The sequence below is a fragment of the Pseudomonas sp. UBA5568 genome (genome assembly GCF_002425525.1).
Taxonomy (GTDB): Bacteria; Pseudomonadota; Gammaproteobacteria; order Pseudomonadales; family Pseudomonadaceae; genus Aquipseudomonas; species Aquipseudomonas fulva.
Map to the genome: position 1 here is coordinate 74,849 of NZ_DIMK01000053.1, position 42,067 is coordinate 116,915.

Annotated in this window: 28 protein-coding genes and 2 pseudogenes (1 of these 30 only partly in view); 11 read left to right on the forward strand and 19 right to left on the reverse strand. The window is 64.6% G+C overall.

Going from position 1 to position 42,067, the window contains the following annotated elements:
• The 13 genes and pseudogenes from B2S33_RS17245 to ccoN (B2S33_RS17305) form a co-directional block, all read right to left on the reverse strand.
• Window positions 1-22 carry the 5' portion of a sulfite exporter TauE/SafE family protein gene (locus B2S33_RS17245; protein WP_027916017.1) on the reverse strand. The gene continues 662 nt to the left of window position 1, outside the view, so 22 of the gene's 684 nt are visible here — the first part of the coding sequence; the start codon lies at window positions 20-22; its stop codon lies beyond the left edge, outside the window.
• The gene (gene ccoS / locus B2S33_RS17250; protein WP_028687961.1) at window positions 15-227 is read right to left on the reverse strand and encodes a cbb3-type cytochrome oxidase assembly protein CcoS; all 213 of its coding nucleotides are present in this window, start codon (window positions 225-227) and stop codon (window positions 15-17) included. Before ccoS ends, B2S33_RS17245 begins: the two co-directional genes overlap by 8 nt.
• A 19-nt stretch (window positions 228-246) precedes the next feature.
• Window positions 247-2,644 (reverse strand): annotated as a pseudogene (locus B2S33_RS17255) (heavy metal translocating P-type ATPase); the annotation flags it as partial.
• A 37-nt stretch (window positions 2,645-2,681) separates the two neighbouring features.
• Entirely contained in the window at window positions 2,682-3,206 is a 525-nt protein-coding gene (locus B2S33_RS17260) for a FixH family protein (protein ID WP_028687959.1), read from the reverse strand.
• Between the two features lie 14 nt (window positions 3,207-3,220).
• On the reverse strand, window positions 3,221-4,636 hold the full coding sequence (gene ccoG, locus B2S33_RS17265) for a cytochrome c oxidase accessory protein CcoG (protein ID WP_027916021.1): 1,416 nt from the start codon (window positions 4,634-4,636) through the stop codon (window positions 3,221-3,223).
• A gap of 437 nt (window positions 4,637-5,073) precedes the next feature.
• Window positions 5,074-6,054, reverse strand: a complete 981-nt coding sequence (gene ccoP / locus B2S33_RS17270) for a cytochrome-c oxidase, cbb3-type subunit III (protein WP_027916022.1) — start codon at window positions 6,052-6,054, stop codon at window positions 5,074-5,076.
• Window positions 6,051-6,248, reverse strand: coding sequence for a CcoQ/FixQ family Cbb3-type cytochrome c oxidase assembly chaperone (locus B2S33_RS17275; protein WP_023535942.1), 198 nt, complete (start codon window positions 6,246-6,248; stop codon window positions 6,051-6,053). The genes ccoP (B2S33_RS17270) and B2S33_RS17275 overlap by 4 nt, the downstream gene beginning before the upstream one ends.
• 5 nt (window positions 6,249-6,253) lie before the next feature.
• Entirely contained in the window at window positions 6,254-6,862 is a 609-nt protein-coding gene (gene ccoO, locus B2S33_RS17280; protein WP_023535925.1) for a cytochrome-c oxidase, cbb3-type subunit II, read from the reverse strand.
• A complete protein-coding gene (ccoN, locus tag B2S33_RS17285) occupies window positions 6,862-8,304 on the reverse strand; it encodes a cytochrome-c oxidase, cbb3-type subunit I (RefSeq protein WP_111475185.1) in 1,443 nt (480 codons plus the stop codon). The genes ccoO (B2S33_RS17280) and ccoN (B2S33_RS17285) overlap by 1 nt, the downstream gene beginning before the upstream one ends.
• Before the next feature lie 366 nt (window positions 8,305-8,670).
• Complete coding sequence (ccoP, locus tag B2S33_RS17290; RefSeq protein WP_110607435.1) at window positions 8,671-9,612, reverse strand: cytochrome-c oxidase, cbb3-type subunit III; 942 nt, start codon at window positions 9,610-9,612, stop codon at window positions 8,671-8,673.
• Window positions 9,609-9,812, reverse strand: a complete 204-nt coding sequence (locus B2S33_RS17295) for a cbb3-type cytochrome oxidase subunit 3 (protein ID WP_027916025.1) — start codon at window positions 9,810-9,812, stop codon at window positions 9,609-9,611. The genes ccoP (B2S33_RS17290) and B2S33_RS17295 overlap by 4 nt, the downstream gene beginning before the upstream one ends.
• Before the next feature lie 5 nt (window positions 9,813-9,817).
• Complete coding sequence (gene ccoO / locus B2S33_RS17300; protein WP_023535920.1) at window positions 9,818-10,426, reverse strand: cytochrome-c oxidase, cbb3-type subunit II; 609 nt, start codon at window positions 10,424-10,426, stop codon at window positions 9,818-9,820.
• A 13-nt stretch (window positions 10,427-10,439) separates the two neighbouring features.
• A complete protein-coding gene (gene ccoN / locus B2S33_RS17305) occupies window positions 10,440-11,864 on the reverse strand; it encodes a cytochrome-c oxidase, cbb3-type subunit I (protein WP_027916026.1) in 1,425 nt (474 codons plus the stop codon).
• A gap of 49 nt (window positions 11,865-11,913) precedes the next feature.
• Here ccoN (B2S33_RS17305) and B2S33_RS17310 point away from each other — a divergent pair, with 49 nt between their 5' ends.
• On the forward strand, window positions 11,914-12,609 hold the full coding sequence (locus B2S33_RS17310) for an alpha/beta fold hydrolase (RefSeq protein ID WP_028687958.1): 696 nt from the start codon (window positions 11,914-11,916) through the stop codon (window positions 12,607-12,609).
• Between the two features lie 71 nt (window positions 12,610-12,680).
• On the opposite strand, the gene B2S33_RS17315 is transcribed toward B2S33_RS17310, so the two are convergent.
• Together B2S33_RS17315 and B2S33_RS17320 are read right to left on the reverse strand one after the other, a co-directional pair.
• A complete protein-coding gene (locus tag B2S33_RS17315; RefSeq protein ID WP_027916028.1) occupies window positions 12,681-12,965 on the reverse strand; it encodes a pyrimidine/purine nucleoside phosphorylase in 285 nt (94 codons plus the stop codon).
• A gap of 90 nt (window positions 12,966-13,055) precedes the next feature.
• On the reverse strand, window positions 13,056-13,601 hold the full coding sequence (locus B2S33_RS17320) for an exonuclease domain-containing protein (protein WP_023535887.1): 546 nt from the start codon (window positions 13,599-13,601) through the stop codon (window positions 13,056-13,058).
• A 171-nt stretch (window positions 13,602-13,772) separates the two neighbouring features.
• Between B2S33_RS17320 and B2S33_RS17325 the strand changes: the two genes are divergently transcribed.
• Together B2S33_RS17325 and B2S33_RS17330 are read left to right on the forward strand one after the other, a co-directional pair.
• Entirely contained in the window at window positions 13,773-14,573 is an 801-nt protein-coding gene (locus tag B2S33_RS17325; protein ID WP_027916029.1) for a substrate-binding periplasmic protein, read from the forward strand.
• A gap of 87 nt (window positions 14,574-14,660) precedes the next feature.
• Window positions 14,661-15,674: a GNAT family N-acetyltransferase gene (locus tag B2S33_RS17330; RefSeq protein WP_088523300.1), complete on the forward strand. Its 1,014-nt coding sequence runs from the start codon at window positions 14,661-14,663 to the stop codon at window positions 15,672-15,674.
• A gap of 154 nt (window positions 15,675-15,828) precedes the next feature.
• Here B2S33_RS17330 and B2S33_RS17335 read toward each other — a convergent pair whose 3' ends face one another.
• The gene (locus B2S33_RS17335) at window positions 15,829-16,350 is read right to left on the reverse strand and encodes an RNA polymerase factor sigma-70 (protein WP_027916031.1); all 522 of its coding nucleotides are present in this window, start codon (window positions 16,348-16,350) and stop codon (window positions 15,829-15,831) included.
• A 351-nt stretch (window positions 16,351-16,701) separates the two neighbouring features.
• Between B2S33_RS17335 and B2S33_RS17340 the strand changes: the two are divergent.
• Window positions 16,702-29,563: pseudogene (locus B2S33_RS17340) on the forward strand (non-ribosomal peptide synthetase).
• Between the two features lie 244 nt (window positions 29,564-29,807).
• On the opposite strand, the gene dsbG reads toward B2S33_RS17340, so the two are convergent.
• The 3 genes from dsbG to dsbD are packed head-to-tail and all read right to left on the reverse strand — an operon-like array spanning window position 29,808 to window position 33,126.
• Window positions 29,808-30,566, reverse strand: a complete 759-nt coding sequence (gene dsbG, locus B2S33_RS17345) for a thiol:disulfide interchange protein DsbG (protein WP_027916033.1) — start codon at window positions 30,564-30,566, stop codon at window positions 29,808-29,810.
• A 2-nt stretch (window positions 30,567-30,568) separates the two neighbouring features.
• Complete coding sequence (locus B2S33_RS17350; protein ID WP_288650726.1) at window positions 30,569-31,405, reverse strand: TlpA disulfide reductase family protein; 837 nt, start codon at window positions 31,403-31,405, stop codon at window positions 30,569-30,571.
• On the reverse strand, window positions 31,405-33,126 hold the full coding sequence (gene dsbD / locus B2S33_RS17355) for a protein-disulfide reductase DsbD (RefSeq protein WP_088523304.1): 1,722 nt from the start codon (window positions 33,124-33,126) through the stop codon (window positions 31,405-31,407). Before dsbD ends, B2S33_RS17350 begins: the two co-directional genes overlap by 1 nt.
• A gap of 282 nt (window positions 33,127-33,408) precedes the next feature.
• Here dsbD and B2S33_RS17360 point away from each other — a divergent pair, with 282 nt between their 5' ends.
• The 7 genes from B2S33_RS17360 (at window position 33,409) to B2S33_RS17390 (ending at window position 41,915) form a co-directional block, all read left to right on the forward strand.
• The gene (locus B2S33_RS17360; protein ID WP_027916036.1) at window positions 33,409-36,240 is read left to right on the forward strand and encodes a xanthine dehydrogenase family protein molybdopterin-binding subunit; all 2,832 of its coding nucleotides are present in this window, start codon (window positions 33,409-33,411) and stop codon (window positions 36,238-36,240) included.
• On the forward strand, window positions 36,233-36,769 hold the full coding sequence (locus B2S33_RS17365; RefSeq protein ID WP_023535868.1) for a (2Fe-2S)-binding protein: 537 nt from the start codon (window positions 36,233-36,235) through the stop codon (window positions 36,767-36,769). The genes B2S33_RS17360 and B2S33_RS17365 overlap by 8 nt, the downstream gene beginning before the upstream one ends.
• Before the next feature lie 2 nt (window positions 36,770-36,771).
• Window positions 36,772-37,983 (forward strand): cytochrome c, encoded by a 1,212-nt coding sequence (locus tag B2S33_RS17370; RefSeq protein WP_110607441.1) that lies wholly within the window; start codon window positions 36,772-36,774, stop codon window positions 37,981-37,983.
• Window positions 37,984-37,986: 3 nt separating this feature from the next.
• Window positions 37,987-38,958 (forward strand): XdhC family protein, encoded by a 972-nt coding sequence (locus B2S33_RS17375; RefSeq protein ID WP_288650728.1) that lies wholly within the window; start codon window positions 37,987-37,989, stop codon window positions 38,956-38,958.
• Window positions 38,955-39,530 (forward strand): nucleotidyltransferase family protein, encoded by a 576-nt coding sequence (locus tag B2S33_RS17380; RefSeq protein ID WP_288650729.1) that lies wholly within the window; start codon window positions 38,955-38,957, stop codon window positions 39,528-39,530. Before B2S33_RS17375 ends, B2S33_RS17380 begins: the two co-directional genes overlap by 4 nt.
• Before the next feature lie 382 nt (window positions 39,531-39,912).
• A complete protein-coding gene (locus B2S33_RS17385) occupies window positions 39,913-40,596 on the forward strand; it encodes a response regulator (protein WP_288650730.1) in 684 nt (227 codons plus the stop codon).
• A complete protein-coding gene (locus B2S33_RS17390) occupies window positions 40,593-41,915 on the forward strand; it encodes an ATP-binding protein (protein ID WP_145280087.1) in 1,323 nt (440 codons plus the stop codon). Before B2S33_RS17385 ends, B2S33_RS17390 begins: the two co-directional genes overlap by 4 nt.
• The last annotated feature ends 152 nt before the right edge of the window (window positions 41,916-42,067 follow it).

The window sequence follows — 42,067 nt, forward strand, 5'->3', positions numbered from 1 at the left end:
GTAGGGGTAGCAAGTCAGCCACGAGCCGGGGGCTCGGAAGGGTTATCAGGCGTTTGTTCGGGCGTGACGGCGGCTTGGTGACGGGGATCCTGATCGTCGAAGAGAATGCTGTGAGCGGGGCTTTCCAGGTCGTCGTACTGGCCGCTGTCCACCGCCCAGAAGAAGATGTAGACGGCCACGCCGACCAGCAGCAGCGCTGCGGGAATCATCACATAGAGGGCGGGCATGGCAGGTTCCTCGCAAGGGTAGGTGCTGACGGGGCCAGGGCAGGCGCCGCAGCAGGCATTCGGGTCAGGCGCAGGGCGTTGAGCACTACCACCAGTGAACTGACCGACATGCCGACCGCTGCCCACACCGGGGTGATCCAGCCAAGGGCCGCGAACGGCAACATGAGGCCATTGTACAGGCTGGCCCACAGCAGGTTCTCGATGATGATGCGCCGCGTGCGCCGCGCCAGCGAGGCCGTCTGCACCAGCGCCTGAAGCCGGTTGGAAAGCAGCACCGCGTCGGCGCAGGTCTTGGCCAGGTCAGTGGCACTGCCCATGGCGATGCTGATGTCTGCCGCCGCCAGCACCGGCACGTCATTGACCCCGTCCCCCAGCATCAGCACCTTGTGCCCGGCCTCTTGCAGGGCCTTGAGCCGCGCTAGCTTGTCATCGGGCCTAAGGCCGCCGGCGGCCTCGTCGATGCCCAGTTGCGCGGCCACCTCGCCGACCATCGGCGAGCTGTCTCCGGACAGCAGCAGCGTACGCCAGCCAAACGCCTTGCAGGCCGCGAGCAGGGCAGGGGCGTCTTCACGCAGGCGATCGTCCAGCCCGAACCAGGCCAGCGGCCCGCGGCGGTCGCCCAGCAGCAGCCACTGTCCCCGTGGCTCGGGTATCTANNCCTGGCCGATGCGCAGGCGTTGGCCTTCAACCTCACCCTCAAGGCCCAGCCCGGGCACGGCCAGCACACCATCGGCCGGCGTGGCCACTTGGCCGAAGGCCCGTGCGATGGGATGCTCGGAGCGGTTTTCCAGGGCCGCGGCCCAGGCCAGGCAAGTGTCGGCCGTTGCATGGCCCAGCGGCCTGATGCTGCGCAAGGTCAGGCGCCCTTCGGTCAGCGTGCCGGTCTTGTCGAAAATCACCGTGTCGATCTGATTCAGGCCCTCCAGCACATGACCGCGTGTAACCAGCAGGCCCAGCTTGTGCAACGTGCCTGTCGCCGCCGTCAACGCGGTCGGGGTGGCCAGCGACAGCGCGCAGGGGCAAGTCGCAACCAGCATGGCGAGCACAATCCAGAACGCCCGTTGCGGCTCCACCTGCCACCACCACACGCCAATCGCGGCGGCCGCGAGCAGTGAGCACAATAGGAACACCTGGGAGGCGCGGTCGGCAATCTGGGCCAGGCGTGGCTTTTCGGTCTGGGCACGTTCGAGCAAGCGGACGATGGCAGACAACCGCGAATCCTGGCCCAGGGCTTGCACCTGCACCTGCAGGGCGCTTTCCACGTTCAGCGTGCCACCTGTGACCCGATCACCCTCCTGGCGAGGTTGGGGCAGGTATTCGCCGGTCAGCAGCGACTCATCGACACTCGAGCGCCCTTGCACGATGCGACCGTCAGCCGGGATCACCGACCCCGGCAGCACCTGCACGCTGTCCCCGCAACGCAGTTCACTGAGCAGGATGCGCTCGCTGCGGCCCTGGGCATCGACACGCAGACAGGATGCCGGCAACAGGTTGACCAGTTGCGCCGTCGCGGCGGCCGTGCGTTCGCGGGCGCGCCGTTCCAGGTAGCGCCCGGTCAGGAGGAACAGGGCGAACATGCCGACAGTGTCGAAATACAGCTCGCCGCTACCGGTGACAGCCGTCCAGATCCCGGCACCGAACGCCAGGGCGATGGCCAGCGAGACGGACAGGTCCATGGTCAGGTGGCGGGTGCGCAGGTCACGCGCTGCGCCCTTGAAAAAGGGCGCGCAGCTGTAGAAGACGATGGGAATGGTGAGGAACAGGGCCACCCAGCGCAGGATTGTGTGCAACTCGGCGGACAGGTCCATGTTGAATTCCGGCCAGGTGGCCATGGTTGCCATCATCGCCTGGAACCACAGCAATCCTGCGACCCCCAGCCTGCGCAACGCACTGCGGTTTTCCCGGTTCAACTGCTCGGCCGCCTGGTCCGGCTGATAGGGGTGGGCGGCGTAGCCAATCCGGCGCAGCGCCGCCAGCACCTGCGACAGCGGCAATTGCCGATCATCCCAGCTCAGCAGCAGCCGATGATTGGACAGGTTCAAGCGCGCCTCGGCCACCCCCGGCAGGTTGCGCAGGTGCTTGTCGATCAGCCAGCCGCAGGCGGCGCAACTGACGCCCTCGACCAGCAGCGTGGTTTCGGCCAGTTCGCCCTCGTGCCGCACGAATCGCTGCTGCACATCGCTGCGGTCGTACAGCGCCAACTCGTCTTGCAACTGCCGGGGCAGGGCTTGCGGGTTGGCGCTGTTGTCGCTGCGGTGCTGGTAGTAGTGCTCGAGGCCCCCGGCCACGATCGACTCGGCCACAGCCTGGCAGCCTGGGCAGCAGAAGGCTCTGGGCTGCCCCAGGACCACGGCGGTGAACCCGCGACTGGCGGGAACGGGCAGTGCGCAGTGGTAGCAGAGGATGGGTTGGGTCATCGCATCATTGCCTTGCACAAGTCGATCGCGAGCGCGATCAAAGGTGTTGAGCGCCTTGTAGCGCCTCGTCACCCAACTCCAGGATCACACCATGCTCGACCTTCTCTTCTTCGAACAGGCGCCACACCTGATCGCCTTCGCTGCCCAGCAGCTCGACGAAGCGCCGGCCATTGACCTTGTCTTCCAGCTGGCCGACATAGCGCCCCTGCTCGACACGGCTCAGCAGCACCCGGCGGTCCATGGCCGGCTGGGTAGGGGAGATAAGGTTCAGCTCCAGCGTCTGCGGGTCACTGCTACCGGTCAGGCGCACATCTACCTCACCGGTCAGGTCGTCCAGGTGGACGCTGGCCTTGAGCGCCAGTTGCTGAGCCAGCAGCTCCCTGTCCAGGGAGCGGTTGATGCCCTTGCCGGCCTCGTAGTAGTTGTCGTTCACCAGGTTGTCCGGGTTGCGCACGGCGATGCTGACCATGGTCAGGCTCAGGCACACCGAGGTGGTCAGGATGCCGATGATGATCCAGGGCCAGAGGTGCTTGTACCAGGGGCTGGCGGCGGTGGCAGGCATGGTGTTCATCCTTCTTAGCGAATCTGCGGGCCGATGAAACGGCTCTTGGCTTCAACCTGGGCGTCGCTGTCATCGGCGCTCTTGAGGATGAAGGTGATTTCGTTGGTGGTCGAGGGAAGTTTTTCCGGGGCCACCGACAGTTGCACGGGGAGGCTGACGATGTCGCCGGCGGCCACGCGGATTTCCCGTTGGCCATCGAGCATCAGGTCGGGCAGGCCGGTGGCATCGAGCACGTAGACGTGGTCGCGCTGGTCCTTGTTCATGACCTTGAGGCTATACACGTTTTCGATGCGCCCCTGCGCATTCTCCCGGTACAGGACGCGGTCCTTGCTCACGTCCAGGCCTACCAGCGAGCGGGTGGCAAAGGCGCTGGCCAGGGCGATGATCATGACCAGCAGCACCACGGCGTAGCCGATCAGGCGAGGGCGCAGCAGGTGGGTCTTCTGCCCGGACAGGTTGTGCTCGGTGGTATAGCTGATCAGCCCTCTGGGGTAGTGCATCTTGTCCATGATGCTGTCGCAGGCGTCGATGCACGCGGCGCAGCCGATGCACTCGATCTGCAGGCCATCGCGGATGTCGATGCCCGTGGGGCACACCTGCACGCACAGGGTGCAGTCGACGCAATCGCCCAGGCCCTTGGCCTTGTAGTCCACGTCTTTTTTACGCGGCCCACGGGTCTCGCCACGGCGCGGGTCGTAGGACACGATCAGTGTGTCCTTGTCGAACATCACGCTCTGGAAGCGCGCGTAGGGGCACATGTACACGCACACCTGCTCGCGCAACCAGCCGGCGTTGCCATAGGTGGCCAGGGTGAAGAAACCGACCCAGAAGTAGGCCCAGCCGTCTGCCTGGCCCGTGAAGAACTCGACCACCAGCTCGCGGATGGGGGCGAAATAGCCGACGAAGGTCATGCCGGTGACGAAGCCGATCAGCAGCCACAGGCTGTGCTTGGCGAACTTGCGGGCGAACTTGTTGGCGCTCATGGGCGCCTTGTCCAACTTCATTCGCTGGTTGCGATCACCTTCGGTGACCTTCTCGCACCACATGTAGATCCACGTCCACACGCTTTGCGGGCAGGTATAGCCGCACCAGACCCGGCCTGCGAACACGGTGATGAAGAACAGGCCGAAGGCCGCCACGATCAGAATGCCCGACAGCAGGATGAAGTCCTGGGGCCAGATGGTCGCGCCGAAGATGTAGAACTTGCGCTCTGGCAGGTTCCACCACACGGCCTGGTGCCCGCCCCAGTTCAGCCAGACGGTACCGAAGTACAGCAAGAACAAGACCGCACCACCTACCATGCGCAAGCGCCTGAACAGGCCGGTGAAGGCACGTGTGTAGATTTTTTCGCGCGAGGCGTAGAGGTCGACGGAATCCTTTCCTGTCTTGGCAGGCGGGGTTACATCATGTACCGGTATATGCTTGCTCATCATCATGTCCCACGGCAGTGGAGAAATGCCGCGGCCAGTGCATGCCGGCCGCAGTCTCGCGCAATCTGCTAGGCCCTGTGTGAAAAGCCTTGATACTCAGTGATGCTGCGTTGAAAACAGCCTGGATCGCCAGCCCGGTCGGAATGCTCATTTACAACATGTAAACTCCGCTTCCTCGGCTGTTTTCGCCTTGCCTGACCTTCGTCTCAAGACTCTTCACACAGAGCCTAGCGCTGCGCGGCCATGATACGCCCCTGGCAGACGTTCAGACCAAGGTGCGACCTTTGGCCGCATTGGGTTGATCTTGTGAAACGTGATATGGGAAGTGTCAATTGATCCAGGTCAGCCGGTGACGCATTTGTTGCCCGCCTGTTGGAACAACCCGGTTGCTGGGCCTACGTCTGGCCTGGCTGCCAGCAGCCCACCCCCAAACTTCCTCACTCGGCTTTCTCGCCTGCCTCCGGCGAGTGCGAAAGGCTGTACACATAAGCAGCCAGCAAATGCACCCGGTCGTTGCCCTGCAACTGTGCCTGGGCCGGCATCTGCCCCTGGCGGCCGTAGCGGATGGTCTGCTGCAACTGTGCAAAGCTCGACCCATAGATGAACGCCTGGGGGTGCGTGAGATTCGGAGCGCCCATGGCCGGGGTGCCCTTACCCTCCGGCCCGTGGCAGGCCACGCAGCTGCTGGCGAAGATCACCTTGCCCTTGGCCGGATCAGCATTAATGCCCTCCGGCAGACGGCGACCGTCCAGGTTGGTGAGCACGAAGGCGGCCACATCGGCCACGCCCTGTTCGCCCAGCACCTCGGCCCACGCCGGCATGACCCCGTGGCGCCCGTTCATGATCGAGGCTTTTATGGTTTCCGGCTCGCCGCCCCAGCGCCAGTCGTTGTCGGTCAGGTTGGGGAAACCGTAGGCACCCTTGGCATCGGAACCGTGACATACCGAGCAGTTGGAGGCGAACAGGCGACCGCCCATCTTCAGCGCTTGTGGGTCCTTAGCCACCTCTTCGATGGGCATGGCCGCGAACTTGGCGAAGATCGGCCCGAACCGGGCGTCGGCCTTGGCCATTTCCTTCTCCCATTCGTGTACACCGCTCCAGCCGGCCTGGCCGTCCGAGAACTCGGCCTGCTTGTCGTTATCCAGGTAAGCGTAGCCGGGCAGGATGCCTTTCCAGTTGCCCAGGCCCGGGTACAGGGCCAGGTAGCCCAGGGCGAAGACAATGGTGCCGACGAACAGCCAGAACCACCACTTGGGCAGCGGGTTGTCGTACTCCTCGATACCGTCGAACGCGTGGCCGACGGTTTCGCTGGTGGTCTCCTCGCGTTGACCCTTGCGGGTAGACAGCAGCAGCCAGGTCAGGGCGAGGATGGTGCCCAGGGTCAGAACGGTGACGTACACACTCCAGAACGTTGTCATTGTTTTTTGCTCCCGGATGCCTTTTCTTGTGCGTGCTCGACGTGTTGGCGGGCCTGGGGGTCATCGGCAAAGGGGAGTTGGGTCGCTTCGTCGAAGTCTTTCTTGCGCCGCGGGCTGAACACCCACAGCGCCAGGCCGATGAAGGCCACCAGCACCACCACGGTGCCCAGGCCGCGAATCATTCCGATATCCATCGCCGTCACCGTTTGCTCTTGATGAGGGTGCCAAGGCCTTGCAGGTACGCCACCAGGGCGTCCATTTCGGTCTTGCCCTTGACCGCATCCCGAGCGCCGGCGATGTCGGCATCGGTGTAGGGCACCCCGAGGGTGCGCAGCACCTGGAGCTTACGGGCGGTGTCCTTGCCATCGAGGGTGTTTTCCACCAGCCATGGGTAGGCGGGCATCTTCGATTCCGGCACCACGTTGCGCGGGTTGTACAGGTGGGCGCGGTGCCAGTCATCGGAATAGCGCCCACCGACCCGGGCCAGGTCCGGGCCGGTGCGCTTCGAACCCCACAGGAACGGGTGGTCCCAGACGCTTTCGCCGGCGACCGAGTAATGGCCGTAGCGCTCGGTCTCTGCCCGGAATGGGCGGATCATCTGCGAATGACAACCCACGCACCCTTCGCGGATGTAGATGTCCCGGCCTTCAAGCTCCAGTGCGGTGCGCGGCTTCATGCCTTCGACCGGCTGATTGGTCACGTCCTGGAAGAACAACGGGACGATCTGGGTGAGCCCGCCAATGCTGACGGCGATCACCATGAAGAAGGCCAGCAGGCCGATGTTCTTCTCTACGGCTTCGTGCTTCATCAGTGCGCTCCCACGACAGCGATCTTGGCGGCTTCTTCAGCCTCTACCGGGTTGGCCGCGCGCACGGTGCGCAACACGTTATAGGCCATCAGCAACATGCCGCTGGCGAAGAACGCGCCGCCCAGCGCGCGAACGATGTAGCCCGGATGGCTGGCCTGCAGGGCTTCGACGAACGAGTAGGTAAGGGTGCCGTCGGCATTGATGGCGCGCCACATCAGGCCCTGGGTGATGCCGTTGACCCACATCGAGGCGATGTACAACACGGTGCCGATGGTCGCCAGCCAGAAGTGGGCATTGATCAGGCCAATGCTGTGCATCTGCTCACGCCCGTACAGGCGCGGGATCATGTGGTACACGGCGCCGATGGAGATCATCGCGACCCAGCCCAGGGCCCCGGCATGCACATGGCCGATGGTCCAGTCGGTGTAGTGCGACAGCGAGTTCACCGTCTTGATGGCCATCATCGGCCCTTCGAAGGTGGACATGCCGTAGAAGGCCAGCGACACCACCAGAAAGCGCAAGATCGGGTCGGTGCGCAGTTTGTGCCAGGCACCGGAGAGGGTCATCATGCCGTTGATCATGCCACCCCAGCTTGGGGCCAGCAGGATGATCGACATCACCATGCCCAGCGACTGCGCCCAGTCGGGGAGGGCGGTGTAGTGCAGGTGGTGCGGGCCGGCCCAGATGTACAGGGTGATCAGCGCCCAGAAATGCACGATGGACAGCCGGTACGAATAGATCGGCCGCTCGGCCTGCTTGGGCACGAAGTAGTACATCATGCCCAGGAAGCCCGTGGTCAGGAAGAAACCGACGGCGTTGTGGCCGTACCACCACTGGATCATGGCATCGGTCGCGCCCGAATAGGCCGAGTACGACTTGAACAGGCTGACCGGCAACGAAATGTGGTTGACGATGTGCAGCATCGCAGTGACCACGATGAAAGCCCCATAGAACCAGTTGCCGACATAGATGTGCTTGGTCTTGCGCTTGACGATGGTGCCGAAGAACACCGCGCCGTAGGCGACCCAGACAATGGTCAGCAGAATTGCCAACGGCCATTCCAGTTCGGCGTATTCCTTGGTAGTGGTGTAGCCCATGGGCAGCGTGACCAGGGCGCCGACGATCACGGCCTGCCAACCCCAGAAGGTGAAGGCCGCCAGGCGATCGGAGATCAGCCTGGCCTGGCAGGTGCGCTGCACCACGTAGTAGCTGGTGCCGAACAGTGCACAGCCGCCAAAAGCGAAGATCACCAGGTTGGTGTGCAGTGGGCGCAGGCGGCCGAAGCTGGTCCAGGGCAGGTCCAGGTTGAGCTCAGGCCACACGAGCTGCGAGGCGATGAAGACGCCCAGGCCCATGCCGATGATCCCCCAGACCACCGTCATGATGGCGAACTGGCGGACGACCTTGTAGTTATAAGCAGTCGAACTGATTGCAGTGCTCATTCTCAGGTTCCACGGTTTTATGTTCTTGTTGGTCGAAATCGGCATCAGTATCGGAAACCCCCTGGGTTACCGCAACGCAACTTTGGTACGCCGACCCGTGTCCAGCCCTGTTCGACAGTGGCACGCAGTGAACGGGGGATGCCATGGATTGTACACAAATAAATATTTGTAATGTGTACCGTTTCTCGGTTTTTTCTGATCGAACGGTCAGGCTTTTTCGGACGGTCAGAAAGTGGGCCTCAAGGCATGGCAAGAATGTGCATTGAGGGGGCGTGGGATGCGCAAGCGGCTGGGGTGCTGGACGCTCACAAATGAAAAGCGCCGCTAGAGCGGCGCTGTGGGGCGGGGAAGAAGACGAAGAGCGGGTTACTTGACCGTCACGCCTTGGGCTGCTTCGCCCTGGGAGAGGCTGTAGACGTAGGCCGCCAGCAAGTGCACTTTGTCATTGCCCTGGATCTCGGCCTGCGCGGGCATCTGGCCCTGGCGACCATAACGAATGGTCTGCTGCAACTGGGCGAAGCTCGATCCATAGATGAACGCCTGCGGATGGGTCAGGTCCGGCGCACCCATGGCAGGGGTGCCCTTGCCCTCAGGCCCGTGGCAGGCCACGCAGTTGCTCGCGAACAGCGCTTTGCCCTTGACCGGGTCGGCCTTGACGCCTTCGGGCAGCTTGCGCCCATCGAGGTTGGTCAGCACGAACGCCGCCACATCCGACACGCCCTGTTCACCGATCACCTCGGCCCAGGCCGGCATCACGCCGTGACGGCCGTTCATGATCGACGCCTTGATCGTTTCAGGCTCACCGCCCCAGCGCCAGTCGTGGTCGGTCAGGTTGGGAAAGCCGTAGGCGCCCTTGGCATCGGAACCATGGCAAACCGAGCAGTTGGAGGCAAACAGGCGGCTGCCCATCTTCAGTGCTTGCGGATCCTTGGCTACTTCTTCCACCGGCATGGCGGCGTACTTGGCGAAGATCGGGCCGAACTTGGCATCGGCCTTGTCCATCTCCTTCTGCCATTCATTGACACCGGTCCAGCCATCTTCGTAACCGGGCAGGATGCCTTTCCAGTTGCCGAGGCCCGGATACAGCACAAGGTAGCCAGCGCTGAAGACCAAGGTGCCGACGAACAACCAGAACCACCACTTGGGCAGCGGGTTGTCGTATTCCTCGATGCCATCGAAGCTGTGCCCCATGGTCTGGTCGGTCGTGCTGTTGCTCTGCCCTTTGCGGGTGCCGAGCAACAGCCAGGTCAGGCCGATCAGGCTGCCGATGGTCAGTACGCTGATGTAGGTACTCCAGAAGGCGGTCATTGTGCTTTGCTCCTCGCAGCTGCACGGGTTTCAGGTGCCTGCTCGACAGGAGGCAGGCGGTCGTCGACGAAGGGCAGCAGGCGCGCTTCGGCGAAGTCCTGGTCGCGGCGCCGGTTGAATACCCACAGGCTCAGGCCGATGAAGGCGATCAACACCACCAAGGTGCCCAGGCCGCGGATCATGCCGATGTCCATTTCCATCGCATTCACCTCTTGTTCTTGATCGAGGTGCCCAGCACCTGCAGGTAGGCGACCAGGGCGTCCATTTCGGTTTTGTTCTTCACCGCCTCGCGCGCGCCGGCAATGTCTTCGTCGGTGTAAGGCACGCCCAGGGTGCGCAGCACGCGCATCTTGGTGTCGGTGTGGCTGTTGTCGACCTGGTCGGCCACCAGCCACGGATACGACGGCATCTTCGACTCCGGCACCACGTTGCGCGGGTTATACAGGTGGGCGCGGTGCCAGTCGTCCGAGTAGCGCCCGCCGACTCGGGCCAGGTCTGGCCCGGTGCGCTTGGAGCCCCACAGGAACGGGTGGTCCCACACGCTTTCGCCGGCAACCGAATAATGGCCATAGCGCTCGGTTTCGGCGCGGAACGGGCGGATCATCTGCGAGTGGCAGCCTACGCAGCCTTCGCGGATGTAGATGTCACGGCCTTCGAGTTGCAGCGCGGTGTAGGGCTTCATGCCCTCGACCGGCGTATTGGTTACGTCCTGGAAGAACAACGGGACGATCTGGGTAAGGCCGCCGATGCTGACGGCGAAGACCATCAGCAAGGCCAGCAGGCCGACGTTTTTCTCGATGACTTCATGTTTCATCAGGCAGGTCTCCTCAAGCCAGCTGGGCGTTCGCAGGGACGGTATCCAGCGCTGGCGAACGTACGGTGCGCCAGGTGTTCCAGGCCATCAGGAACATGCCGCTGAGGAAGATCGCGCCACCGACGAAGCGCACGACGAAGCCTGGGTGGCTGGCCACCAGGGTTTCGACGAACGAGTAGGTGAGCGTGCCGTCGCTGTTGACTGCGCGCCACATCAGGCCCTGGGCGATACCGTTGACCCACATCGAGGCGATGTAGAGCACGGTGCCGATGGTGGCCAGCCAGAAATGCGCGTTGATCAGCCCGATGCTGTACATGCGCTCCTTGCCGAAGACCTTGGGGATGGTGTGGTACAGGGCGCCGATGGAGATCATCGCTACCCAGCCCAGGGCGCCGGCATGCACGTGGCCAATGGTCCAGTCGGTATAGTGGGACAAGGCGTTGACGGTCTTGATGGCCATCATCGGGCCTTCGAAGGTGGACATCCCGTAGAACGCCAGGGAGACCACCAAGAAGCGCAGGATGGGATCGCTGCGCAGTTTGTGCCAGGCGCCGGACAGGGTCATCATGCCGTTGATCATGCCACCCCAGCTCGGTGCCAGCAGCACCAGCGACATCACCATGCCCAGCGATTGGGCCCAGTCGGGCAGGGCGGTGTAGTGCAGGTGGTGAGGGCCTGCCCAGATGTACAAAGTGATCAGTGCCCAGAAGTGCACGATCGACAAGCGATAGGAATACACCGGGCGTTCGGCTTGTTTGGGCACGTAGTAGTACATCATGCCTAGGAAGCCTGCGGTCAGGAAGAAGCCCACGGCGTTATGGCCATACCACCACTGCACCATGGCATCGGTGGCCCCGGCGTAGACCGAGTAGGACTTGGTCAGGCTGACAGGCAGTTCCAGGTTGTTGACGATGTGCAGCATCGCCACGGTCAGGATGAAACCGCCGAAGAACCAGTTGCCCACATAGATGTGCTTGGTATTGCGTTTGATCAGAGTGCCGAAGAACACCACGGCATACGCCACCCACACGATGGTGATCAGGATGTCGATCGGCCATTCCAGTTCGGCGTATTCCTTGGAGCTGGTGTAACCCAGCGGCAGGCTGATGGCAGCCAGCAGAATCACCAGTTGCCAGCCCCAGAAGGTGAACGCGGCCAGTCGTGGCGCGAACAGGGTGGTCTGGCAGGTGCGTTGCACCGAATAATAGGAGGTGGCGAACAGCGCACATCCGCCAAATGCGAAAATCACCGCATTGGTATGCAGTGGGCGCAGGCGGCCGAAGCTGGTCCAGGGGAGATCGAGGTTCAGGAAAGGCCAGGCAAGCTGGGCGGCGATGAAGACGCCGAGCCCCATCCCGACGATTCCCCACACCACCGTCATGATGGCGAATTGGCGGACCACCTTGTAGTTATAGGCGGTACTGCTGGTTGTGTTCATGTATGGGTTCCCATCCACGGTTATTGGCAGGCTATAGAGCGAGGCAAGCATGAGTAATGGGCAAAATGCCTGCATTGACGGGGATCAATGGGCCAAGGTCGGAAATGTCCCAGGCTTGCGCTGCACACCTGAACACTGGGTGTACGGTGAGCCGTACCGGACCTGCCTGATCCTTGCCCATGGCGCCGGGGCGCCGATGGACAGCGAGTTCATGGAGCAGATGGCGCAAAGGCTTGCAGCACGTGGGGTAGCCGTGGTGCGCTTTGAGTTCCCGTACATGGCCCAGCGTCGGCAAGGCGGCAGCAGAAGGCCACCCAATCCGCAGCCGGCCTTGCTGCAATGCTGGCGCGAGGTGTACCAACACGTGCGACCTTTGGTCGCGGGTAAATTGGCGATTGGGGGCAAGTCGATGGGCGGGCGCATGGCCAGCCTGGTAGCGGACGAGTTGGGGGCCGATGCGCTGGTGTGCCTGGGCTATCCGTTCTATGCAGCAGGCAAGCCGGAAAAGCCACGGGTCGAACACCTGGCCGGGTTGCAGACTCCGACCTTGATCGTTCAGGGTGAGCGCGATGCCTTGGGCAATCGGGAGGCGGTTGGGCGGTATGCCTTGTCACCTGCAATCGAGGTGCAGTGGCTTGCGACGGGCGATCATGACCTAAAGCCCCTGAAGGCTTCCGGGTTCAGTCATGAACAGCACCTGCAGGCAGCGGCCGACAAGGTGGCGCGCTTTCTGGATAGGCAATGACGATGCGCGGTGGCAAACCCCGGGTTCATCAAGGGCATGCGGCCGAGTGAGGCACTCGGCCTGGGGCAGGCTTAGTCGCGGTACTCGCACAGGTAAGCCGTATCGACCTTGACTTGCAACTGGAACTTGCTGTCGGCCGGCACGTTGAACTGGGTGCCAGTCGCGAAGGTTTCCCAAGCATCGCTGCCTGGCAGCTTCACGGCCAGCTCGCCCGAGACCACGTGCATGATTTCACGCTTGGCCGTGCCGAACTCGTATTCACCAGGGGCCATCACACCGACGGTGGCCGGGCCTTCTTCGCCAGTGAAAGCGATCGACTTGACGGTGCCGTTGAAGTACTCGTTGACCTTGAACATGGGCGACTCCAGTAACAGAAGAGGGCAAAAAGGCTGGCCAGTATGCCCAAGGCCACCGGCGCCGTCATCCGCTTTGACAGGCGCCGCCCATCAACCGCTCGGCAGGCTCAACGGCAGCAGGCGCGCGGTGTTGCGCGCGTCTTCCAAGGCCCTGTGCTGTTGGCCGCAAAAGTGCATGCCGGCCATGTGCAGGGCACTGTTGAGCCCCGTCGGACGCTGCAGGTGGCGGGCCTTGGCAAAACGCTGCTTGAGGTTGATGTGCGGCAGTGCCCGCAGCGCGCTGTCCAGGCCGTGTTGCCGCCATTCCTGGAGCAATTGCACACGGTCGTAGTCGCCCCAGCTCACCCAGGCCTGCAACTGCGCCTGATGGTGCGCCAGCCACCGTTCGAAACTGGGCCACACCTCAGTGAAGGGGGCCGCCGAGTCCACGTTCGCCTGGCTGATGTGGGTCAGCTCGCGGCAGAATGGCGTCAACTGAGGCCGCCTGCGTGGCCGCACGAAGCGCTGGAAATGATCGACCTCGCGGCCTTGGCCAGTTACCAGGCTCGCGCCGATTTCAATCACTTCCATGTCTGCGACCGGCCATCCGCCGTCGTCTGTCGTCGCTTCCAGGTCGATCACCAACCAATGGCCCATATCAGGCTCCCTTCCAGGTCATGCTAGAGCGTAGCCAAAGTCCCGCCTCCCGACACCCCCTGGCATTTTGCCGCCTGCTTTGGCATAAAGGGCGCGACCCGGTGGTTGTGCCGGGTCCGGAAAGCGCCTAGCGTAAGCGGATCCCGTTCTGGCATGTGATGAGTGTTCGTTTTGACCCTAGCGCCCGGCCTCAAGGTCCTGTCCGCACTGTTTATTTCTGCCGCCTGTTGGTTGGCGCCGTCGGCACGGGCCGTCGAGCGGGTGGAAGTCAGGGTCGGGGCTGCTCACTTCCCGCCGTACACCGTGCGTCCCGAGCAAGGTGCGGGCACTGGCCTGCTGACGCAGTTGATCGACGCGCTGAACCTGTCGCAGCCCCGTTATCGCTTCGTGCTGGTGCCCACCTCGGTGCAACGACGCTTTGGCGATCTGCTGCAAGGCCGTACCGACATGGCGGTGTTCGAGAACCCGCAATGGGGTTGGGCGCACGTGCCGCACGAGGCGGTGGACATGGGCCTTGAAGACGCCGAAGTGTTCGTGGGGCGTACCAGCAGCCTGGCCGACCCGCACTATGTCGATGACCTGCAGGGCAAGCGCCTGGCCATGTTCAACGGCTACCACTATGCCTTCGCAGGGTTCAACCCCGACCCCACCTACCTGCGCAAGGCCTTCAACGCCACCTTGACCTATTCCCACGACAGCAACCTGCTCATGGTGCAGGCCGGTCGCGCCGACATCGCACTGGTGACCCGCTCGTACCTCACCGATTTTCTGGCCCGTAACCCCTCCAGCCAGGGCCGGCTGGCGGCATCGGGGCGTATCGATCAGGTCTACCATCACTATGCCGTGCTGCGCGCAGGTGGGCCGTTGTCAGCCACCGCGTTTGCCGGGTTGCTGCAGGCGCTGCGCGAGAAGGGCGAGCTGGCGCGCATCTTCGAACCCTACGGCATCACCGTCACTGCCGGGCGCCCGTAATCCCCCCTCAAGGGCAGCAGCTAAATCCGGGGGAGGTGGCATCGTCTTGCAGAGTGAGCCTTTCTTTCACGTCACCGAGTATCGCCCATGCCCTCAGATGCCGCTTTGCAGACACCCTACACACCACGCTGGCGCAGCCTGAGCGCCGAGCAGCGCGACGGTTTTCTGTGCCTGTCGCTCGAAGCTCGACCCTTGATCACCCTGCGGGTGCACACCCAAGGCACTCCAGTCGTGCAGGTGGAATGGGTCTGCTCGCAGCGACCCTACCAGGCGCTGTGGGCGGCGTGCTATTGGCTGTTGTCCCAGGACCTCACCTGCCAGACGTTGACTTGGCACCTGCATGAAGTGCCTGCCCAAGCGCTGGCCTCTGGCTTGCTGGTGAGCAGCGAGCACCCGGGGCAGTACCTGTGCCAGCGGGTATTGTTCTGGCAGTTGCCTCAGCCGTGGCTGGGTGATGTGCAGGCCGCGGTGTATCCGCAACAGATGCGCATCAGCGCGGGCAAACGACACCCGTTGCGAGCGCCCAAGCCGCGAGGCGAAGTGTACCGGCGCTTCGATGCGCGGCTGGGCAGCTGGGTATCGCTGCGCACCCTGGAAATCGAGCACGACCTTGAGCGCTTCAACCGCTGGCAGAACGAGCCGCGGGTAGAGGCGTTCTGGCAGGAAGGGGGTAGCCTGGCGCAGCACCGCGAGTACCTGGCCAAGCTAGAAGCGGACCCTCATACCCTCACGCTGATCGGTTGCTTCGATGATCAGCCGTTTGCCTACTTCGAAGCCTATTGGGCCAAGGAAGACCGCATCGCCCCGTTCTATCAGGCCGACGATTATGACCGTGGCATCCACATGCTGGTAGGCGAACAGCAACACCGCGGCCCCCACAAGGTCGCCAGCTGGCTCTGCGCGCTGGTGCACTACCTGTTCCTGGATGACCCGCGCACCCAGCGCGTTGTCGCCGAGCCACGTGCCGACAATGCGCGGATGATCGGCTACATGCAGGATCAATGCTTTCACTGCGACAAAGTGTTCGACTTCCCGCACAAGCGGGCTGCGCTGATGATTCTGGGGCGGGAGCGGTTTTTCGATCGGTGCACGCTGGTTTAAGGAGGGTATTGACGGAGGTTCGACAACTACCCGGTATCGCACTTCAAACCAGTGATTTTGCGGATGCGCACCGGCTGGGGAGGCGCGGCCTTGCCGGTCCGGCGCCCCGGCCAGCCCGCTCTACACGGGTCATCCTTCCCCCTTCGCGCCGTGCCTAGCGCGTCATCTTCCGGCAATGCACCATCGCATCGCGAATCATGAAGTTGACCAGGGTAGGGGAGACGCCCAGTTCCTTGGCGATGTCTTTCTGCGGCACACCATGCAGGCGGTACATTTCGAACGCATACCGCGTGCGTGGCGGCAGGTCGTTCAGTGCGCGGGCGATGTCGTCGAGGGCCGCAAGGTTGATGTGGGTAGCTTCGGGCGAGGCGTTCTGCAGGACGACGTTCAGCCCTTCTTCCTCGCTGCCGGAGTATTTCAACTCCATCGCCTGCTTGCGGTAGTGGTCGATGGCCAGGTTGCGCACGATCTGGAACAGGTAGCTCAGCTGCGCCTTGAACGAAGAGGTGATCTGCGGGGCGCTGCCGAGCCTGAAGAAGGCGTCCTGCACCACATCTTCGGCCCGCGAGCGGCAGCCGGTGATGCGGGCGGCAATCTTGAGCAAGATGCTGCGGTTTTCTACGAACGCTTGGAGCAATGGTGAATCGCACTTACTTGTGGACAGTTGTTCCGCCATGGAAATCACCTGGAAGCATAGGGTAAAGAGCGCGTTGATTTGTAGGACGCGTCCTGGGACGAGCGACAAGCTATTCAGAATGATAATGATTGTCAAATACGAAACGAAATTAGTATCTGTATCTTTCAGTTCTAAGTCGCGCCCGACTCGCGTGCGTACCCGCCGCATGGCGCCACGCATCACGCGGCGCCTGGTTAACGCGCCCGCCCGTCTTTTCTCCCACAGGCCCGCGCTTCGTTAATTTCTGCCCCCCGCCATCCGTTCCCCTCTGTACATCCCCGGCCGCTGATGCTGTCCGCCCCTGCAGGTGGCCACACCGGCCCGCCCACCTCGACACCGGCAGGAACACCCATGACGCATGCCTTCGAACTCCCGACTTCGCTGGTCCAGGCCCTGATGCAACGCGCCGCACAGAGCCCGGACAAGATCGCCTTGCGCTTTCTGGCCGATGCGCCCGGCGAACAGGCCGTGCTCACCTACCAGGCGCTCGACCAGCGCGCGCGCGCCATCGCGGCTGCGCTCCAGGCACGGGCCGCATTCGGGGACCGTGCCGTACTGTTGTTCCCTAGCGGCCCGGACTACGTGGCGGCCTTCTTCGGCTGCCTGTACGCCGGCGTCATCGCGGTGCCGGCCTACCCACCGGAGTCCGCACGCCAGCATCACCAGGAGCGCCTGCTTTCGATCATCGACGACGCCGAGCCGCGCCTGCTGCTGACCGTCGCGGCACTGCAAGAAAGCCTCCAGGGCCTGGAGACGCTGCAAGCCGCGCAGGCCCCGGAGCTGCTGGCCGTTGACCCGCTCGATCCGGCACAGGCGGCGGCNNCACGGCAACCTGGTGGCGAACGAACAGCTGATCCGCCACGGCTTCGGTATCGATCTGAACCCAGACGACGTGATCGTCAGCTGGCTCCCGCTCTACCACGACATGGGGCTGATCGGCGGGCTGCTGCAGCCGATCTTCAGCGGCGTACCCTGCGTACTGATGTCGCCTGGCTATTTCCTGGCACGGCCGCTGCGTTGGTTGCAGGCCATCAGTGAGTACGGCGGCACCATCAGCGGCGGCCCCGACTTTGCGTACCGGCTGTGTAGCGAGCGGATCAGCAAGGCTTCCTTGGCAGGGCTCGACCTGAGCCGCTGGCGGGTGGCGTACTCGGGTTCCGAGCCGATCCGCCAGGACAGCCTGGCCACCTTCGCCGACACCTTCCAGGCCTGCGGCTTCAACCCACAAAGCTTCTTCGCCAGCTACGGGTTGGCAGAGGCCACGCTGTTCGTCAGCGGCAGCCGCCGCGGTGAGGGCATCGGCGCCTTGGCGCTCGATGCCCAGGCCTTCGCCGAAAACCGCGCCGAGCCTGGCGAGGGCAGTGTAGTGATGAGTTGCGGCTGGCCACAGCCCGGCCATGCGGTACGCATCGTCGAACCCCGGCAGCGCCAGGTGCTGGCGGACAATCAGGTAGGGGAAATCTGGGCTGCCGGGCCAAGCATCGCCCACGGGTACTGGCGCAATGTCCAGGCCAGCGCTCAGACGTTCGTCGAGATGGATGGCCAGCGCTGGCTGCGCACAGGCGACCTGGGTTTCATGCGCGGCGGCGAGGTGTTCGTCACCGGTCGCCTGAAAGACATGCTCATCGTGCGCGGGCAGAACCTCTACCCGCAGGACCTGGAAAAGACCCTTGAGCGTGAGGTCCCTGCGCTGCGCAAGGGCAGGGTGGCCGTGTTTGCCGTCGAGCACGAGGGTGAGCAAGCCATTGGCGTGGCCGTGGAAATCAGCCGCAACGTGCAGAAGACGACCGCCCCCGATGCACTGATCAAAACGCTTCGTCATGTTGTCGCCGATGCGTGCCGCCAGGCCCCGGCCGTGGTCCTGTTACTCAACCCAGGTGCCTTGCCCAAGACCTCCAGCGGCAAACTCCAGCGCTCGGCCTGTCGCCTGCGCATGGACGATGGCACCCTCGATTGCTACGCGCGCTTTCCACAACCCGCTTCGCCGGCCACCGAGACCGTGACCGGTGAAGGGTTGCAGGCGCAAATCGCGCGTCTTTGGTGCGACATTCTCAAGGTCGAGGCGGTGGCGGCGGACGATCATTTCATGCTGCTGGGCGGCAACTCCATTGCCGCCACCCAGGTCACGGCAGCGCTGGCCGACGCCTTGGGCATCGAGTTGAGCCTGCGCACCCTCTTCGAGGCCCCAGTGCTGGCCGACTACACCCAGGCGGTTGCTGCAAGCCTTGCCCAAGGCCAGCAAGCGGGGGCCATCGACCTGTTGCCCCGCGACAGGCCACTGCCCCAGTCGCTGGCGCAGAACCGCCTGTGGCTGCTTTGGCAACTGCAGCCGCAATCGGCTGCCTACAACATTCCTGCTGGCCTGCAACTGCGCGGGGCCCTGGATGAACCTGCTCTGGAAGCCGCCCTGCAGGCGCTGGTAGAGCGCCACGAAGCCTTGCGTACGGTGTTCAGCGAAGCCGACGGCCAGCCATGGCAACGCGTCCTGGCTCACCTGCCGGTGAACCTTCAGCGGCTTGACTTGCAGGGGCAAGCGCCCGAGCAGGTCGACAGCCAGCGAGAGGCCGAGGCCTGCCTGCCTTTCGATCTGCAGAGAGGGCCGCTGCTGCGCCTGACGCTGGTCCATCTGGACGAGGAGCATCACCAGCTTTGGGTAACCCTGCACCACATTGTTGCCGATGGCTGGTCGCTCACCTTGCTCATGGACGAGCTGGCGCGTCTTTATGCGGCTTATTGCCAGGGCCTGGAACCCAAGCTGGCACCGCTCGGGCTGGGCTACGCCGACTACGGTAACTGGCAGCGCACCTGGTTGGCAGAGGGTGCAGCCGAGCGTCAGCTCGCCTACTGGCGCGATCAGCTGGGCGATGCGGCGCCGGTTCTGGACCTGTGCACCGACCACCCCCGCGCCAGCCAGCGTGGCAACCACGCCGCACGCCTGAACGTGAAGGTGCCTGCGCACTTGTCCCAGGCCCTCAACGCCTTGGCACATCAACACCAATGCAGCTTGTTCATGGTGCTGCTGGCGGGTTGGCAGGCGCTGCTGCACCGTTATACCGGCCAGGCCGACATCCGGGTCGGTGTGCCCAATGCCAACCGCTCGCGTCTTCAAAGCCAAGGGCTGGTTGGTTTCTTCATCAACACCCAGGTGCTGCGCGTTCAGGTACACGGCCGGCTGCCGTTCGCCGAATTGCTCGGCCAGGTGCGCCAGGCCACCCTCGACGCACAGGCCAACCAGGACTTGCCGTTCGAGCAGTTGGTCGAGGCGCTGCCCCAGGCCCGTGAACAAGGCCTGTTCCAGGTCATGTTCAACCACCAGCAACGCGATCTGTCGGCGCTGCGGCGCCTGCCGGGTCTGCTGGCCGAAGAGCTGCCCTGGCACAGCCGGGAAGCCAAGTTCGACCTGCAACTGCACAGCGAGCAAGACCACCAGGGCCGTGTGCGCTTGGCGTTCGACTACGCCAGCGAACTGTTCGAGCAGGACACGGTGGCGCGGCTTGCTCAGCACCTGTTGAGCCTGTTCGAGCACGTCTGCGAAACGCCGCAGCTGCCCATCGGCGAAGTCCCCCTGCTGGATGAGGCGAGCCGTGCACGCTTGCTGGACTGGGGGCAAGCGCCGGCTGCGCAGCCGCCACAGCTGCTGGTCGAGCAGCTCAATGAGCAGGCTCGCCTGCACCCGCAGCGCACGGCACTGGCCTGGGAGGGCGGCAGCCTCGGTTACGCCGAACTGCATCAGCAGGCCAATCGCCTGGCCCATTACCTGCGCGACAAGGGCGTGGGCCCCGATACCTGCGTGGCCATCGCCATTGAGCGCTCGCCCCAGCTGCTGGTAGGCCTGCTGGCCATCCTCAAGGCCGGCGGCGCCTATGTGCCGCTGGACGTGGATTACCCGGCCGAGCGTCTGGCCTTCATGCTGGCCGACTGCAATGCCGGCCTGCTGCTCAGCCACAGCAGCCAATTGGCCACGCTGCCGCACGTGCAGGGTGTTGGCGTGATCGCGCTGGACCAACTGCACCTGGACAACTGGCCGAGCCAACCGCCCCGGCTCCACCTGGACGCCGATAACCTGGCCTACGTGATCTATACCTCCGGCTCCACTGGCCAGCCCAAGGGCGTAGGCAACACCCACGGGGCGCTCGCCGAGCGGCTGCAGTGGATGCAGGCGACCTACGCACTTGGCGCGGACGACGTGTTGATGCAGAAGGCACCGATCAGTTTCGATGTTTCGGTGTGGGAATGCTTCTGGCCGCTGATCACCGGCTGCAAGCTGGTACTTGCCGGTGCCGGTGAGCACCGCGATCCGCAGCGCATCGCAGCGCTGGTGCAGGCCCATGGCGTGACCACCCTGCATTTCGTGCCACCTTTGTTGCAGGTATTCGTCCAGGAGCCCCAGGCTGCGGGCTGCAGCAGCCTGCGCCGCCTGTTCTCCGGCGGCGAGGCGTTGTCGGCTGCCTTGCGCGACCGGGTCTTGCAGGTGCTGCCACAGGTGCAGCTGCACAACCGTTACGGCCCGACCGAAACCGCCATCAACGTCACCCACTGGCATTGCACCGCCAGCGACGGTGGGCATTCGCCCATGGGCCGCCCGTTGGGCAATGTGCTGTGTCAGGTGCTGGATGATGAGCTGCACCTGAGTGCACCTGGGGTGCCGGGCGAGCTGTACCTGGGTGGCACGGGCTTGGCCCGTGGCTACCTGGGCCGCCCTGGCCTGACGGCCGAGCGCTTCGTGCCCCAGCCTGGCGGCAATGGCCAGCGCCTGTACCGAAGCGGCGACCGAGTGCGCTGGTTGGTGCAGTACCCGGCGCTTGAGTACCTGGGCCGCCTCGACCACCAAGTGAAAGTACGTGGCTTCCGCGTTGAGCCCGAAGAAGTGCAGGCCTGCCTGCTGGCCCAGGCCGGCGTCGAGCAGGCGGTGGTGCGGGTTCATCAGGACACCGTTGGCGCACAACTGGTGGGTTACTACAGCGGCACTGCCGAATCGGGCCCCTTGCTCGCGGCGCTTGCCGAGCAACTTCCGGCCTACATGGTGCCCGCACAGCTGATGTGGCTGGCGCAGATGCCGCTCGGCCCGAGCGGCAAGGTCGATCGCAAGGCATTACCGGCGCCTGTGTGGCAGCAGCGTGAGCACATCGAGCCACACAGCCCCTTGCAACGACAGGTCGCGGCCATCTGGTGCGAGGTGTTGGGCCTGCCCCAGGTCGGCTTGCAGGACGATTTCTTCGCCCTGGGCGGGCACTCCTTGCTGGCGACGCAAATCGTCTCGCGCACGCGACAGGCCTGCGACGTCGAGCTACCGTTGAAAGCCCTGTTCGACGCCAGCGAGCTGGGCGCCTTCTGCGCTGAAGTCGCACGCATCCAGGCCAGCGGTGAACGCAATGCGCAAGGCGACATCCCGCGCGTGGATCGCCGTCAGGCGGTACCGCTTTCCTATTCGCAACAGCGCATGTGGTTCCTTTGGCAAATGGAGCCCAACAGCCCGGCCTACAACGTCGGCGGCATGGCGCGCCTGCGCGGCACCCTGCATGTAGATGCCTTCGAGCGGGCGTTGCACGCGCTGGTCGTGCGTCACGAAACCCTGCGCACCACCTTCCCCAGCATCGAGGGCGTGCCTTATCAGTGCGTGGCCGACGACAGCAACCTGCAGCTGGCCTGGCAAGATTTCAGTGCACTGCCCGACGCTGCCCGCCAGCAGCGCCTGCAACAGTTGGCCGACCAGCAGGCACACCAGGCGTTCGACCTGGAGAGCGGCCCCTTGCTGCGTGCCTGCCTGGTCAAGCTGCAGGAGCGCGAACACGTCTTCGTGCTCACCTTGCACCACATCGTCACCGAAGGCTGGGCCATGGATATCTTTGCCCGCGAACTGGGCGAGCTGTACGAAGCCTTCGTTGACGACCGTGAGTCGCCGCTGACGCCCTTGCCCGTCCAGTACCTGGACTACAGCGTATGGCAACGGCAATGGCTGGACAGCGGAGAGGGCGCTCGCCAGCTGGCTTACTGGAAACAGCGGCTGGGACAAGAGCACCCGGTACTGGCGCTGCCCACCGACCGCCCTCGACCTGCCGTGCAAAGCCACAAGGGCGAGCTCTACAGGTTCGAGCTGGACCCTGCGCTGGTGCAGCGCGTGCACACCTTCAACAGCCAGCGTGGCCTGACCTTGTTCATGACCATGACCGCCACCCTGGCGGTGCTGTTGCACCGCTACAGTGGTCAGCGCGACCTGCGTATCGGCGCCCCGGTGGCTAACCGCATCCGCCCCGAGAGCGAAGGGCTGATCGGTGCCTTCCTCAACACCCAGGTGCTGCGCTGCGAGCTGGACGGCCAGATGACCGCTGCCGAGGTGCTCGAGCAGGTGCGCCAGGCCGCCATCGAGGGGCAGTCCCACCAGGACTTGCCGTTCGAACAACTGGTCGAGGCCTTGCACCCGCCGCGCAGCAGCGCCTACAACCCGCTGTTCCAGGTGATGTGCAACGTGCAGCGCTGGGCCTTCCAGCAAAGCCGTACGCTGGCCGGCATGCAGGTGGACTACCTGGTCAACGACGCAGCCGCCACCAAGTTCGACCTCTACCTGGAGGTCACGGACCTCGATGGCCGTCTGGGCTGCTGCCTGACCTACAGCCAGGACCTGTTCGACGCGCCACGCATTGCCCGCATGGCCGCGCATTGGCAGCAGTTGCTGATCGGGCTGCTGGACCAGCCGCAGCAACGCCTGTGCGAACTGCCGATGCTCAGCAGCGCCGAACAGCAGGGGCTGGTCGCGCAACTGCGCGGCGAGCCGGTCAGCACGGCGCGGCATACACTGCATGGGCTGTTCGCGGCCCAGGCGGCCGAAGACCTGCAAGCACGGGCCCTGACGTTCGCCGGCCAGCACCTGAGCTACGCCGAGCTCGATCAGCAGGCCAACCGCCTGGCTCGCGCCTTGCGCGAGCGCGGTGTCGGCCCGCAGGTGCGGGTGGGCGTGGCGCTCGAACGCTCGCTGGAAATGGTCGTCGGCCTGCTGGCAGTACTGAAGGCCGGTGGCGCCTATGTACCGCTTGACCCGGAGTACCCGCTGGACCGCTTGCGCTACATGATCGAGGACAGCCAGGTCGCCGTACTGCTCAGCCAACGCCGCTTGCTGCAAGACCTCGGGCCGCTGCCGGAGCACCTGGCCTGCTGGAGCCTGGAAGACGACCAGCCTACGCTGGGCGCCTATAGCGAGGCGCCGCTGGACGATGTCAGCCTGGCGCAGCACCCGGCTTATCTGATCTACACCTCCGGGTCCACCGGCAAACCCAAAGGTGTGGTGGTCAGCCATGGCGAGTTCGCCATGCACTGCCAGGCAGTGATCCAGGCGTTTGGCATGCGCAGTGACGATTGCGAGCTGCATTTCTATTCCATCAACTTCGACGCGGCCAGCGAACGGCTGTGGGTGCCGCTGCTGTGTGGCGCACGTGTGGTCATCCGCGCCCAAGGGCAGTGGGGCGCCGACGAGATCTGCCAGCTGGTGCGAGAGCAACACGTCAGCGTGCTGGGCTTCACGCCCAGCTACGGCAGCCAGTTGGCTCAGCATCTGGCCGTGCAGGGCGAGTGCCTGCCGATGCGCTTGGTGATCACCGGGGGCGAGGCGTTGACCGGCGAGCACCTGCAGCGCATCCGCCAGGCCTTCACCCCTGATCAGCTGTTCAACGCCTACGGCCCCACCGAAACCGTGGTCATGCCGCTGGCCGCCCTGGCCCCGCAATCGCTGGCGGCCGACCTGGGCAGCGTGCCCATCGGGCGGGTGATCGGCCAACGCACGGCCTACATCCTCGATGATGACCTGGCCCTGTTGCCCCAGGGGGGCATCGGTGAGCTGTATGTGGGCGGCGCCGGCCTGGCCCAGGGCTACCACGACCGTCCTGGGCTGACCGCCGAACGCTTCGTCGCCGACCCCTTCAGCCACACCGGCGGGCGCCTGTACCGCACCGGCGACCTGGTGCGCCTGGGTCAGGATGGCCTGGTGGAGTACATCGGGCGCGCCGATCAGCAGGTGAAGATTCGCGGCTTCCGCATCGAGCTGGGTGAAATCGAAAGCCGCTTGCAGGCCCATGCCGATGTGGATGAAGCGGTGGTCATCGCCGTTGACATGCAGGGCGTGCGGCAACTGGTCGGCTACCTCGTAAGCCAGCACGCCGCTGGCGACCCGCATGCCCAGCAACAGCTGCGCGAAGCCGTCAAAGCCCATGCCCATCAGCATCTGCCGGACTACATGGTGCCGGCGCACCTGGTGCTGCTCGATTCCCTGCCGCTGATGGGCAATGGCAAGCTGGACCGCCGGGCCTTGCCGCTGCCCGACCTCGACCAGGCTCGCCAGCATTACCAAGCACCGACCAATGATGTGCAAGCGCAATTGGCGCAGGTCTGGGGTGAGGTGCTCAACGTCGATCAGGTCGGTGTTCAGGACAATTTCTTCGAACTGGGCGGTGACTCGATCCTGTCGATCCAAGTGGTCAGCCGCGCGCGGCAGGTAGGCCTGCAATTCTCCCCGCGTGACCTGTTCCAGCACCAGACCATCCAGGCCCTGGCGGCCATCGTGCAGCCGGTGCAGGTCACCGACAGCATCGAGCAAGGCCTACGCCAGGGCAGCGCACAGTTGACCCCGATCCAGCACTGGTTCTTCGACAGCGCGTTGGCGCAGCCGCAGCACTGGAACCAGGCCGTGCTGTTGCAATGCCGCGTGCCGCTGGATCAGACCCGGCTGCACACCGCGCTGGCCGCCCTGGTGGAGCACCACGACAGCTTGCGCCTGCGTTTCAGCGATGCTGCTGGCCATTGGCAGGCCGAGTACGCCCAGCCTGATGATCAACAGCTGCTGTGGTCGGCCACGGTCGCCGACCTGGACGATTGCCAGGCGCTGTACACCGACCTGCAACGCAGCCTCGACCTGCAGCGCGGTCCCTTGCTCCGTGCCTTGCTGGTGAGTGACGGGGAGGGCGAACAACGCCTGGCATTGGCCATCCATCACTTGGTGGTCGACGGCGTTTCCTGGCGCATCCTGCTCGAAGACTTGCAGGCGCTGTACCGAGGCCAGGCCCTGCCGGCCAAGACCCATGCCCCAGGTGACTGGGCGGCGCGGCTGGCAGCCTATGCCAGCAGCGATTCGCTGCGTGACGAGCTGGGCCAGTGGCAGGCCCAGGTGGGTGAGGTACGCCATGAGCTACCCTGCGATCATCCCCAGGGCGGCAACGTGCAGCGTCATGCCCGGACCGTGACCATCGGCCTGGATGCCCAGCAGACCCGCCAGTTGCTGCAGCAGGCGCCTGCGGCCTACCACACCCAGGTCAATGACCTGCTGCTGACGGCACTGGCCCGCACCCTGTGCCAGTGGACGGGCCAGCCGCAGGCGCTGGTGCAGTTGGAAGGCCATGGCCGGGACGGGTTGTTCGAGGACATGGACCTGACCCGCAGCGTCGGCTGGTTCACCAACGCTTATCCGTTGAGCCTGTCCCCCCTGGCAGGGGATGATGACCAGGCACGGGCGGCGTCCATCAAGCGCATCAAGGAGCAGTTGCGCCAGGTGCCGCACAAGGGCCTTGGCTACGGTGTGCTGCGCTACCTGGCGGACCCGGCAGCGCGCGAGCAAATGGCGGCCCTGGCCCAAGCGCGCATCACCTTCAACTACCTGGGGCAGTTCGACCAGCAGTTCGACGACGGCGCGCTGTTCACGCCGGTGGACGCGCCGGTGGGCCTGGCCCATGACCCGGATGCGCCGCTGCCCAACTGGCTGAGTGTCGATGGCCAGGTCTACGGCGGTGCGTTGCAACTGCGCTGGACATTCAGCCGCGAACGCTATGAGCCGCACACCATCGCCACGCTGGCGAATGCCTATCGCCAGGAACTGGTGGCGCTGATCGACCATTGCCTGGCAGACGGGCAGGGCAGCTACACCCCCTCGGACTTCCCCCTGGCGCACCTTACCCAGGCGCAGATCGACGCGTTGCCTGTGCCGGCCAACCTGATCGAGGACGTCTACCCCCTGACCCCAATGCAGGAAGGCATGCTGCTGCACACCCTGCTCGAACCCGGCACGGGCCTGTACTACATGCAGGACCGCTACCGCATCAGCAGCGCACTCGACCCGCAGCGCTTCGCCCAGGCCTGGCAACAGGTGGTGGCGCGGCATGAGGCCTTGCGCGCCTCGTTCAGCTGGAACAGTGGCGAGGCCATGCTGCAGATCATCCACAAGCCCGGGCAACTGGCCATGGATTACCAGGACTGGCGCGACCTGGACGACGCCGACCAGGAGGCTCGCCTGCAAGCCCTGCACAAGCAGGAGCGCGAAGCCGGCTTCGACGTGTTGCACGCGCCGCCGTTCCACCTGCGCTTGGTGCGAGTGGCCGATGCGCGCTACTGGTTCATGATGAGCAACCACCACATTCTCATCGATGCCTGGTGCCGCTCGCTGCTGATGAACGACTTCTTCGAAATCTATCAGGCGCTGGGCGAGGACCGACAGGCGCAACTGCCGGTGCCGCCGCGCTACCGTGACTACATTGGCTGGCTGCAGCGCCAGGGGTTGGACGACGCGCGTGCCTGGTGGCAGGCCAACCTGGCCGGCTTCGAGCGCGCCACGGCGCTGCCAAGCGATCGTCCGTTGCGCCATGAGCATGCGGGCAGCGGCATGGTCGTCGGTGATTGCTACACGCGCCTGGCGGTCAGTGAGGGCACTCGCCTGCGCGAGCTGGCCCAGGCTCACCAGTTGACCGTCAACACCTTCGCCCAGGCGGCCTGGGCCCTGGTGCTGGCGCGCTACAGCGGCGAGCGCGACGTGGCCTTCGGCGTGACCGTGGCGGGTCGGCCGGTGAGCATGCCGCAGATGCAACGCACCGTCGGCCTGTTCATCAACAGCGTGGTGCTGCGTGTGCAGCTGCCAGCGGTTGGTCAAGGGTGCACTGTGCGCCAGTGGTTGCAGGGTTTGCTGGAGCGCAACATGGAATTGCGCGAGTACGAATACCTGCCGCTGGTGGACATCCAGGCGTGCAGCGAACTGCCCAAGGGCCAGCCGTTGTTCGACAGCCTGTTCGTGTTCGAGAACGCCCCGGTGGAAACCGCCGTGCTCGACCACGCCAAGCACCTGGATGCTACCTCCGACTCAGGTCGCACCCACACCAATTTCCCGCTCACCGCGGTCTGTTACCCAGGTGATGACCTGGGCCTGCACCTCTCGTTCGACCAGCGCTACTTCGACTACCCGACCGTCGAGCGCTTGCTGGCCGAATTCAAGCGCCTGCTCCTGGCGCTGGTCCAGGGGTTCGACGAACAGGTGCAAGCCTTGCCGCTGGTGGGCGCCGAGGAACAGCGTTTCTTGCTCCAGGCATGCAACGACACTCAGCGGGCTTACCCCCTGGAGCAGAGTTATGTCGCGCAGTTCGAGGCGCGCGTGGCCGCCCATCCCCAGCGTACCGTGGCCCGGTGCCTGGACGCCGAGTACGACTATGCCAGGCTGAACCTGGCGGCCAACCGCCTGGGCCATGCATTGATCGGGGCTGGTGTACGGCTGGATCAGCCGGTGGCCCTGCTGGCCGATCGCGGCCTGCCGCTGCTGGGCATGATCGTTGGCAGCTTCAAGGCCGGTGCTGGTTACCTGCCGCTGGACCCAGGCCTGCCACCTGCGCGCCTGCAAAGCATCCTTGAGCTCAGCCGGGCGCCGGTGCTGGTGTGCAGCGCGGCCTGTGCCGAGCAGGGGCAGGCCTTGCTGCAAGCCCTGAACCCTGGCGTACGGCCCCAGTTGTTAGTGTGGGAAACCGTCCAGACCTGCACCATGGACAGCCACAACCCTGGGGTCCACAGCGGCCCGGACAACCTCGCTTACGTGATCTACACCTCAGGCTCCACCGGCTTGCCCAAGGGCGTGATGGTGGAGCAGCGCGGCATGCTCAACAACCAGCTGAGCAAGGTGCCCTACCTGGCGCTGACCGAGCACGATGTCATTGCGCAGACGGCGTCGCAGAGCTTCGACATTTCGGTGTGGCAGTTCCTGGCCGCGCCGCTGTTCGGCGCCCAGGTTGAAATCGTGCCCAACGCCATTGCCCACGATCCCCAGGGCCTGCTCACCCATGTCCAGGCCACCGGCATCACCGTTCTTGAGAGCGTGCCATCGCTGATCCAGGGCATGCTTGCCAGCGAACACCAGACGCTGGACGGCCTGCGCTGGATGCTGCCTACCGGCGAAGCCATGCCACCGGAGTTGGCGGCGCAATGGCTGCAACGTTACCCACGGATCGGCCTGGTCAACGCCTACGGGCCAGCGGAATGTTCGGATGACGTGGCGTTCTTCCGTGTCGATGCCGACTCTACCCAAGGCAGCTACCTGCCCATCGGCACCCCGACCGACAATAACCGGCTGTACCTGCTGGGCGATGAACAGCAACTGGTGCCCTTGGGGGCCGTGGGCGAGTTGTGCGTGGCGGGTACGGGTGTGGGCCGTGGCTACGTGGGCGACCCGGCACGCACGGCGCTGGCGTTCATTCCCCACCCTTACGGTGCAGCAGGCGAGCGTCTGTACCGCACCGGCGACCTGGCCCGCCAGCGGCCTGACGGTGTGCTCGAGTACGTAGGCCGGATCGATCACCAGGTGAAGATTCGCGGTTACCGTATCGAACTGGGAGAAATCGAGGCTCGGCTGCATGAGCAGCCGCAGGTCCGCGATGCAGCGGTCGCTGTGCAGGAAGGTGTCAACGGCAAGCACTTGGTGGGTTACCTAGTGCCTCACCACGGGGTCACGGGCGACGACACCGTGCTCGCTCAGCTCAAGGCACGCCTGCGCGCCGAGCTGCCTGAGTACATGGTGCCCCTGCATTGGGCCTGGCTTGAGGCCTTGCCTCACAATGCCAACGGCAAGCTCGACCGCAAGGCCCTGCCCGCCATCGACATCGGCAGCCAGCACAGCCAGGCCTATCAGGCACCGCGCAGCGAGCTCGAGGGCCTGCTGGCCGGTATCTGGGCCGAGGTGCTCAAGGCCGACCGGGTCGGTGTGCACGACAACTTCTTCGAACTGGGCGGCCACTCGCTACTGGCCACCCAGATTGCCTCGCGGGTGCAGAAGCAACTGCAACTGAACGTGCCACTGCGGGCGATGTTCGAGTGCAGCACGGTGGCGGAACTGGCCGTGTACGTGGAGGGGCTGCAGGGCAGTGCGCTGAATGAAGACAAGGTGGATCGGTTGAGTGACTTGATGGCGGAGTTGGAGGGGTTGTGAGGGGCTGCGGGCGACGAGCAATCGTTCGTCCGTTCAAGGGCTAACGAAGTCGCAGGGGCTGCGGGGCTGAAGTCCTGATGCTGCGGTGCGGCCTCTCGCGGCCGGTCCAGCGCCCCGGTAAGGCCGCTCCCAGGAATGAGTGGCTTTTGGATTCAGTGCGAAGCATCACGGGCAAATACCCGGGCTGTTTGCACTGCACCTTGAGACTCTAATTCCCAGGGACTTCAGCGCGTATTCCCGTTATTCACCGCTTACCCAAAATCGTCCCCAACATCTCAGGCCGCGGCGCCCCTTGCTGGCTGTGCACCTTGCCTTCACTGTCCTGGTAGAAAATCGCAGGGGTGGCCTGCAGGCCCATCTCCTGCATCAGGGCCATGTTGGCGGCGAGCTTTTGCTGCACCTCGGCTGGCATCTTGTCCAGGGCCTTGAGGGTGCTGGCCTTGCCGGCTTTCTCGTGCTGCTGCAGCGCCTTGGCAGGGTCCTTGGCGGCGAGCAGGGCCGCCGACTTGCCTGGGCTGTCTTCACGGATGATACCCACCATGATGTGGCGCAGCTGCACCTTGCCCGATTCCACCCAGGGGCGGGCCTGTTCCCAGAACATGTTGCAATACGGGCAGTTGGGGTCGCTGAACAGGTAGATCTTGCGCGGTGCATCGGCCTTGCCGTCGGCGATCCAGGCGGACTTCTCCATCTTTTGCCAGAACGCCTGGGTCATGGGGCCGTAGACCAGCTTCTCCAGCGGGGCGGCGCTCAGGTCCTGGCCCTGCTCGTCGAACAGGTTGCCCACCAGCACGTGCTTGCCGTCAGGAGTCAGGTACAGGGCCAGGGGGTTGTTCTGGTACTCGGCGGCATAGCCGCGCAGGCCGTCGGGCGCATCGAAGCTGCCCTTGATCACGGCGCCCTTGCTTTGCAACTGCTGGACCGCCTTGGGCAGGTCTTCGGCATACAGGGCGGGGCTGGCAAGCAAGCAAGCGGTGAGCGGGAAGAGTGCAGGCAATCGCATGGTCAATGTCCTTGTGCGGCAGGTTCGGGCGTGGCGGCCCGTTGGTAGGATTCCAGGGCGTGACGCAGGCTGGCGCGCGACAGCTCGCCCAGATGGCTGCCAAGCAAGCGGCCGCCCTCGTCGTAGAACAGGGTGGTAGGCAGGGCCATGGAGCCGACGCGCTGGGCCAGCAGGCCAGTGCCGTCGAACAGCACGTGGGTCAGGCTCAAGCCGGTGGTGGCCAGGAAAGTGCTGACGTTTTCAGGTGTCTCGCCTTGGTTGACGAACAGGAACGTCACATGGGGGTACTCGCCTTGCGCTTGTTGCAGTACAGGCATTTCCCGGCGGCAGGGCGGGCACCAGGTCGCCCAGATGTTGATCACCAGCGGCTTACCCCGGTAGCGCTGCAACGCCACCGACTCGCCTGCGGCATCGCGCAGGGTGATGGCAGGCAATTCGGTCCCCTTGCTGTACAGGTGGCTACCCAAGCTGGCCACCCCCCAGAACAAGGCGCCGCTGAACAGCGCCCAGCTCAATGGCCGGCGCAGGCCAGGGCGACGCCAGCCTTGCCACACAGCAGCCAGGCTGATGCCCACAAGCCCTGGCCATAGCAGGAAACCGCCGTCGCGGATGTCGATGATCTGGAGCAGATCGCCCCGGTACATCGACCAGTAGGCCGCGACAAATCCGATCCGCGCGCACAACAGGCCGATCAGGAACAGGTTGAACAGCGCGGACTCGGGGCTCTCGCCGCCACGCCGTGCCACCCACCAGCCGACCACGCTGGCAATGCCCAGGGCACACAGCAGCACCAGATGGTTCAGGGCCATGGTCAGTGGCCCCAGGGTCACGGTCAGCATCAGCCCTGGCTCCGGGTGAGGGCCCACTGTTGCACGAAGGTGGCGGCATCCACTTCTCCGGTGATGCGCCTTGCCCGGCGCTCCTGGCCTTCTGGGCCGAGCCAGATCAGGGTAGGTGGGCCAGGCACCTGGTAACGCTGCAACAGCGCCTTGCTGGCGGGCGTATCGGTGGTGACGTCCAGGCGCAGCAGGTGCACGCCGGCCAGTTCGGCCTGGACGTCGCTGCGGCTGAACACCTGCTTTTCCATAACCTTGCAGGCCACGCACCAGTCGGCGTAGTAATCGAGCAGTACCCACTGGTTGCGGCCTTTGGCCGCGTCCAGCTCCCGTTGCAGTGCCTCGGGCGTACTCACGGTGACGAAGGCGTCGTGGGCAGGCGAGTCGGTGGCGGCCACCGTCCCACCCGTGAATGGGCGCAGCGGTTGCCACAGGTCATCGCCGCCGGCAGCGGCGCCGACCAGCAGCAAGCCGCCCCACATGGCTGCCAGCAACGGTGCAATGCGCAGCGCCGGAAGGCGCTGTAGCGCAGGCCAGGCGGTCCAGCCCAGTGCGATCAGCCAGGCCCCGCTCAAGGCCAACAGCAAGCTGGCCGGGAGCAGGCTGCGCACCGTGTACAGCGCCATGGCCAGGAACACGAAGCCGAAGATGCCTTTGACCAGGTTCATCCAGGCGCCAGGGCGTGGCAGGAAGCGGTTGCCCAGGGTCACGATCAGCAGCAGCGGTACCCCCATGCCCAGCCCCAGGCTGAACAGCACCAGCGCCCCTTGAAGCACGTCGCCGCTCTGGGCGATGTACAACAGCGCCCCGGCCAGCGGCGCGGTCATGCAGGGCCCCAGCAGCAGCCCGGACAACACGCCCAGCAGCGCAGCACCATACAGGTTGCCACCGCGCGTGCCCTGTCCGGCGCGGTCCAGGCGGTCGCGCAGGGCAGCGGGCAATTGCAGTTCGAAGGCACCGAACATGGGCAGGGCCAACAACACGAACAAAGCGGCCAGGCTGCCCAGTAGCCAGGGTTGTTGCAGCCAGGCCTGCAAGCTGGCGCCCAGTAGCGCAGCCACCACACCCAAGGCGGCATACACCAGGGCCATGCTCAGCACGTAGGTGCCAGCCAGCATCCAGCCACGCCGTGCACTGGCACCATTGCCCAGCACCAGCCCGGCGAGAATCGGCAGCATCGGCAACGAACAGGGCGTAAAGGCCAGCAGCAGGCCCAGGCCGAAGAAGGCCAGCAGGCCCCAGGCCAGGTTGCCCTGCTGCAGGCCGCTGGCCAACGCCTGATCGCTGGCCTGCTCAGCTTCCAGGGTGGCGACCGAGGCTTCGCCCCCCAGGTCGACCAGCGTCGTCTGCGGGGGGTAGCACAGGCCCGCATCGGCGCAGCCTTGCCAGCCAAGACGCAACTGCCCCTGGGCGCCGGGGGGCACCGTCAACTCAAGCTGTTCGCGGTAGACGGTGCTGTCGCCGAAAAACTCATCGTGGTGATTGATGCCCGCAGGCAAGGGCGGATGCTGGCCCGTGGGCAGCCCGTCGAACTTCAGGCGTTTCTGGTACAGGTAATAGCCCGGCTGAATCTGAAAATACAGGCGGGTAGAGCCGTCGGCCTGACGGTCGTGGGTTAGCACGAAAGCCTGTTCGACGGGTAGAAAGTCAGGCTTGGTGGCGAATGGGTTGGCCTGCGCTGGGCCAGCCAGCAGCACCATCAATAACAGCAGAAAAACGCGCATGAGTTTGCCTTGGCAGATCGTTGAATGGGGCCATGCTGGCGAGGATCGATTAACCCACTGTTAACGCGGGAATAGGGTTGAAGCAAGTCGGCTGACCTCAGGGTTCGACGAAATACCGCGACACAATGTCAGCTTGACTTTGCTTGTGATGGCGTCAATGCGGTAAAGTTGACAATCAAGTCAGTTTTTCCTGACCTGCACGACAGGGTTTCGACCCCCTCGACCCCTGCACAAGAATTAAGAACACATGGGCAGCACCCCCTGCTGCCCAGAGGATCAAGCATGTCCAACCGTGATATTTCCCGGCGCGCCTTTCTGCAAGGCGGCCTGATCGCTGGCGTCGGCGTGACCCTGGCGCCGCTTGGCAGCCAGGCGTTCGCCGCGCTGATGGAGGACCGGGTTACCGCCTCGCCGCTCAAATGGATGAACCATGACGGCAAGGCGCGCTTTCGTAACGACGCGTTGTCGAAAGTCTGTGGCAACAAGGTCTTCGCCCGTGACATTCGTGCCAAGGACATGCCCGGCTGGCCTGCGCAGCAAGGCCACGCTCTGTTGCTCAAGGCCACCAAGGCCGACCGCCTCTATGAAGGCCACGACCTCAGTGTGCTGGGTGCCGAGTTGCAACCGGACCGCATCGTCACCGCTGCCGACCTGGAGCGCGACGGCATCGCCTGGCCCGAGGCGCACTCGCCAGACCCGCTCTTGCCCCCTGGCAAGGTCCCGATGTTCATCGGCCACCCGGTGGCGCTGCTGATCTGGCACGATTTCGAGCGCTTTCGTCAGGCCAAGCGCCTGCTGCAATTCAACGACCAGGTTATTCGCTACGGCGCCCAGGCGCCGTTGTACCAGCGTGACCCCTACGGCAGTTTCCGCTTCGTGCGGGTGGGTGGCGCCACCCCGTTCGACGAAGACGAATTCTCCAGCCTGAAGGATTCGCCGCTGTTTCCCACCATCCTCAACCGCAAGCCGGTGTGGTCCAAGTCGCCCAACCAACATGGCGACCTGACCGAGCAGGGCCTGTTCTACGCCAACCGCATGGCCGAACAGCTGGCCAACCCGCCCGAGCACTGGCTGGTCTTCGACGAGCGCTTCAAGACCCCCTCCATCGAGCCGGCGGCCTTGGAGCCGGACAACGGCAACGGTTGGTTCGACGTGGCCAGCGGCACCCTGCATTTCGTCGTGGCGACCCAGTGCCCGTTCGAGGCCGCGCAGGAATGCGTGCACATGATCAAGCCGTCACGCTTTGGCCTCAAGCACTTGAACATGCACCCAGGCTACACCGTTGGCTACGGCTCCAAGGACAACAACATCTTCGTCTTCTACGCTGCCGTGGCAGCGCTGTATGGCGAGGGCGTGCCGGTGCGCCTGGCCAACGACCGCTACGAGCAATTCCAGAGCGGCATCAAGCGCCACGCCTTCGACATCCGTTACCAGTTGGCGGTGGACAAGAAGGACAACAGCTTCAAGATCTTCCGTGCCGACATGAGCTGTGACGGCGGTGGTCGCATTAACTACAGCCCCTCCGTTGCAGCCGTAGGCGCTACCGCTGCCCAGTCGATCTACTACATGCCGCAGAACGATCTGGCAGTCACTGCCTATCATTCGCGGGCAGTGGAAGCCGGCTCCATGCGCGGTTACGGCACCCTGCAAAGCATGGCCGCCACCGAGATGATGGTGGACGAAGTGGCCGGCCGCCTGGGCGTCGATGCCATTGACCTGCGGCGCAACAATGCCCTGAAGTCGGGCATGAAGAATACCCAGGGCGCGGTGCCAGCCGGTGCATTGCGCCTGCACGAGATCCTCGACAAGGCGGCTCAGCACGAAGGCTGGCGTAACCGTGATGCACGCAAGCAACGGCGCGAGGCCAGCGACCCGGATCATTGGTACGGCACTGGCTTTGCCATCTGCCAGAAAGACTTCGGCACCGGCGCCGAAGCACCCATGGCCAGCATCGAGTTCAGCCGCGACGGGCGCATCAGCCTGCGCCACATCGGCACCGAGCTTGGCACCGGCATGTCCACCTCCCAGGCACTGGTGGTCAGCGATTTCCTGGGCCGTTCGGCCGACGAAGTGCTCACTGCCGTCACCGAGTGGCCCGAGCTTCAACTGTCCACCAGCGGCAACCCGTACCTGATCAGCCAGGCCGAACAGGACGCCGCCCTGCGCAACCCGCGCTGGGTCGGCAAGCTGGCCTCACCCTCGTCGGCGACCAACTCGGCGTTCTATTTCAGCCATGCCACACGCGAGGCGGCTCGCGCGTTGTTCAATCACGGCCTATGGCCTGCTGCCATGGCCATCTGGACCCAGGGCCCGCACGGCGGCCAGGCCAACCCGCTGGTAGTGCGTCGGGAAAACGCAGTGTGGGTCAACGGTGAGCTGACCGGCAACGGCCTGGCGCCTATTCCTTTTGCGCAACTGGCCGAGAAGGCCCATGCCATGGGCCTGGTAACAGGCGTGAGCGTCCACGGTTTCAACCGCTGGAGCTGGGCTGAGTCCGACTTCGTCATCGACGGCGTGCGCGAGCGTTTCCCGCTCGACGCGTTGGCCGTGAAGTACGGCGACGGCGCCGCCAATGCCAAGAAGGCGCAGATGACCAGCAGCGGCTACCACCTGCTCGACCGTCAGAACCCTGCTTACCCCGATACACAGTTGAACAACGCCATGGTCACCTATTACAGCCCGGTCGCCACCCTGGTGGAGGTGAAGGTGAACAAAGGCACGCACCAGGTGCAGGTCCTCGATCACCACAGCTGGGTCGAATGCGGCCGCGTGCTGGTGCCTGAACTGGTCAAGGGCCAGCTCGAAGGCGGCATCGCCATGGGCATTGGCCATGCACTGACCGAGGAAATGCCATTGTACGAAGGCGGGCCGGGGGAGGGCGACTGGAACTTCAACCGGTACCGCCTGCCGCACGCGCGTGATGTGGCGGTATGGACGCAAAGCAGCGAGATTCTTCCGCCGCTTTCACCCACCGACCCGTCCAAAGGCATCGCCGAGGTGGTGATGATCCCGATCGTCGGTGCCATCGGCAATGCCGTGGCCCATGCCATCGGCAAGCGCGTACGCGATCTTCCCATTACCCCAGCCCGTATCCAGGAGGCCCTCAATGGCTAACCGTCCACTGCAACTGACCCTCAACGGTCAACCGGTCGGCCCGGTCCAGGTCCCTGACGACCTGGCGATGATCGACTACCTGCACGAGCACCAGAACCTCACCGGCTCGCGCCTTGGCTGCGGGCAGGGCATCTGCCACGCCTGCGTGGTGATCGTCGACAACCCCGACGGCACCAGCGAAGAAGTGCGCACCTGCATCACCGGCGCCCATTACTTCGAAGGCAAGAAGGTCCGTACCATCGAAGGCCACGCCCAGCAGGACGAGGCTGGCAACCTTACGTTGAACCCGATCCAACAGAAGTTCGTCGACCTGTTCGCGTTCCAGTGCAGCTACTGCGCACCAGGCTTCGTCAACGCCGCCACAGTCCTGGTGGAAACCGCACAGCGCCAGCCGCTGAAAAAGAGCGAGGTGCAAGCACGTATCGAAGCCAGCCTTGGTCACCACATCTGCCGTTGCACCGGCTATGTGCGCTACTACCAGGCCACGCGCACGGTGCTCGATGACCTCGGCCTGGTAAAGGAGGGTTGAGCATGGGCTTTTTCCGTAGCGCCCTGGCGCTAGCGTTTGGCCTTGCCGCAACGTGCTCGGCGCTGGCCAGTGATGACGGCCAGATCAAGCGCGGCCAGTACCTGGCCCGTGCTGCCGACTGCATGGCGTGCCACACGGCCGAGGGCGGAGCGCCGTTCGCCGGTGGCCTGCCGATCCATTCGCCGTTTGGCACCATCTACGGCACCAACATCACGCCCGACAAGCAGTACGGCATCGGCAACTACAACGCCGACGAGTTCTTCGCGGCCGTCACCCAAGGCAAGCGCAAGGACGGCGCCAACCTGTATCCGGCCATGCCCTATACCTCGTATCACCTGATGCGGCGTGAAGACTCGGATGCGATCTTCGCCTACCTCAAGACCATCGCCCCGGTCCATCGCCCGGCACCCCAGACGGCCCTGCGTTTTCCGTTCAACGTGCGCCTTGGCCTGAGCGGCTGGAACATGCTGTACGGCAAGAGCGTGCAGGCCCAGCCTGTCGAAGGCAGCAGCCCTGCCTGGCAGCGTGGCCAGTACCTGGTCGAGGTCATGGGGCACTGCGGCGAGTGCCACACCCCGCGCAACGCGGTCGGCGCCTTGCAGCAGGACCTGCGTCTGAGCGGTGGGCTGCTCAACGGATACCTGGCCCCGAGCCTGCTGGCCACCGACCTGGCCGAGCGCGGCTGGTCGCAACCGGATCTGACCGCGTTCCTCAAGCACGGGATCAGCGCCCAGGGCAGTATGTTCAACGAAATGTTTCCGGTGGTGCACCTGAGCACTCAGCACCTGGAAGACGCCGACCTTGCCGCCATGGCCACTTACCTGCTCGGCGACAACCCGCCGGTGGCCAAGGCGATCGCGCCCGTGCCGCTGGCGCAGATGAGCGAAAGTGCCCAGCGCGGTCGCCAGCAATACCTGAATGTATGCGCCGGTTGCCACGGCGTGGAGGGGCAGGGCAAGCCGCACATCGCCGTGGCGATGCAAGGCAATACGGTGCTGCGCCAGGCCGATTCGCGCAACCTGGCCAAGGTGATACTCGACGGGATCCGCGAGCAGCAGTTCACCGGCTTTGAGCGCATGCAGCCGATGCCAGGGTTCGCTGATAAGCTCGATGAACGCCAGGTGGCCGACATGGTCAACTACCTGCGTCAGGCATGGGGCGGGCTGCCCGGTGATTTCAGTGAACAACAGCTGGCCGAGCTGAAAGCGGAGTAAAGCGTGCAGCATCTCGATCTACAGGTGATTCGCCAGGCGTTGCAGTGGTCTAGCACAGGTCAAGCGGTGTGGTTGTGCACCGTGCTCGCCACTTACGGCTCGGCGCCCCGCGCGCCGGGCTCGTTGCTGGCAGTCAACGACAAAGGCCAGTGGCTGGGGTCGTTGTCCGGCGGTTGCGTCGAAGACGATTTTCTTGAACGCGTGGCCCTGGGCGAGTTCGTGCAACCGGCGGCCATCGTGCGCTACGGCGATGGCAGCGACCCGCGCTCGCGGGTCAGCTTGCCCTGTGGCGGCGTGCTGGACGTGCTGGTGGAACGCCTGCCGTCCACGTGCGAGGTGCAAGACCACCTGCGCCAGCTGGAAAGCGCGTTGCAGGGTCAGCGGCGGGTACTGCGCCAGGTCAAGGTGACCAGCGGCATCCAGGGTCTGACAGACGCAGCCGGTCAAGGGCCGCGCGTGCACCGCGACGGTGACTGCGTGCATCTGCGCGTGGGTGCCGCCCAGCGGCTGCTGCTGGCGGGGTATTCCAGTGTTGCGCAGTACTGCGCCGAATTCGCCAAGGCCATGGGGTTCGAAGTGGTCCTGTGCGAGCCACGTGAGGAGGTGCTCGAAGGGGTGCAGATCGACGGTATCGAGGTACGCCGCGAGCTGCCCTCGGAATTCATCTTCAATGGCGGTTGTCATGCCGACACCGCCGTGGTGGCGCTCACCCACGATCCCAAGATCGACGATCTGGCCATGCTCGAAGCTGTGCGTACCGAGGCGTTCTATATCGGCGTGATGGGTTCGCGCGCCACCTCCGATAAACGCCGCGAGCGGCTGCACCGCATCGGCGGCCTGGATACCGATGCGCTGGATCGCATCCATGCGCCCATCGGCCTCAACCTGGGCAGCAAGACGCCGGCCGAGATCGCATTGGCGGTGTTGGCAGATGTACTGCGGGTGCGCAACGGGCTTGACCGGGCCGCCTTGTGAAGGTGGCGGCGCTGGTCCTGGCCGCTGGGCGCAGCAGGCGCTTCGGTGCCGACAAGCGCCGGGCCCTGCTGCCCGACGGGCGCAGCCTGTTGGCCCAATGTGTACAACGGGCCGAGGCGGTGTTCGAGGATGTGCGTGTCGTGGTACGCGAGGACGAGGGCCGCGAGGACTTCGACCTGGGCACCGCCTGTGGCTGGGTCGTCAGTGCCCAGGCAGCTTCGGGCATGGGGCACAGCCTGGCAGCAGGCGTTGCCGCCCTGGCTGACAGCGATGCGCAGGCGGTGGCTGTCTTGCTGGGGGACATGCCGTGGATAGAGGCCGCGACCCTCAGGCACCTGGCCGAGATCGCCCAGGCTTCGACCATCGTGCTGCCGCGTCATGCTGGGCAGCAGGGGCATCCGGTGATCTTCGGGCGCGCGTTCTGGCCGGCGCTGTTGGGGCTGACCGGTGACGAAGGCGCCAGAGCGGTGGTGCATGCCAACCGTGCCTCCTGCACGGTGATCGAAGTGTCGGATGCGGGGGTGTTGATGGATGTGGATACGCCCGAGGCGCTGGGCGTTTTAGGGCGTTGAGCAGGGCGGGGCACGTGGTGCTGCGCTGTATCTGGAAGATAGCGATCTCTATAAAAGGGCCTGGCTGGATCAGTCAGGGGGGCGCTGTTTTGAGGTTTCAGCTTCGCAGCTGATAGTGCCGGGGCCGCTGCGCGGCCCATCGCGGCACAAGGGCCGCTCCGACACGGGAAGCCGATAGACTCCAGATGTGGTGCATGACAGTTGACCCCCAAAGTTAAGCACCGCATGGTCCGGCGCTCCGGCAAGACCGCTCGTTGACTGTCAGACAATCCGCACGTTTCGCCGCCCAATCCTTCTCCCCAAACCCTGTGCCTGCGTCCATAATTCCCCCTTAATCCATTCACGCTGCAATATCGGCCACACCATTGCGGGAGCCCCACCCATGCACGTTCTGCTTTGCGAGGACGACGACCTCATCGCTGCTGGCATCTGTGCAGGCCTTGCCGCACAGGGCTTGACCGTCGACCGGGTGGGCAATGCCGCCGCCGCCCGGGCCATGCTCCAGGCTGCGCAGTTCGACGTGATGATCCTCGACCTTGGCCTGCCCGACGAGGACGGCCTGAAGCTGCTGCGCCGCCTGCGTCAGCAAGGTGAGACGTTGCCAGTGCTGGTGCTCACCGCCCGTGATGCGGTCACTGATCGGGTCGACGGCCTGCAGGCCGGGGCCGACGACTATCTGCTCAAGCCGTTCGACCTGCGCGAGCTGGCCGCGCGCCTGCACACCCTGCTGCGCCGAGTCGCCGGCCGTGCGGTGAACGTGATCGAGCATGGCCCGCTGCGTTACGACCCCAGCAGCTGCGAGGCTACGCTTGCCGGCAAACCCGTGGACCTGTCTCGTCGTGAGCAAGCCTTGCTCCAGGCCCTGTTGCAGAACGCCGGGCGCGTGCTGTCCAGCGAGCAATTAAAGGACTGCGTGTACGGGTTCAACGACGAAGTGGAAAGCAATGCGCTGAACGTGCATATCCATCACATGCGCCGCAAGCTGGGCAATGGCATCGTCGAGACCGTGCGCGGGCTAGGCTATCGCCTGGGCCCAGCCAATGCACCCACCGAGACGCCATCATGAGCCTGCGTGTGCGCCTGAGCCTTATCCTGGGCAGTGCCTTCGTGATCATCTGGGCGCTGGCCGCCGCCTGGATGTTGCGCGACCTGCGCCAGCAGATGATGTTCTCCCTCGACCAGCGCCTGGTGGCATCTGCACGCATGGTCGCCGGCCTGATCGACCAGCTGCCCCAGCCGCTCAGCGTCAAGGGCGAAGGTACCCACTATGCGGCTGACCAGTTGAGCGTACCGGACGGCATGGCCTGCCAGGTCAGCTCGCTGCGTGGGGAAATCCTGGCCAGCAACCACAAGCACGATGGCGTCATGGATGACGGGCGCAGTGGTTTTCGCGACCAGACCATCGACGATGCCTCATGGCGCACCTTCACCTACAACTATGGCGATGTACGCATCACCACAGCCGACCGGCACATGGAGCGCGAAGCCCTGAACCAGTCCATCCTGCTCGCTGCCTCGGCGCCGGTGCTGATGGCCTTGCTGGGCAGCCTGGGCTTGCTCTGGATCGGGCTGGGCAAAGGCCTGGAGCCGCTCAATCGCATGCGCGATGCCCTGCGGCGCAGGCGCCCCGACAGTGTCGAGCCGTTGCAGGTGGCCGGCATGCCCAGTGAGCTCCAGCCGTTGCTGGAGACCCAGAACCAGCTGTTCGTGCGCATCGCCCAGACCATCGAGCGCGAGCGGCGCCTGACCGACGATGCCGCCCATGAGCTGCGCAGCCCGCTGACAGCCATCAAGACCCACCTGCAGGTTGCTCGCATGACCGAGGGCACGGTGCGCGAACAAGCGCTCGAGCATGCCGAACAGGGCGCCGATCGCATGCACCGGACCCTGGAGCAATTGCTCATGCTGGCACGGGTGGAGGGTAGCTTGTCGTTCGACGACGGTGTGCAGTGCAGTGCCGAGCAAGTCGCGCGTCAGGCGGTGCAGGACGCCGGGGGTGGTGACAACCGCAGGATCGTCCTGAACTTGCCGCCCGAGGCGGCCCAGGTCTACCTGAGCATGCCCGCACCGCTCGCGGTGGCGGCGCTGCGCAACCTGCTGGACAATGCCTTGCGCCATGGCGGTGACGATGCGGTGGAGCTGGAGGTACAGGCCGTGGAGGGGCAGGTGGGGTTCATGGTGCGCGATCACGGGCCAGGCATTGCCGAGGCAGACCTCGGGCACCTGACCGAGCGTTTCTGGCGTCATGGCCAGAGCAGCGGATGCGGACTTGGCTTGGCCATCGTTCAGGCAATTGTGCAGCGCTGTGCGGGTAGCCTGAAATTCGATAGCCGAAGTGATGGGTTGAGGGTGGTATTGCAGGTGCCGGCGCGGCCTGCGGGGTGATCCTGGGCGTTGTCTGAACATTCTGGGGCCCAAAGCACGCAGTGTAAGAGGTGGTTGAGCAAGCTAGTTCTTTTATAGTCGGTGAAGATGTCTACTGCTACCTATTCTGGTAGACTTCTCGATCTATAATCATTGCAGTTGCAGTTGCAGTT

Excerpts from the sequence above, each read along its gene's own strand:
- ccoS (WP_028687961.1), bottom strand. The coding sequence starts at position 227 with ATGCCCGCCCTCTATGTGATGATTCCCGCAGCGCTGCTGCTGGTCGGC.
- B2S33_RS17260 (WP_028687959.1), bottom strand. The coding sequence starts at position 3,206 with ATGCCTGCCACCGCCGCCAGCCCCTGGTACAAGCACCTCTGGCCCTGG.
- ccoG (WP_027916021.1), bottom strand. The coding sequence starts at position 4,636 with ATGAGCAAGCATATACCGGTACATGATGTAACCCCGCCTGCCAAGACA.
- ccoP (WP_027916022.1), bottom strand. The coding sequence starts at position 6,054 with ATGACAACGTTCTGGAGTGTGTACGTCACCGTTCTGACCCTGGGCACC.
- B2S33_RS17275 (WP_023535942.1), bottom strand. The coding sequence starts at position 6,248 with ATGGATATCGGAATGATTCGCGGCCTGGGCACCGTGGTGGTGCTGGTG.
- ccoO (WP_023535925.1), bottom strand. The coding sequence starts at position 6,862 with ATGAAGCACGAAGCCGTAGAGAAGAACATCGGCCTGCTGGCCTTCTTC.
- ccoN (WP_111475185.1), bottom strand. The coding sequence starts at position 8,304 with ATGAGCACTGCAATCAGTTCGACTGCTTATAACTACAAGGTCGTCCGC.
- ccoP (WP_110607435.1), bottom strand. The coding sequence starts at position 9,612 with ATGACCGCCTTCTGGAGTACCTACATCAGCGTACTGACCATCGGCAGC.
- B2S33_RS17295 (WP_027916025.1), bottom strand. The coding sequence starts at position 9,812 with ATGGAAATGGACATCGGCATGATCCGCGGCCTGGGCACCTTGGTGGTG.
- ccoO (WP_023535920.1), bottom strand. The coding sequence starts at position 10,426 with ATGAAACATGAAGTCATCGAGAAAAACGTCGGCCTGCTGGCCTTGCTG.
- ccoN (WP_027916026.1), bottom strand. The coding sequence starts at position 11,864 with ATGAACACAACCAGCAGTACCGCCTATAACTACAAGGTGGTCCGCCAA.
- B2S33_RS17310 (WP_028687958.1), top strand. The coding sequence starts at position 11,914 with ATGAGTAATGGGCAAAATGCCTGCATTGACGGGGATCAATGGGCCAAG.
- B2S33_RS17315 (WP_027916028.1), bottom strand. The coding sequence starts at position 12,965 with ATGTTCAAGGTCAACGAGTACTTCAACGGCACCGTCAAGTCGATCGCT.
- B2S33_RS17320 (WP_023535887.1), bottom strand. The coding sequence starts at position 13,601 with ATGGGCCATTGGTTGGTGATCGACCTGGAAGCGACGACAGACGACGGC.
- B2S33_RS17330 (WP_088523300.1), top strand. The coding sequence starts at position 14,661 with ATGCCCTCAGATGCCGCTTTGCAGACACCCTACACACCACGCTGGCGC.
- B2S33_RS17335 (WP_027916031.1), bottom strand. The coding sequence starts at position 16,350 with ATGGCGGAACAACTGTCCACAAGTAAGTGCGATTCACCATTGCTCCAA.
- dsbG (WP_027916033.1), bottom strand. The coding sequence starts at position 30,566 with ATGCGATTGCCTGCACTCTTCCCGCTCACCGCTTGCTTGCTTGCCAGC.
- B2S33_RS17350 (WP_288650726.1), bottom strand. The coding sequence starts at position 31,405 with ATGCTGACCGTGACCCTGGGGCCACTGACCATGGCCCTGAACCATCTG.
- dsbD (WP_088523304.1), bottom strand. The coding sequence starts at position 33,126 with ATGCGCGTTTTTCTGCTGTTATTGATGGTGCTGCTGGCTGGCCCAGCG.
- B2S33_RS17360 (WP_027916036.1), top strand. The coding sequence starts at position 33,409 with ATGTCCAACCGTGATATTTCCCGGCGCGCCTTTCTGCAAGGCGGCCTG.
- B2S33_RS17365 (WP_023535868.1), top strand. The coding sequence starts at position 36,233 with ATGGCTAACCGTCCACTGCAACTGACCCTCAACGGTCAACCGGTCGGC.
- B2S33_RS17370 (WP_110607441.1), top strand. The coding sequence starts at position 36,772 with ATGGGCTTTTTCCGTAGCGCCCTGGCGCTAGCGTTTGGCCTTGCCGCA.
- B2S33_RS17385 (WP_288650730.1), top strand. The coding sequence starts at position 39,913 with ATGCACGTTCTGCTTTGCGAGGACGACGACCTCATCGCTGCTGGCATC.
- B2S33_RS17390 (WP_145280087.1), top strand. The coding sequence starts at position 40,593 with ATGAGCCTGCGTGTGCGCCTGAGCCTTATCCTGGGCAGTGCCTTCGTG.